48 protein-coding genes and 1 pseudogene (1 of these 49 running past the window's edge) are annotated in these 57,671 nt (G+C 63.6%); 21 read left to right on the top strand and 28 right to left on the bottom strand.

Annotated elements, in window-relative coordinates; all coding sequences use genetic code 11:
* Positions 1-2,848: the 3' portion of an S-layer family protein gene (locus IF10I1_RS10940; RefSeq protein ID WP_186424489.1), read on the top strand. It extends 1,538 nt beyond the left edge of the window; 2,848 of the gene's 4,386 nt are visible here — the last part of the coding sequence; its start codon lies off the left edge, out of view; its stop codon occupies positions 2,846-2,848.
* Between the two features lie 106 nt (positions 2,849-2,954).
* Here the strand turns inward: IF10I1_RS10940 and IF10I1_RS10935 are convergent, their stop codons facing one another.
* The 10 genes from IF10I1_RS10935 to IF10I1_RS10890 form a co-directional block, all read right to left on the bottom strand.
* Positions 2,955-3,674: a cytidylyltransferase domain-containing protein gene (locus IF10I1_RS10935; RefSeq protein WP_186424488.1), complete on the bottom strand. Its 720-nt coding sequence runs from the start codon at positions 3,672-3,674 to the stop codon at positions 2,955-2,957.
* 7 nt (positions 3,675-3,681) lie between these two features.
* Positions 3,682-4,296, bottom strand: coding sequence for an imidazole glycerol phosphate synthase subunit HisH (gene hisH, locus IF10I1_RS10930; RefSeq protein ID WP_186424487.1), 615 nt, complete (start codon positions 4,294-4,296; stop codon positions 3,682-3,684).
* Positions 4,280-5,050: an imidazole glycerol phosphate synthase subunit HisF gene (gene hisF / locus IF10I1_RS10925; RefSeq protein ID WP_186392283.1), complete on the bottom strand. Its 771-nt coding sequence runs from the start codon at positions 5,048-5,050 to the stop codon at positions 4,280-4,282. Before hisF ends, hisH begins: the two co-directional genes overlap by 17 nt.
* 5 nt (positions 5,051-5,055) lie before the next feature.
* Positions 5,056-6,207, bottom strand: coding sequence for a UDP-N-acetylglucosamine 2-epimerase (neuC, locus tag IF10I1_RS10920; RefSeq protein WP_186392282.1), 1,152 nt, complete (start codon positions 6,205-6,207; stop codon positions 5,056-5,058).
* A gap of 141 nt (positions 6,208-6,348) precedes the next feature.
* A complete protein-coding gene (locus tag IF10I1_RS10915) occupies positions 6,349-7,512 on the bottom strand; it encodes a polysaccharide pyruvyl transferase family protein (protein WP_186392281.1) in 1,164 nt (387 codons plus the stop codon).
* Position 7,513: 1 nt separating this feature from the next.
* Positions 7,514-8,716 (bottom strand): N-acetyl sugar amidotransferase, encoded by a 1,203-nt coding sequence (locus IF10I1_RS10910; RefSeq protein ID WP_208977155.1) that lies wholly within the window; start codon positions 8,714-8,716, stop codon positions 7,514-7,516.
* Positions 8,717-8,803: 87 nt separating this feature from the next.
* Positions 8,804-9,562, bottom strand: coding sequence for an ABC transporter ATP-binding protein (locus tag IF10I1_RS10905; protein ID WP_186392280.1), 759 nt, complete (start codon positions 9,560-9,562; stop codon positions 8,804-8,806).
* Complete coding sequence (locus IF10I1_RS10900; RefSeq protein WP_186392279.1) at positions 9,559-10,545, bottom strand: iron chelate uptake ABC transporter family permease subunit; 987 nt, start codon at positions 10,543-10,545, stop codon at positions 9,559-9,561. The genes IF10I1_RS10905 and IF10I1_RS10900 overlap by 4 nt, the downstream gene beginning before the upstream one ends.
* Positions 10,535-11,497: an ABC transporter permease gene (locus IF10I1_RS10895; protein WP_186392278.1), complete on the bottom strand. Its 963-nt coding sequence runs from the start codon at positions 11,495-11,497 to the stop codon at positions 10,535-10,537. Before IF10I1_RS10895 ends, IF10I1_RS10900 begins: the two co-directional genes overlap by 11 nt.
* A gap of 78 nt (positions 11,498-11,575) precedes the next feature.
* Positions 11,576-12,496 carry a siderophore ABC transporter substrate-binding protein gene (locus IF10I1_RS10890; RefSeq protein ID WP_186392338.1) on the bottom strand — a complete coding sequence of 307 codons (921 nt, stop codon included), beginning with the start codon at positions 12,494-12,496 and terminating at the stop codon, positions 11,576-11,578.
* Between the two features lie 225 nt (positions 12,497-12,721).
* Here IF10I1_RS10890 and IF10I1_RS10885 point away from each other — a divergent pair, with 225 nt between their 5' ends.
* The 6 genes from IF10I1_RS10885 (at position 12,722) to IF10I1_RS10860 (ending at position 18,528) form a co-directional block, all read left to right on the top strand.
* Complete coding sequence (locus IF10I1_RS10885) at positions 12,722-14,239, top strand: glycosyl transferase family protein (RefSeq protein ID WP_186424486.1); 1,518 nt, start codon at positions 12,722-12,724, stop codon at positions 14,237-14,239.
* Between the two features lie 603 nt (positions 14,240-14,842).
* Positions 14,843-15,415 carry a PadR family transcriptional regulator gene (locus IF10I1_RS10880; RefSeq protein WP_186424485.1) on the top strand — a complete coding sequence of 191 codons (573 nt, stop codon included), beginning with the start codon at positions 14,843-14,845 and terminating at the stop codon, positions 15,413-15,415.
* Entirely contained in the window at positions 15,415-15,723 is a 309-nt protein-coding gene (locus IF10I1_RS10875) for a DUF2218 domain-containing protein (protein ID WP_186424484.1), read from the top strand. The genes IF10I1_RS10880 and IF10I1_RS10875 overlap by 1 nt, the downstream gene beginning before the upstream one ends.
* Positions 15,724-15,779: 56 nt before the next feature.
* Complete coding sequence (locus IF10I1_RS10870) at positions 15,780-16,214, top strand: hypothetical protein (RefSeq protein WP_186424483.1); 435 nt, start codon at positions 15,780-15,782, stop codon at positions 16,212-16,214.
* A 449-nt stretch (positions 16,215-16,663) separates the two neighbouring features.
* Positions 16,664-18,040, top strand: coding sequence for a nucleotide sugar dehydrogenase (locus IF10I1_RS10865; RefSeq protein WP_208994270.1), 1,377 nt, complete (start codon positions 16,664-16,666; stop codon positions 18,038-18,040).
* A 59-nt stretch (positions 18,041-18,099) separates the two neighbouring features.
* Positions 18,100-18,528, top strand: coding sequence for a VOC family protein (locus IF10I1_RS10860; RefSeq protein ID WP_050475478.1), 429 nt, complete (start codon positions 18,100-18,102; stop codon positions 18,526-18,528).
* A gap of 119 nt (positions 18,529-18,647) precedes the next feature.
* Here IF10I1_RS10860 and IF10I1_RS10855 read toward each other — a convergent pair whose 3' ends face one another.
* Entirely contained in the window at positions 18,648-19,244 is a 597-nt protein-coding gene (locus IF10I1_RS10855) for a hypothetical protein (protein WP_186424482.1), read from the bottom strand.
* Between the two features lie 94 nt (positions 19,245-19,338).
* On the opposite strand from IF10I1_RS10855, the gene IF10I1_RS10850 reads away from it, so the two are divergent.
* From IF10I1_RS10850 to IF10I1_RS10840, 3 genes are all read left to right on the top strand, one after another.
* Positions 19,339-20,016: a YafY family protein gene (locus IF10I1_RS10850; protein ID WP_186392271.1), complete on the top strand. Its 678-nt coding sequence runs from the start codon at positions 19,339-19,341 to the stop codon at positions 20,014-20,016.
* A 383-nt stretch (positions 20,017-20,399) separates the two neighbouring features.
* Positions 20,400-21,590, top strand: coding sequence for a formaldehyde dehydrogenase, glutathione-independent (gene fdhA / locus IF10I1_RS10845; protein WP_186392270.1), 1,191 nt, complete (start codon positions 20,400-20,402; stop codon positions 21,588-21,590).
* Between the two features lie 253 nt (positions 21,591-21,843).
* Positions 21,844-24,084, top strand: coding sequence for a FepA family TonB-dependent siderophore receptor (locus IF10I1_RS10840; protein WP_244284669.1), 2,241 nt, complete (start codon positions 21,844-21,846; stop codon positions 24,082-24,084).
* Between the two features lie 462 nt (positions 24,085-24,546).
* Here IF10I1_RS10840 and IF10I1_RS10835 read toward each other — a convergent pair whose 3' ends face one another.
* The 5 genes from IF10I1_RS10835 to IF10I1_RS10815 form a co-directional block, all read right to left on the bottom strand.
* Positions 24,547-24,771, bottom strand: coding sequence for a hypothetical protein (locus IF10I1_RS10835; protein WP_186392269.1), 225 nt, complete (start codon positions 24,769-24,771; stop codon positions 24,547-24,549).
* A complete protein-coding gene (repC, locus tag IF10I1_RS10830) occupies positions 24,771-26,081 on the bottom strand; it encodes a plasmid replication protein RepC (RefSeq protein ID WP_208977633.1) in 1,311 nt (436 codons plus the stop codon). Before repC ends, IF10I1_RS10835 begins: the two co-directional genes overlap by 1 nt.
* A gap of 340 nt (positions 26,082-26,421) precedes the next feature.
* Complete coding sequence (gene repB, locus IF10I1_RS10825; protein ID WP_208977153.1) at positions 26,422-27,492, bottom strand: plasmid partitioning protein RepB; 1,071 nt, start codon at positions 27,490-27,492, stop codon at positions 26,422-26,424.
* Positions 27,489-28,748: a plasmid partitioning protein RepA gene (gene repA, locus IF10I1_RS10820; protein WP_119396771.1), complete on the bottom strand. Its 1,260-nt coding sequence runs from the start codon at positions 28,746-28,748 to the stop codon at positions 27,489-27,491. Before repA ends, repB begins: the two co-directional genes overlap by 4 nt.
* Before the next feature lie 152 nt (positions 28,749-28,900).
* A complete protein-coding gene (locus IF10I1_RS10815; protein ID WP_186414976.1) occupies positions 28,901-30,118 on the bottom strand; it encodes an MFS transporter in 1,218 nt (405 codons plus the stop codon).
* Between the two features lie 354 nt (positions 30,119-30,472).
* Between IF10I1_RS10815 and IF10I1_RS10805 the strand changes: the two are divergent.
* Positions 30,473-30,825 (top strand): annotated as a pseudogene (locus IF10I1_RS10805) (Tn3 family transposase); the annotation flags it as partial.
* 175 nt (positions 30,826-31,000) lie between these two features.
* On the opposite strand, the gene IF10I1_RS10800 reads toward IF10I1_RS10805, so the two are convergent.
* From IF10I1_RS10800 to IF10I1_RS10765, 8 genes are all read right to left on the bottom strand, one after another.
* Entirely contained in the window at positions 31,001-32,497 is a 1,497-nt protein-coding gene (locus IF10I1_RS10800; RefSeq protein ID WP_186414963.1) for a sodium:solute symporter, read from the bottom strand.
* Positions 32,494-32,676: a hypothetical protein gene (locus tag IF10I1_RS10795; protein ID WP_050475468.1), complete on the bottom strand. Its 183-nt coding sequence runs from the start codon at positions 32,674-32,676 to the stop codon at positions 32,494-32,496. Before IF10I1_RS10795 ends, IF10I1_RS10800 begins: the two co-directional genes overlap by 4 nt.
* 124 nt (positions 32,677-32,800) lie before the next feature.
* Positions 32,801-33,439 (bottom strand): isochorismatase family protein, encoded by a 639-nt coding sequence (locus IF10I1_RS10790; protein WP_119396769.1) that lies wholly within the window; start codon positions 33,437-33,439, stop codon positions 32,801-32,803.
* A gap of 285 nt (positions 33,440-33,724) precedes the next feature.
* On the bottom strand, positions 33,725-34,756 hold the full coding sequence (locus IF10I1_RS10785) for a leucyl aminopeptidase (protein ID WP_122523321.1): 1,032 nt from the start codon (positions 34,754-34,756) through the stop codon (positions 33,725-33,727).
* A 30-nt stretch (positions 34,757-34,786) separates the two neighbouring features.
* Positions 34,787-35,569, bottom strand: coding sequence for an alpha/beta fold hydrolase (locus IF10I1_RS10780; protein ID WP_305790722.1), 783 nt, complete (start codon positions 35,567-35,569; stop codon positions 34,787-34,789).
* 10 nt (positions 35,570-35,579) lie between these two features.
* The gene (locus tag IF10I1_RS10775) at positions 35,580-36,281 is read right to left on the bottom strand and encodes an Asp/Glu racemase (RefSeq protein ID WP_115336663.1); all 702 of its coding nucleotides are present in this window, start codon (positions 36,279-36,281) and stop codon (positions 35,580-35,582) included.
* 631 nt (positions 36,282-36,912) lie between these two features.
* Positions 36,913-37,644, bottom strand: coding sequence for a TetR/AcrR family transcriptional regulator (locus tag IF10I1_RS10770; RefSeq protein ID WP_122523319.1), 732 nt, complete (start codon positions 37,642-37,644; stop codon positions 36,913-36,915).
* 496 nt (positions 37,645-38,140) lie between these two features.
* Positions 38,141-38,587, bottom strand: a complete 447-nt coding sequence (locus tag IF10I1_RS10765) for a MarR family winged helix-turn-helix transcriptional regulator (RefSeq protein WP_186392260.1) — start codon at positions 38,585-38,587, stop codon at positions 38,141-38,143.
* Between the two features lie 253 nt (positions 38,588-38,840).
* Between IF10I1_RS10765 and IF10I1_RS10760 the strand changes: the two genes are divergently transcribed.
* The 3 genes from IF10I1_RS10760 (at position 38,841) to IF10I1_RS10750 (ending at position 44,441) form a co-directional block, all read left to right on the top strand.
* On the top strand, positions 38,841-39,326 hold the full coding sequence (locus tag IF10I1_RS10760) for a (2Fe-2S)-binding protein (protein WP_186392259.1): 486 nt from the start codon (positions 38,841-38,843) through the stop codon (positions 39,324-39,326).
* Positions 39,323-42,751 (top strand): molybdopterin cofactor-binding domain-containing protein, encoded by a 3,429-nt coding sequence (locus tag IF10I1_RS10755; RefSeq protein ID WP_186414962.1) that lies wholly within the window; start codon positions 39,323-39,325, stop codon positions 42,749-42,751. Before IF10I1_RS10760 ends, IF10I1_RS10755 begins: the two co-directional genes overlap by 4 nt.
* Positions 42,752-43,295: 544 nt before the next feature.
* The gene (locus tag IF10I1_RS10750) at positions 43,296-44,441 is read left to right on the top strand and encodes an FAD-dependent monooxygenase (RefSeq protein WP_186392257.1); all 1,146 of its coding nucleotides are present in this window, start codon (positions 43,296-43,298) and stop codon (positions 44,439-44,441) included.
* Between the two features lie 255 nt (positions 44,442-44,696).
* Here IF10I1_RS10750 and IF10I1_RS10745 read toward each other — a convergent pair whose 3' ends face one another.
* From IF10I1_RS10745 to IF10I1_RS10735, 3 genes are all read right to left on the bottom strand, one after another.
* Positions 44,697-45,617 (bottom strand): transporter, encoded by a 921-nt coding sequence (locus IF10I1_RS10745; RefSeq protein WP_186392256.1) that lies wholly within the window; start codon positions 45,615-45,617, stop codon positions 44,697-44,699.
* Between the two features lie 61 nt (positions 45,618-45,678).
* On the bottom strand, positions 45,679-46,707 hold the full coding sequence (locus IF10I1_RS10740; RefSeq protein WP_186424481.1) for a helix-turn-helix domain-containing protein: 1,029 nt from the start codon (positions 46,705-46,707) through the stop codon (positions 45,679-45,681).
* A gap of 309 nt (positions 46,708-47,016) precedes the next feature.
* Entirely contained in the window at positions 47,017-48,072 is a 1,056-nt protein-coding gene (locus IF10I1_RS10735) for a LacI family DNA-binding transcriptional regulator (protein WP_058901073.1), read from the bottom strand.
* 119 nt (positions 48,073-48,191) lie between these two features.
* Between IF10I1_RS10735 and IF10I1_RS10730 the strand changes: the two genes are divergently transcribed.
* From IF10I1_RS10730 to IF10I1_RS10700, 7 genes are all read left to right on the top strand, one after another.
* Entirely contained in the window at positions 48,192-49,292 is a 1,101-nt protein-coding gene (locus IF10I1_RS10730; protein WP_122523307.1) for a glycoside hydrolase family 105 protein, read from the top strand.
* Positions 49,289-50,125 (top strand): 5-dehydro-4-deoxy-D-glucuronate isomerase, encoded by an 837-nt coding sequence (kduI, locus tag IF10I1_RS10725; RefSeq protein ID WP_186392254.1) that lies wholly within the window; start codon positions 49,289-49,291, stop codon positions 50,123-50,125. The genes IF10I1_RS10730 and kduI overlap by 4 nt, the downstream gene beginning before the upstream one ends.
* Complete coding sequence (locus tag IF10I1_RS10720) at positions 50,122-52,596, top strand: hypothetical protein (RefSeq protein ID WP_186424480.1); 2,475 nt, start codon at positions 50,122-50,124, stop codon at positions 52,594-52,596. The genes kduI and IF10I1_RS10720 overlap by 4 nt, the downstream gene beginning before the upstream one ends.
* Before the next feature lie 48 nt (positions 52,597-52,644).
* On the top strand, positions 52,645-53,907 hold the full coding sequence (locus tag IF10I1_RS10715) for an ABC transporter substrate-binding protein (protein WP_186392252.1): 1,263 nt from the start codon (positions 52,645-52,647) through the stop codon (positions 53,905-53,907).
* Between the two features lie 114 nt (positions 53,908-54,021).
* A complete protein-coding gene (locus IF10I1_RS10710; protein WP_371328530.1) occupies positions 54,022-55,065 on the top strand; it encodes a carbohydrate ABC transporter permease in 1,044 nt (347 codons plus the stop codon).
* Complete coding sequence (locus IF10I1_RS10705; protein ID WP_122523301.1) at positions 55,065-56,117, top strand: carbohydrate ABC transporter permease; 1,053 nt, start codon at positions 55,065-55,067, stop codon at positions 56,115-56,117. The genes IF10I1_RS10710 and IF10I1_RS10705 overlap by 1 nt, the downstream gene beginning before the upstream one ends.
* Positions 56,118-56,126: 9 nt before the next feature.
* Positions 56,127-57,224 carry an ABC transporter ATP-binding protein gene (locus IF10I1_RS10700; RefSeq protein ID WP_122523299.1) on the top strand — a complete coding sequence of 366 codons (1,098 nt, stop codon included), beginning with the start codon at positions 56,127-56,129 and terminating at the stop codon, positions 57,222-57,224.
* Between the two features lie 237 nt (positions 57,225-57,461).
* Here the strand turns inward: IF10I1_RS10700 and IF10I1_RS22850 are convergent.
* On the bottom strand, positions 57,462-57,671 hold a 210-nt coding region (locus IF10I1_RS22850; protein WP_208994269.1), incomplete at its 5' end, for a hypothetical protein.

Below are 57,671 nucleotides of genomic sequence, written 5' to 3'. Positions count from 1 at the left end.
GACACAGGCCATCGGCCTGTTCGGGCTGACATCAGGCGCCAGCCTGAGCAATTTCGGCGTGACGGGTTCTGTCACCGGCGGTTCCGGCGTTGGCAGTGCCGTGGGCTGGGCGGCGAACTCCACCCTCTCCGGCCTCTGGTCTTCCGCGACGGTGGCCGGCAGCACGGGCGCGACGGGCGGGCTGGTTGGCACCATGTTTCAGACCACCCTCACCCGCTCCTTTGCCAGCGGTGACGTCAGCGGCGGCGCCGTTCTCGGCGGGGGAGTGCTGGGGGCCTTCGGCGGGCTTGTGGGCTTCCTCAACAGCGGCACCATCAGCCAGTCCTATGCATCCGGCAATGCCTCCACCGTCAGGTTTCAGGTGGGCGGGCTGGTGGGGACAACCGGCAGCGATGGCGTGATCATCAACTCCTATGCCACCGGCAACGTCTCGGGAACAGAGGGTGGCGCGCTCGTTGGCAACAACAGCGGCACGATCAGCTACAGCTACGCCACAGGCAGCGTTTCCGGAAACCAGGGACTGTTTGGCAGCAGCGGCAGCAATGTGTCCAACGTGTTTTACAACGCCGCCACGGCAGGCCCGGAACCCTCTTTCGCCAGCAGTGGCAAGACGGCCACCGAGCTTCTCGATCCCTTCCTCTACATCGAAGACGGCTGGGACTTTGCCAGCATCTGGGGCTCGCCCAAGGCAGGCGGTCTGCCGGAGCTGCGGGCGTTGTCCACGCAGGCGCTCTACGACAATTACATCAAGGTATCCGGAGATCTCTCCCGCGCCTATGGCGACACGGGCAGCTTTCAGGGCAGCCTGACCACCAGCATCACCGGCATCTCCGTCTCGGTTGACGTGGGCAGCGCCATCACCGGCACGACGAATGCGGGCACCTACGCCTGGTCAGAGCCAAACATGGTCGAACTCGACCTGACAGGCGGCCTGACGGTGGCCGACTTCTACCTCGCCTTCGGCACGGGCGGCGTCACGGTGACGCCGCGTGCCGTCAGCCTCACAGGCTCGCGGACCTACAACGGCAGCACCAGCTTCTCGGCCTCGGATATCGTTCTGGGCAACCTTGCCAATGGCGAGACACTGAGCCTCAGTGGCGCGGCGACCCTCGCCAGCAGGAATGCGGACCAGTATTTCACCGCTGACACAAACGGGCTTACGCTTGGCAACGGGACGGGCCTTGCCTCCAATTACACGCTCACGGACGCGGCGGTGGAGCTTGATGTCACACGGGCAGTGATCACATCCATCAGCGGCCTTGCCGTGGACAGCAAGGTCTATGATGCCACCACAACGGCAACGCTCGACACCTCCGGCGTGATCCTCACCGGCATGGTCAGCGGGGATGACCTCACGTTCAACGGCACCGCCGCCTTCCTCACCGCCTCTGCCGGCACGGGCAAGACGGTCGAAGTCACGCTCTCGACCCTCACCGGTGCCGATGCGGCCAACTATGAATATGACGCCAGCATCGGCAACACGATCCAGCTCGCGGCCGCCGCAGATATCTCGCAGAAAGCCATCACCGTCACGGGCCTTGCCGGCCTCACCCGCACCTATGACGGCACCACGGCAGTGACGATCGACCAGAGCTTTGCCGGGCTGAACGGCGTGGTCATGGGCGATGACGTCAGCCTTGCCACCGCCCTTGGCGCCTATGCGGACAAGAACGCGGGCAACGGCAAGATCATCACCATCTCGGGCCTGACGCTGACCGGCGCGGAAGCGGGCAATTACACCGTCAGCGTCACCCCCGGCACGGTCACGGGCGATGTGGAAAAGGCGGTCATCTCCGCCGTCAGCGGGCTTTCCGCGCTGAGCAAGGTCTATGACGGGGGCGATGCCGCCACACTGGATGCGAGCGGCGCAGTCCTGACGGGCTTTGTCAGCGGGGACGCGCTCACCCTCACGGGCTCAGCCGCCTTCCTCGACCCGTCGGCGGGCACGAACAAGGATATCTCCGTCTTTGGCCTGGCTCTGGCCGGTGCAGACGCTGGCAATTACGAGCTGGCCAATGCGCTGGGGAACAGCTTCAACGTTTCAACGGCGGCTACCATCACGCCGAAGGCGCTCACCCTCACCGGCGTTTCGGGCCTCACCCGCATCTATGACGGCACCACGGCGGTGGCGCTGGATCTGACCGGCGCGCAGCTGAGCGGCATCATCCTCGGCGATGACGTGAGCCTTGCCACCGCCCTTGGCCTCTATGCAGACAAGAATGCGGGCACCGGCAAGCTGATCACCGTCTCGGGCCTGACCCTCGGCGGCATGGCGGCCGGAAACTACACGGTCAGCATCACGCCCGGCACCGTCACGGGGGATGTGACCCAGGCCGTCATCTCCAGCATCGGCGGTATTGCCGCCCTCAACAAGACGGCAGACGGCACGGTGACTGCCACGCTCGACACATCAGTCGCGCTTTTCAACGGCATGGTCACGGGCGACACCCTGAGCGTGGCAACGGCAAACGGCGTCTTCGCCGATGCAGAGCCGGGCACGGGCAAGACGGTGCTGATCAGCGGCCTCAGCCTCGGCGGCGCGGACGCCATGAACTACACCCTCGCCAGCAGCACCGCCACGGCGCTGGCCGGCATCGCCCCCCGTCCGGTGGTCCTGCCCCCCGCTGGCCCGGGGCAGCCCACACCCCTGCCCTCCACCCCGCAAGCACAGATCCCCGGCATTGCGGGCCAGCCAGGCACCGTCTCGCGCGTGGTCAGCAGCTGGTCGATCTTCGGCGGGCTGTTCTCCCCCACCGGTCAGACCACCCCCCTCACCCTCGCCTCCCTCGGCAGCACCCCGCAGGACATGACCGGCACGGATCTGATCGAGGATGAAAGGGGCGAGTGAGAGGCTTGGACTCCCCCATACCAAGGCGCCGAGATGCTGACGCATCACGCCTTGGAAATGTTCAAGCTCAGCACGGGCTTAACCGGTGTTCAATGAGTCAATCTCATCAAGCGCCGGTATAAGTGCCGTCTGATGGCCAATCGGCCAGCGCCTCGGCGATACGCAGATCAACTGCGGTATCAATATCGACGGAGCGGTGACGGGGCATGATGCTGGCGCGTGTACCCTTGGGCATGAAGCCGTTTTCGGCGCGGAAGGCCGCAAAGCCGATCACATAGACGGCCCCGTTGAAGCGGTACCAGAGCCCGAGGTCCTGACTGCGCCTGCCCTTGAACTCGGGCCGCACGAAACTGTCCAGCATTCCGTCTTCGGAGAGCTGCCCCACCCATGGGGCAGGACACTCAGCCTCGCAGACGGACACCACCGCCTGCGCCCCGCCTTGCCGGTAAAGGGCTATGGCAGCCTCTATGTCCTGCGCCTGGCGCAAGGGGGATGTGGGCTGCAAGAGCACGAGACCGGCATAAGCATCTAGTTCGGGCGCCAGCCGGTCCAGCACGTCATGAACCACCGCTGCGCTGGTGGCCGTGTCCGTGGACAGCTCCGGGCTTCGCAGGTCCGGACAACGGGCGCCGAGGCCAGCCGACACAGACTGGATCTCCGCGCAATCGGTTGAAACGTAAATGGCGCCCACGGAAGGAGCGGCCTGCGCTGCCAGAATGGACCAGGCGATCAGCGGCTTGCCCCGGAGCGGCAGCAGGTTTTTGCCCGGCAGGCGCTTGCTGCCGCCACGCGCAGTGATGATGGCAAGAAAGGGCCGTGTGTCCATGGTCACCTCAATAGAGAAGGCTGAAGTTACGCAGCAGCTCCAGCCCCGCCTCGCCGCTCTTCTCCGGGTGGAACTGGGTGCCGAAGACACTGCCCTTTTCCACCAGCGCCATCAGGGAAAGGCCGCCATAGGAGGCAGTGGCGTGAACTTCCCCGCCCATATCCCCATGCACGCCATAGCTATGCACGAAGTAGAAACTCTCGCCTTCCAGCCCCTTCAGCAGGCGGCAAGGCTGCGCCGATGCCGGACCCGTTGCCACCCGTGACCAGCCGATATGCGGCAGCTTTGCCTTTACCGGAAGGCGCGAAACGGAACAGCGGACATAGCCCAGACCATCATGCCGGCCCATCTCATCGCTGGAGAGCATCAGCAACTCGAAGCCAAGGCAAATGCCGAGCAGCGGCTTGCCAGCCGCATGGGCCTCGTCCAACAGAGGGCGCAGACCATACGTCTCAATGCGGGCCATGCCTTCGCCGAAGGCCCCCACGCCGGGCAGCAGCAGGGCGTCTGCCCGGCGCAACTCTGCCGGATCGCGGCTGATGATCGCAGGAATCCCGAGATGATCCAGCGCATTGCGGACGCTGCGGATGTTGCCGATGCCGTAGTCAATGATTGCCAGCATCTTTGGGCTTCCTGCGTGCTGTGGTGCGCGGCAACGCCGCCTTGAGGCCATCAATCGTGGCCTTGCCGTAGTGCAGCACGGAAGCGGTGGCAATGGCCTGCACCTGAACCTGCGCTTCCAGCTGGGTGAAATGGGCAATGCTGCCGGCGCCGCCACAGGCAATCAGCGGCACTTGCAGCTGCTTTTCGGCCTGACGGTAAAGCCCGGTGTCAAAGCCGCGCTGCGTGCCCTCCTGATCGACAGAGGTGATGATGACCTCCCCTGCCCCGCGGTCTTCCAGCTCACGCGCCCAGTCCAGCACATCCCGGCCCGTGGGCTCGCGGCCGTTGCTGACATAGGCCTCCCATGAACCGTCCGGCCTACGCTTGGCCTCGATCGAGGCAACGAGGCACTGGCTGCCATAAACCCGGGCGATTTCGTTGGCCAGCTCCGGATTGCGCAGCAGCGCAGTGTTGACAGCCACCTTGTCTGCCCCACTCGCCAGCGCCTTTTCCACGTCCTGCAGCGAACGGATACCCCCGCCCATGGTGATGGGCACGAACACGGTGCGGCAGGCCTCAGCCACCGTATCAAACAGGTTGTTGCGGTCATAGAGGCTGGCGACCGAGTCCATGAACAGGATCTCGTCGATGCCCTCCCGGTAGTATTTCCCTGCAATATCTAGGGGATTTCCAATCCTGCGCTGGCCTTCAAGGTGTATGCCCTTGATGACATCTGCATTCTTGATATCGAGCCGGGCAATCAACCTGAGCATGACGGTCAGATATCCTGAAACAGTTTCTGCGTCGGCACCTGCCAGAACTCCTCCATGCTGATCACACTCAGGAAAAGCTCTGCGCTGTTGCCTGCACCAAAATGATGATCCGGCTCATAGTGCCGTTCGCTGGCCCAGGCCTCGGCCAGTGCTGCGCCGATGGCTGCCGCATCACCGGGCACATTCACCACACAATCCGCCGACGCCCTCCCGGTCTGACGCGAGGAAATATTGATTGTGTGTACCCCGAAGACCGGGCATTCGCGGATGCCGGCGCTGGAGTTTCCGGCCAGAAACCTCGCGTGCCGCAGCAGAGTGATGAAATACTCCATCCGCATCGAGGGAATGAGCTTGAAGCGCGGATTTCCGCGCAGCCGCTCGTATTCACGGAAGATCAGCTCGCAGCCGTCATCATTGTTGGGGTAGATCACCACATGGTCGCGGCCCGACGCCAGCAGGCAGTCCACCAGCGCGCGCGCAGAGCTCTCCGTATCGGCAAGGTCGGTTGTCACCGGATGGAACAGCACGATGCCATAGGGGCCGAAGGGAATCTGATAGTACCGCTTCACTTCCTCCAGCTGCGGCAGATCCGGCGACATCATCAGGTCCACGTCCGGTGAACCGATGATATGGATGTTGCCCGGCACCTCGCCAAGCTGGATCAGGCGCCGGCGCGCCTGTTCGTTGGCGACGAAATGCAGATGCGACATCTTGCTGACCGCATGGCGGATGAGTTCATCCACTGTGCCGGACACTTCGCCACCCTCGATATGCGCCACAAGGATGTTGCGCAACGAGCCGACAATGGCCCCCGCCAGCGCCTCGACCCGGTCGCCATGAAGAATGATCAGGTCGGGACGGAATTCGGTGACATAGCGGGACAGGCCGTCAATCGTGTTGGCGAGAACCCGTTCCATCGGCTCGCCCTGCACCTGATTGTGAAAGACATAGACACTGCGCGTGCCATCCTGCAAACGGTGCTCGGGCAGGGAGCGGTAGACCTCGTCCACCGTATAGCCATAGCGCTGCAGCGTGTGCATGCCGGTGATGAAGATACCGGTCTCAAAGACGTCCGAACGCTCGATCACGCGGATCAGCGCCTTCAGCTTGCCGAAATCCGCCCGCGTGCCGGTGAGGAAGAGGATCTTTCGCGTCATGAGCCACTATGTCCATCCAGGGAATCGCGATGCAATGGACAATTGCATCCAGCCCCTCGGAAAGCTGCAAAGGTGCACAGGTTTGGACGGCCACTTTCACTCGGCGGCACGCCCGGTCAGCTCCAGGCAGCCGGGGCAAATCTAGGGAAGTACCTGATCGAGCCACCCGCCCAGCCGTGCCAGGGTCCCGTGCGCCTGTGCCCTGACCCCGGCAAGGGCCCGCCCGGTCTGGTCAACAGCCGTCTGAGGTGCCTGAAGATGACGCTGGACTTCTGCTTCGATCCGCGTACTGAAACCCTCCTTCCGGACATCGATGATCCTGTCCGCCAGTCCCAATTCGCCGTAAAGCAGCTCAATCTGCGGATAGTTATACAGTCCCACGGCAGGAACACCCATTCCGATAGGGCAAACGTTCGCATGAAAGCGCATACCCAGAATGAGCTGGCAACGGCTGTACTCTTGCAGAAATTCAGGGAGCCCCGCCGCTGTGGGATCCAGTGCTGCAATGCGGATGCGCCGCCGCAGATAGGGATCCTTGATATGGGGCAGCAATCCGGAGATCAGCTGAACATCCCGCCAGATATGCGGGAAGAGGACAATGCGCAACCCGCTATGCCCCTCAAGGATATTCTCTACTGAACGGGCCAGCGCCGGAAGAAAGCGCTCTGCTGCCGCCTTTTCTTCAAATCGCCGCTCAAGCATGTCTCCGGCAATGTTGATGCCAATCAGTGGGCCAGTACCGGCGCCTTGCTGTGCCACCATTCCCAGAGCCTCTCCGGCCCAAAACCCTCCGTCAGGCATCACCGGCACCTGAGAAGCATACGAGCTGCCAAGAACCTGTTCCAGCGCAGCCGAAGACCCGTCGTTTCTGACACAAACGAAGAAACCGGGATGCCCAAGCACGTGGTCCATGAACGTCCGGAACCGGGATTGCGTCACCGGGCTGTAGCCTTGCCCTATATCAGCGCCCAGCGAGTAGAAGACCGTTGCAACCGTAAGCCTCGCAAGCCGTTCCGGCGTAATGTCAATCGACATGCCAGTTGCCGAATGCTCGACCCAAAGCTCGAAATAGTTGCCGCCACCAACCAGAAAGAGGTCGAAACTGTTGGCCCATTCGATGAACGCATCATCGAAGCTGCGCTGCTTCCAGTAAAACTCCCGGATCTCCAGCTCGGTGATATCAAGGCTCCGCCCAAGGCCGCGCCAAAGGTGCCGGGCGCCGGCGTGATTTGCCAGATCGCCTATATTGCCAGCGAAACTCGCCAGATGGAGAACGCGCAAGGGTTTGCCGGTGCCGTTCGCCATCTCATGTCACCTGATGCCTGAGTGCCCATGTGCTCCCTCGCTTCTCCCACAGATGCGGAGAGCGGAACTGATCGACGGTTTCCCAGAACTCTGCCTCGCTCAGGCTGATGTAGTCCAGGAACTCGTGGAAATACTTCGCCGGAAACTCCTGATCATATTTGTGAACCAGATTGACGCCTTCCTCACGGGTGATCTTGCCGTTGCGGATTTCCTGCGCCGCGTCATAGGTCGCCCGGCCAATGCCGAACTTGATCAGCGTGGTGAAGTAGTGGAAGGGGTCAATCTTGTCGTCGATGCTGGAGTATTTCGAGTAGGAGCCTTCGGTGCGCTCGTCATTGGCCTGAAACCCTGTGTGCTCGACCGCATAATAGTAGCACTCCTGCGGGTCCCACTTCAGGTAATAGCCAAGGTAGTGCACCTCGACACCCGCCTTCTCCAGGGCATCCCGGGTGGGCGGCACGTAAGGTGCAAAATCACCTTGCGTGAAACCATGCTCCGAGATGATATCCCGCATGCTGACGCCGCCGAACTTCATGTCCAGAGGATCGCCACTGGAATAAAAGGCCGGATCCATCACCGGCTTGCGGTTCTCGTCGATGTTGTTGCCGTATTCGGCCTGGTTTTCCCCATACATCACCAGTTCCACACCAAAGCGGCTGGCCATGGCCGGGCCGATGATGCGCTGGCCGACGATGAAGGGTTGGAACGGGTGCAGCAGGTTGCGGAAGGCAAGACTGGTCAGGAGCCGGTGCAGCCGTCCATTTGGCGTGTAGAGGATGTTGTCGAGCCCGCCTTCGTGCATCCAGTTGGTGAAATTGCGCCAGCCCACATCCGTGTATTTATGCGGCGCCCAGGTCACCGTCAGCGGGTTCATGCCGTATTTGTATTTGAGCACATGGGCGGTGAAGGCGCTGTCCTTGCCGCCGGAGCCGGGCACGATCACGTCATAACGCCCGTCACTGCGCTTGTAGCGTGCCAGCAGCTCGATCAGCCGCGCCTCGCGCTCCTGCCAATCAATGCCCTGTTCCTTCTGCTCCGCATAGCGGCAGGCGGAACAAATCCCGCCCTCAAAGGCGATGGTTGCCTTGCGGTCGGTCCGCTGGCTGCCGAATTCTACCGTCGAACTGGGCCGCTGGTTGGAGATGACGCATTTGCTGCAGAAATGAACCTCTTCCGGCAGTCCAAAATATGCGCGCTCGGACACAATCGGGCTCCTTTCCAGCAATGGCCAGATACAAATCACCCTTCGATTCGTAGCCCGAAAACCTGAAGATTATGCAACCAGCCACCCTCACCGGAAATAGACGGCGATCCGGTTGCCGTTGATTTCCTGGACGGTGAAGGGGCAGCCGAAGATGGCGGTGAGGACTTCGGGGCGGATGATCTCGGAGGGGGTGCCCTGAAGCGCGGCGCGGCCGTTCTGCATGACGACGATATGGTCGGAGTAGCAGGAGGCAAAGTTGATGTCGTGCAGCACCACCACCGCCGTCTTGCCGAAGTCGTCCGCCGCCTGACGCAAGAGCTTCATCATGGCGACGGAATGGCTGATGTCGAGGTTGTTCAGCGGCTCGTCAAACAGCATGTAGCCGGTGTCCTGCGCCAGCACCATGGCGACGAAGGCCCGCTGGCGCTGGCCGCCGGAGAGTTCGTCCAGAAAGCGGTGGCTGAGGTCCGTGAGGCCGAGATAGGCGAGCGCCTTGTCCACCTCGGCCCGGTCTTGCGCCGTCAGCCGCCCCTTTGAATAGGGGTAGCGGCCGAAGGAGACGAGATCGGTGACCGTCAGCCGCGCCGTCATCTGGTTGTCCTGCCGCAGCATGGACAGGCGCCGGGCCAGCACCTCGCCGGAGGTGTTGGCCACATCCAGCCCATCGACCAGCACGCTGCCCTGATCCATCGTGGTGAGCCGGGCAATCATGGACAGCAGCGTCGATTTGCCCGCCCCATTGGGGCCGATGATGGAGGTGAGCCCGCCCTTCGGCAGGTCGAGGGTGACCCCGTCCACCACCAGCGTGTTGCCATAGCTCTTGCTGACCTGATCGATCCGGATCACCGCCGCGCCCCCTTGAGCAGAAAGAAGATGAAGAACAGCCCGCCGGCAAATTCGATGACGATGGCCAGCGCCGTGCTGAAACTGAGCAGCCGCTCCAGCACCGTCTGGCCCGCCACAAGGCAGATGATGGCAATGAGCACCGCCGCAGGCAGCACATGCCGGTGGCGGCCGGAAGGCATCAGCAGATAGGCAAGGTTCGCCGTCAGCAGGCCGAAGAAGGTGACCGGCCCGACAAGCGCCGTGGACACGGAGACAAGCACGGTGATGATCATCAGCACCTGCCGCGTCACCCGCCTGTGGTCCACCCCCAGCATGATGGCGCTGTCCCGCCCCAGCGCCATCACGTCGAAGGTATGCCCCAGCCGCCAGGCGGCAAGGCTGGCCCCGGCAATGAGCAGCGCCGAGACGCCCAGCAGCGTGCCATCCACCGCATTGAAGCTGGCAAAGAACCGGTCCTGCAGCACGACGAATTCGTTCGGGTCAATGACCCGCTGCAGGAAGCCGGCAAGGCTGCGGAACAGGGCGCCGAGCAGGATGCCCACCAGCATCATCAGATGCAGGCCCTTGATGGCCCCGGAGAACAGCAGCTGGAACAGGATCAGCGAGAAGCCGGCCATGATGGCGACCTCGCCGACGAACAGCAGGCGCGGGTCCATGGCCGTCACGAAGGCCGAGCCGAGCGTGAAGACCAGCACCGTCTGCAGCAGCACATAAAGCGCATCGAAGCCCATGATCGAGGGCGTCAGGATGCGGTTGTTGGTCAGCGTCTGGAACAGCACCGTGGACACGGCCACCGCATAGGCCACCAGCACCAGCGACGCGAGCTTCTGCCCCCGGAAGGGCAGGATGAAGGACCAGCCGGCCTTGACGCCAAGCGTCATGAAGGCGGTGGCGGCGGCGAGCGTCAGGACGCCCAGCAGCAGCAGCACACCGGCAGGCGTCAGCCGCCTTTCGCCGGTCAGATACAGGCGCTCAAGCCGCATGGGAGCGCCTCCGCAGCAGCAGGAACAGGAAGAACACGCTGCCCACAACGCCCAGAACCGAGCCTGCCGGGATCTCGAACGGCGCATTCACCGTGCGGCCGATCAGATCGCACAACAGCACCAGCAGCGCACCGGTGACGGCGATCAGCGGCAGGGTGCGGCGCAGCCGGTCGCCCAGGGCCATGGCGACGAGATTGGGCACGATCAGCCCGACGAAAGGCACGACGCCCGCCGTCACCACCACGGCGGCGGTGACCATGGCGACGATGAAGAGCCCCAGCAGCAGCACCTGCCGGTACTTGAGGCCGAGGCTGACGGCGAAATCCTCGCCCATTCCGGCGAGGGTGAAGCGGTCGGCGGCCACATAGGCGGCGATGGTGAGCGCCAGGCTGAGCCACAGCACCTCATAACGCCCGCGCAGCACGGCGGAAAAATCACCGCTGGTCCAGGCGCCGAGGGTTTGCAGCAGGTCGAACCGGTAGGCAAGGAAAGCGGTGACGGCGCTGATCACCCCGCCCAGCATCAGCCCCACCAGCGGCACCATCAGCGCCGAGCGCAGGGGGATGCGCTCCAGAATGGCGATGAAGAGAAACGTGCCCGCCAGCGCGAAACCGCCGGAGACGAGCATCTTGGCCATGACCGGCAGGTCCGGCGCGAAGAACAGCACCAGCAGCATGCCCAGCGATGCCGATTCCACCGTGCCTGCGGTGGAGGGCTCGACAAAGCGGTTGCGCGCCAGCATCTGCATCAGGGTTCCGGCCACGGCCATGCCAGCGCCCGCCAGAATGAGGGCGATGGTGCGCGGAATGCGGCTTTCGGCCAGCAGCATCAAGGCCCGCTCATCGCCCGCACCACTGACCACACTCCAGAAGGAGACGGGGCTGGCACCGGTGAACAGGCTGGCTATCGCAAGACCGAGGGTCAGGAGAGAGGCTGGCAGCAGGAATTTCAAGGCAGGGTCCTGAAAGGATTGCGGCGGCTGCGCCCCGGAGGAGACGCAGCCGCCTGACACGCTGGCAATCAGAGGAAATTACTTGCCGCTGAAGGCCGCGTTCAGCTGGTCTACCGTATCCTGCATGGCGGTGATGCCACCGCCAATCAGATACCAGTTGGCCGCATTGAGGTAGACCACCTGTTCCTTCTGCCAGGCCGTGGTCTGGCGGACGATTTCGTTGTCGAGAAGCTGGCGGGCGGCATCGCCTTCCCGGCCGATGGCCGCATCCCGGTCCAGCACGAACAGCCAGTCCGGATTGCGCTCGAGGATATATTCAAAGGACGCCGGCTGGCCGTGGGTGCCGATCTTGATGTTATCATCGGCCTGTTCCAGCCCGAATTCGCCGAAGATCTGGCCGAAGCGGGAGCCCTTGCCATAGGTGGCCATCTTGCCGCCGGTGGTGAGGATGAACAGGCCCTTGCCGGCGCCTGCCGTCTTGCCCTTCAGCTCTTCGACGGACGCCTTGTATTTCGCGGTCAGCTCGTCCGCCTTGTCCGTCTTGCCGAAGAGGGCGGCCAGCGTCTGGACGTTCTTCAGGGCCGAGCCGGTGAAATCCTCGAAGTCCACCGACAGATCGATGGTGGGCGCGATCTTCGCCAGATCCTCATACTTCGCGGCAGACCGGCCGCCAACGATGATCAGATCCGGCTGCGCGGCGGCAACGGCTTCAAAGTCCGGCTCGAACAGGGAGCCGATCTTCTGGTACTTGTCACCGGCATATTGCGCCAGATGGCCCGGCTTGTTGCCGCCCGGCACCCCGGCCACTTCAACGCCAAGCGCGGTCAGCGTGTCCAGCGCGGCCATGTCATAGACGAACACCTTGGCCGGGACCGCAGGCAGCGTCAGCTCGCCCTTGGCGTGGGTCACCTTGACCTCGGCAGCGGCAACGCCCGTCAGCGCGGCGGAGAGAACCAGAGCGCTGGCAAGGCCAGCAGCCAGCCGCTTCATGGAGAACATATGCGTCATTTCCTGAACCTCGCAGCAGCAGCGCTCACGCCAGTGTGACGGCGGCAGCGCCTTGCCTGAACAACATAAGTTGAGTTTCTAAATCCACTTATGTAGAGACTGCTGCCAAGGGTCAACGCGCATCATTTTGAGCAATTCCAATTTGCGAAAAACGCAAATCCCCCTCCTCAATCAAGCGCTCGGGCAGAAGGCAGCACACAGGTGGACATTGGCCGGATGAAATTGCTGATCGCGCTGGATGCGCTGCTGCGGGAGGGCAGCGTGTCGGCAGCGGCGGCCAGCATGGGGATGCAGGTCTCGGCCATGAGCCGGATGCTGGCACAGCTGCGCGAATTCTACGGCGACCCGCTGCTGGAGCGCACAGGCCAGGGCATGCGCCCAACGCCCTTTGCCGAAGCCCTGCGGCTGGAGGTGCGCGGGCTGGCCAATGATGCCGAACTGCTGCTGGCCCGCACGCCGGACAGTGCATCCGCCCTGCCCTGGGGCAGCCACCATGGGCCGGGGTCCAACTCCGCCCGGGCGTTTTCCCAGCCTCAGAACCAGAATCAGGCCCAGAATCAAACCCAGCCTCAGGCAACCCCGCTGGCACCCGGCTCCAGTGCGCTCGACAGGCTGGCAGGCGAACCCTCGCCGCAGATGATTGCCGAGCGGATGGCGATGATCGGCCAGGCGTCGGCCCCCAGCCAGCGGCTGGCCAAATACATTGCCGGCATTGCCGCAGGGCCGGGCCGCACCCGTCCTCTGACGCAGGAAGAAGGCCGTGATGCCCTCGGCATCGTGCTGCGGGGCGAGGCGGACCCGTTCCAGACCGGCGCCCTGCTCGCCACCATGCAGTTCCGGGGCCTGACGGCGGTGGAACTGGCAGGTTTTGCAGAAGCGGTCCAGCTGCATGCAGCAGACGGCGGCGCGGCGGAGACGGGGGAGAGCGTGGAGACGGCGATGGCGGATCTTAACTGGCCCGCCTATTTCTCTCCCCGGCTGCGCACCGTGCCGTGGTTTCTCCATGCCGCCCGCCTGGTGGCCCTTGCCGGGCACAGGGTGCTGATCCATGGCTTTGGCAGCAACGTGGCCTCGGGCAGGCTGCTGCTGCAGGCCGCGCAGGATGGCGCCATTCCCGTGGCGGACAGTCTGGAGGACGCAAGGCAGGCGCTGGCGCAGGAGGGCATCGCCTATCTGCCCGTCACCGCCTATTGCCCGCAGCTCGCGGGCCTGCTCGCCCTTTATCCGGCCTTCGAGATGCGCACGCCGGTCAACACCGCCGTGCATGTGCTCAATCCGGGCGGCGCACCCGCTTCGATGCTTGGTGCGGCGCAAACCTCGGACCGGGAGCTGTTCCGCACCGCAGCCGCCCTCACCGGCTGTCTGGACGCGGCCGTCACCGGCGCCAACCGCGACTTTGCGCAGGTCACGCCGGACCGCCCCACGCCGGTGTTCCGCCTGACCGGCGGCGAGGAGGCCCGCTTCACCCTGCCCTCGACGCCCGCGAGCCGGATGCCGATCCCCGCCGCCCTCACCCAGCAGGAATACTGGCTGGCCGTGTGGACGGGCGCGGCGCGCGATGACCTAGCAGAAGCCGTCATCGTGAAAACCGCAGCGCTCGCCCTGATGACCCTGCGCCGGGCGCCTGAGGCGGAATTTTCCGCCTGCCTTGAGGACGCCGCCACCCTCTGGCGCAACCGCCCGCGCCAGCTCCGCCCGGCCGGCTCCGATGCCGCCAGCGTGCGAAAGCCATAGAGCGGGGACAGTGTTTACAACGGACTGCCAGTCAGGCTCACCGGTTATGGCTTGAGGAAAGCCTGCGCTCTGGTTTCTCCGGCACGGCCTATCTGCTCCCCTCCCCCTTGAGGGGCTACCGGATTCACACATCGTATAAAAAGAGGCGGCAAGCTCTGCTTTTATGCTGGAAAAGGTAAGCAGTTGCAGAGGCTTATTTCTCTGGCTGAAGCCTCTCGTTTCCCCTCCCCCTTGAGGGGAGGGGGTAGGGGTGGGGGTCTTCACGCAGGAGCGCTGCTTGACTGGGACTTGTCTTTACCCAGCACATCTTCAATGAAAATACCCCGTGCTTTCAGTCTGTTAACCCCCACCCCTACCCCCTCCCCTCAAGGGGGAGGGGAACAGATAGGCCGTGCCTTTGAAACAACGGCTGCCGCCCTGTATTAATGCCCTCGACATCTTTCTACACGATGTGTGCATGCAGCAGCCCTCAAGGGGGAGGGGAAACGAGAGGCCTCAGGATCGTCAGAGGTCTGCAGCGGCAATTTTCAAAGGCAAATCCTGCCTTCAGAATAAATCCCGATATATCTTGACTTTCGATATATCGGAAATATATCTAGAGCCATGAGACACAGACATCCCCACCGTCACCGCGGCCATGCCCCCCACGGCGGCCCGCATGACGGCACACACGACACCCTGCACGAAGGCCATCCCGGCGGGCACCGCCGGGGCGGCGGACACCGGCGCCTGTTCGACTATGGCGAACTGCGGCTTCTGGTTCTGGCGCTGATCGCCGAAGAGCCGCGGCACGGCTATGAGCTGATCAAGGCCATCGAGGACCGGTTTGCCGGCAGCTACAGCCCCAGCCCCGGCGTCATCTACCCAACGCTGAGCTGGCTGGAGGACATGGGCTACAGCGCCATCACCGTGGAAGCGGGCGGACGCAAGCGCCACAGCATCACCCCCGAAGGCGAGGCCTTCCTCACCGCCAACAAGGCCCTGGCCAGCGAACTCATGACCCGGGCCCGTGGCGGCATGGGGCGCGGCTTTGCCCCTGCCCCCGTTGTCCGGGCCATGGAAAACCTCAAGACCGCCCTGCGCCTGCGGATGCGCAGCGGCGAAATTGACCCGGAAACCGCCCAGAAAATCGCCGCTGCCATCGATGCAGCCGCCCTTGCCGTGGAGCAAAGCTGATGACGACTGAAACCACCACCCTCTCCACCCGCCGCTGCATTGTGGAAACTGACAAGGCGAGCCGCTACCTGCAGCAGCTCTGCAAGCACTTCCAGCACAAGATCCCGGCCGAATTCGACACGGAACAGGGCAAGATCACCTTTCCGATGGGGGTTTGCACGCTGAAGGCCGAGGGCACGGTTCTGACCATGGACGTCACGGCCGCAGACAGCGCCGCCCTCGACCGGCTGCAGGACGTTGTCGGCAGCCACTTCATCCGCTTTGCCTTCCGCGAGCCGCAAAGTGATCTTATCTGGACGGCTATCTGACAAAGACCCCGGCTGCAGCCGCCTCGGGCTGCAGCGCTTCAAAGGAGCCATTTGCCATGCAGCTTCGTGCCGCCATACTGTCCATCACCGCCGCCCTGCCCCTGCTTTGCACCCCGGCCACAGCGCAGGTGAGCGACAGCCAGCTCATCGGGATGATGGGCCTGACGGATGTGTCGGTCAAAGACAAACAGATGCAGCATGGCCGCGAACTCCGGGGCCGCCTTGCCGATGGCACCTGGATCGAAGCCGAATTCAGATCAAACGGCGAGCTGGAAGAAATCGAAAGCAAGAACGGCGGCTTCCCGATTGCCTCCGTGAGTGCGCTGCTGCCCGATGCGGTCAAGGCAAACCCGTCTTTCCCCCACGGCGCAACGCTGCGCAAGCTGGAGTTCGGCAGCAAGATCGAAATGGAAGGCCGCACGGCAGAAGGCCGCAAGTTCGAAGCCGAATTCAGCTCCGATGGCACGCTGCTTGAGTTTGACCTTGATTGAAGGCAGTCAGACATAAAAACCGCAGTCACAGGTATAAAAGAGACCGCAGGCAGGACAGAGCTACACCTGCCTGCGGTCAGTCATTAATGACATGCAGAAAAATAACTTACTGAAAACATGACCAGCACATTCAGGCACCCCTGCTGCACTGGACATCTGCGGAAACACACACCAGTTACATGCCTTCCGTCACTGACAGCTAGCATGGCCGTAAGCGCATCCGCTTGATATTTCTTGCGGATCCAGAAAGAAAACGGCGCGTGCCCATGTCATGCCACGGCGGTGATGCCGCACCAGCCTCGCAGCGTCGTGATAACCGGGGCTGGCATGAGACGCAGTTCATTGACAAGACAGGCGGGGCAGTGGATCAGGGTGTCATCAGATCCGGCCTCCGGTTCCCGTGCGGACGGCAGGCCTGTGCCCCGGCGCTTGCAGGAAAAGACAGACCGATGACCACGCCCGTCCAGCCGCAGCATGACACGACGCCTTCCGTGAGCCCGCTCGCCCGGGAAAAGCTCGCAGCCCTGGGGGAGCGGCGGTTCAACGTGGCCATCATCGGGCTTGGCTATGTGGGCCTGCCGCTGGTGCGGGCCTTCTGGCGGGCGGGGTTCGAGGTCACCGGCTTTGACATCGATCCGCCCAAGATCACCTCGCTGATGGCGGGAAAGTCCTATATCCGGCATTTTTCCGATGCGGACGTGGCGGCGATTGCGCAGAGCGGGCGCTTTCATGCCACCTCGGATATTGCGGATCTGGCCCGTGCCGATGCCATCCTGATCTGCGTGCCGACGCCCCTGACCCGGCACCGGGAGCCGGACATGTCCTACATCGTCAGCACGGCGGAGCATCTGCTGCCGCATCTCAAGGCCGGGCAGACGGTGATCCTGGAATCCACCACCTATCCCGGCACCACGCATGAGGTGCTGAAGCCCATCCTGGAGCGATCGGGGCTTGAGGCTGGCCGCGATTTCTTCCTCGCCTTCTCGCCGGAGCGGGAAGATCCGGGCAACCCGAACTATGAGACCTCGACCATCCCCAAGGTTGTCGGCGCCGATGACCCGGACAGCCGGGCGATTGCGATTGCACTCTATCAGGCCATCGTCCAGTCCGTCGTGCCGGTGAGTTCGGCGGCAACGGCGGAGGCAGTGAAGCTGAGCGAGAATATTTTCCGCTCGGTCAACATCGCCCTCGTCAACGAGCTGAAGGTGATCTACGACCGCATGGGCATCGACATCTGGGAGGTGATCGAGGCGGCCAAGACCAAGCCCTTCGGCTACATGCCCTTTTATCCCGGCCCCGGCCTTGGCGGCCACTGCATCCCGATCGACCCCTTCTACCTGACCTGGAAGGCACGGGAATTTGCCATCACCACCAAGTTCGTGGAGCTGGCGGGCGAGATCAACACCGCCATGCCCGATTACGTGATCACCCGCACGGCCGAAGCCCTCGACGAACGCTTTGCCAGGGGCCTCAACGGCTCGCGCGTGCTGATCATCGGGGCGGCCTACAAGAAGAACGTCGATGACATGCGCGAGAGCCCGGCGCTGGTGCTGATCGAGCGGCTGAAGCTGCGCAAGGCAACCGTCGAGTATCACGACCCTTACGTCCCCGCCCTGCCCAGCACCCGCAAGCACAAGCCGCTGATGGGCATGAAATCGCTGGACCTGAGCGCGGAAACCCTTGGGCAGTTCGACGCGGTGATCATCGCCACCGACCATGACTGCATCGACTATCAGGCCCTCGTCAGCGCCAGCAAGCTTGTCATCGACACCCGCAACGCCACGAAGGCCGTGACGGAGCACCGGGACAGGATCGTCAAGGCGTGAGGCCCCGGAGGCCGTTTCTCCGGTGCTGACGCAGACTGCATGGAGTAGGGAGAACGACCATGGAAGCAAATCAACTGCATCGCGGCCGGCTGATTGACCACATTCAGCTCGTCGTGCGTGACTTGAAAGCCAGCCAGAGCTTCTACGAAGCCGTGCTTGCCGTTCTGGAGATCCCGATTGTCACCACGGACGAGGGATATTTCTGGGCTGATGAGCTGGTCGTCAGCGCCGCAGACAGCCCGGCCGCCCTTGGGGTTCTGACGGGGCGGCATCATCTTGCGTTTCAGGCCGGAGACCGCATGATGGTGGACGCATTTTACAAGGCTGCCCTGGCCAATGGCGGGCGCGACAACGGCGCTCCGGGAGAAAGAGCCTACCACCCTGGCTATTATGCCGCCTTTGTGCTCGATCCCGACGGTAACAATATTGAAGCCGTTTATCACGGCGAAGCAAAACGCAGCGCCCCTTCGGTTGTGATCGGCTTCTAGAAAATGACACTGCCGGCGGCGGGCAGATTTCGCGGCCGCCGGCCGCCGGTCACCGGTCCGGCGAGCCACACCCTGCGCTCTGCAAGGCATGGCTCGCGCAATGGCCCCGCGATCAAGGGTTAGGCAATCGCCCCGAACTCCATGCTGACCGGCTCAACCATGCTCAGGAAGGCGTCACAATCGGCGTTCCCGGCCCAGGCGTTGCAGATGTCTTGCGCCCTGGCCTGCGTGGTGGCGAAAGCGGCATCGATGAAGCTGCCATCCTGCAGGCGGATCAGCCTTTGTCCGAGCCAGCCGGGCTGACGGGACAAATGATCTGCGATCATCTTGTCATAAGCCGCGCGCATTTCTTCTTCCGCAACGCCTTGACGCAACCGGAACCGCCCGATCTCGACGCCGGACCCCGGTTGCATCAAGACAAGCCCATTGGCAGGCGCCACATAGTGGCCCATGGCGCCAAGCTCCGTAATCGTCGCCCTGAAGCCGGCAAAGTCCTCCGATGTGCCCACGGCCTCAGCTGCGGCCTCCGCAGCCTCGGGGCTGGTCCAGAGAACAACATCCACCCGGCCGGTCTGATCTTTGCCACCGGTGAGCGGCAGCCATCCGCCAAAGCCGGAGAACTGTGCAACGCGCTGGCGTGCGGCCTCACGCTGCCGGCTGGCCTCGGCCGGGTCTCCTGTCTTGTAGGTGACGACTTCGATGCATTGTCTGGTCATGGGTTCTAGCTCCTTGCGCCGTGCAGGTTGAAGAAGCCTCTGTCTAGCAATGCCCCCTGACACTTTCTGTCAGGGGTATGGTACAAGGTGCAGCATGAAAACTCTCCGGCTTTTCGCTCTCCTCGATCAGCTGCGCAGCGCACGCCATCCTGTCCCGGCAGAGGCGCTGGCCCAGAAACTCGGCGTTTCACTGCGCACGATTTACCGCGACATGGCCAGTCTTCAGGCGATGGGAGCGCCTGTCAGGGGCGAGTCCGGCCTCGGCTATCAGCTGGAGAGGGGCTACTTCCTGCCGCCGCTGCAGTTCGACCCCGACGAGATGGAAGCAATCATGCTCGGCCTGCGTCTCGTGATGGCGCGGGACTCCGGAGATCTGCGCGATGCTGCCCAGCGGGTTTCGGGCAAGATTGCAAATGCCATGGGAGACGAAGGGGGCGAGAGGTTCCAGGCCCTTCCACTTCTGGCCATCACCCGCGAGCGGCCCGGTGACAGTGGTGTAGCGAAGTGGAGCAGCATTCTGCGGCGGACCATTCGTGAGCGGCGGATCCTGGAGCTTGCCTATCGCGACCTTGAGGGGCGCAGCAGCCAGCGGCAGGTTCATCCTCTTGGGCTGACACTCTTCGATGACGTGTGGCTCCTGACCGCGTGGTGCGAGATGCGGCAAGACTTCCGGAATTTCCGGCTGGACCGGATCTGCGGGATCAGGGAGACGGGCAACAGCTTCCGCCCGCAGAACGGGCGGCGGTTCAAGGACTATCTCGCAAAACTGTGAGCGCCTTTTCGCCCCCCTGCCCTCTCGCCCCCGCTTTTGGGGCTGCCATTCCACAACCCGTCGCTGTACGCCATCTTGGTGTCGCGTTTTCGATATCACACTCCCCGCGCGGGTGCTCTGCTTCAGGTCTGCGTCTCTCATGCGGACGGGAGATCCCGCATGTCACGAGAACAGCGCCGCCCGGCAAGCGGTGTGCATGAAAGCCGTCAGTTGCGGACATCCCGGGAGGAGACCTTCAGCTGCTATGCCGTCCAGAGCCCGTTCATGACCTTCCGGCCGCGCCGGCAGGCAGGGAATGGCCGCTGGACTGTCACACAGGGCGCAAAGGCCTGACAGCAGGCAGAGGAGCGGGCGGCCCCGCATCACAAGGAGGAGGAGACACAATGAGCAAGAACAGAGGTGTGGTCTACATGCGGCCGGGCAAGGTGGAGGTTCGTGATATTGACGATCCGAAACTGGAAGCGCCGGACGGGCGCCGGATCGAGCACGGTGTCATCCTCAAGGTCATTTCCACCAACATCTGCGGCTCCGACCAGCACATGGTCCGCGGCCGGACCACGGCCATGCCGGGGCTGGTGCTGGGCCACGAAATCACCGGCCAGGTCATCGAAAAGGGCATCGACGTGGAGATGCTTGACGTTGGCGACATCGTGTCGGTGCCGTTCAATGTCGCCTGCGGGCGCTGCCGCTGCTGCAAGTCGCAGGACACGGGCGTCTGCCTGACCGTCAACCCCTCGCGCGCGGGCGGTGCCTATGGCTATGTCGACATGGGCGGCTGGATCGGCGGACAGGCGCGCTATGTCACTGTGCCTTATGCGGATTTCAACCTGCTGAAGTTCCCGGACCGCGACCAGGCCATGGCGAAGATCCGCGATCTGACCATGCTGTCCGACATTCTGCCGACCGGCTTCCATGGCGCGGTCCGTGCAGGCGTCGGCGTCGGCTCGACGGTCTATGTGGCCGGTGCCGGTCCGGTCGGCCTTGCCGCCGCCGCCTCCGCCCGCATCCTCGGTGCTGCCGTGGTGATGATCGGTGACTTCAACAAGGACCGTCTGGCCCATGCCGCCAGGATGGGCTTTGAGCCGATCGACCTGTCCGCCAGCGACCGGCTGGGCGACATGATCGCCCAGGTGGTCGGCACCAGCGAGGTGGACAGCGCCATTGATGCCGTCGGCTTCGAGGCCAGGGGCCACGCGGGCGGCGAGCAGCCCGCCATCGTGCTCAACCAGATGATGGAGATCACCCGTGCCGCCGGTTCCATCGGCATTCCGGGGCTTTATGTGACGGAAGATCCGGGCGCGGTGGACGAGGCGGCAAAGCAGGGCAGCCTGTCGCTGCGCTTCGGGCTCGGCTGGGCGAAGGCGCAGTCGTTCCACACCGGCCAGACGCCTGTGCTGAAGTATAACCGCCAGCTGATGCAGGCCATTCTCCATGACCGGCTGCCGATTGCCGACATCGTGAATGCCAAGATCATTCCGCTGGATGATGCCGTCCAGGGCTATGAGATCTTCGATCAGGGTGCGGCAACCAAGTTCGTGCTGGACCCGCATGGCGACCTGCTGAAGGCCGCCTGAACGAAGCCTGAGGAAAACCCCGCCTGGCCATCCATGATGGCCCAGGCCACAACAGCGGCGCACCGGAGAAATCAGCTCCGCTGCGCCGCAAGCTTTTGCGCCTTTCTGCCGCCCGCGCGCCCGGCAGGCCTGTGACCTTGCATCCCGTTCTGATTTGCCATCAGAGCAATTTGGAAGGCTTCTAATTCTGCGGGATTGACCCGGACCGCCCCATCGAAAATATGACGTCAAAGTTCATATATTGGGGTGAAGCATGCGTATGATCAAAAAGGGCGCCTTCGGGCGGACGGCACCGGCAGCCGGGGCAGAAGGGCTGAAGTTCCACCTGCTGCGGGCAAGTGCGCTGGCTCTGGTGCTGATGCAGGCACCTTCCGCGCTGGCGCAGGAAGCCGCAGACACCACCTCTCTCGACAAGATCGTCCTCTCGGCCGAAGAGCAGCTGAAGCAGGCGCCGGGCGTTTCCGTGATCAGCGCCAGCGATCTGCAGCGCACGCCGGTTGCCAATGACGTTTCGGAAATCCTGCGCAAGATGCCGGGCGCAAACCTGACCGGCACCACCTCCTCCGGCCAGCGCGGCAACCAGCGCCAGATCGAGCTGCGCGGCATGGGCCCGGAAAACACGCTGATCCTGATTGATGGCAAGCCGGTTCTGTCGCGCAATTCCGTGCGCATGGGCCGTGCGGGCGAGCGCGACACGCGCGGCGACACCAACTGGGTGCCGGCCGAGATGATCGAGCGCATCGAAGTGATCCGCGGGCCCGCAGCTGCGCGCTATGGATCGGGCGCGGCTGGCGGCGTGGTGAACATCATCACCAAGCGGCCGGAAAAGATGAGCGGCTCCGTCACCACCTATTTCGCCCTGCCGCAGCATTCCGAAGAGGGCAGCACGGCACGCACCAATGTGACCGTGGGCGGCCCGATCCTCGACTGGCTCTCCTTCCGCCTCAATGCCGGCTATGCCCGCACCGAGCCGGATGATGCGGACATCAATGCGAGTGCCACGATCCCCGGCGGCAGCGTGGCCGCAGGGCGTGAAGGGGTGATCAACAAGGACGTGCGGGGCTTGTTGTCCTTCACCCCGCGTGACGATCACCGCTTCGATCTGGAAGGCTCCTACAGCCGGCAGGGCAATCTCTTTGCCGGAGACAGCCAGCTTGGCACCATCACGCCTGCGGTCCGCGACAGCCTGTTCGGCACCGAGACCAATTCGATGACCCGCCGCAGCCTGTCGCTGACCCATTTCGGCGACTATGACTTCGGCAAGTCCAGCAGCTATGTCCAGTGGGAGCGCACACTCAACCGGCGCCTGTCGGAGGGGCTGGCAGGCGGGCCGGAAGGCTCGATCCAGGCCAATTCCACCTGGGGCACGATCACCCTCGACAATGTGACGGCCAAGAGCGAATGGAACATTCCGCTGAACCTTGGCTTCGAGCAGATGCTGACGGCCGGTGCCGAATTCCGCGGCGAGTGGATGGACGATCCTGTGTCGATCCTGCAGGGGCTGAACGGCGCAAGAGTTCCCGGCACGGTGTCCGATCCGGCGCTGCGTGACCCGAATGTCAGCGCGCAGATGTTCGGCCTGATGCTGGAAGACAACATCGAGATCACGGAAGACTGGACCCTAACGCCCGGCATCCGCTTTGATCATCACAGCTCCTTCGGCGGCAACTGGAGCCCCAGCCTCAACACCACCTACATGGTGACGCAGAACATCTCCCTGAAGGCCGGTATCGCCCGCGCCTTCAAGGCGCCGAACCTCTATCAGCTGAACCCGAACTACGTGTATTTCACCCGTGGCAACGGCTGCCCCATCGACTTCCCCAACCTTGGCAACGGCTGCTTTGTGGTCGGCAATCCGGACCTGAACCCGGAAATCGCCATCAACAAGGAAATCGGCATCAACTACAATGATGACAACGGCTGGAATGCCGGCATCACCTATTTCCACAATGACTACAAGGACCGCATCGCCTCCGGCATCGTGCCGGAAGGCCGCTCGGGCACGGCACAGTATTTCCAGTGGTACAATGTGCCCGAAGCCGTGGTGCAGGGGCTTGAAGGCAACCTCGCCGTGCCGGTGATGGAGGGCCTGACCTGGAGCACCAACGCCACCTACATGATCGAGTCCAAGGACAAGCGGAACAACCAGCCCCTCTCGCTCATCCCGGAATACACAATCAACACCTCGCTGGACTGGGCCGCGACGGAAAAGCTGACGCTGATCCTCTCCGCCACCCACTATGGCAAGACGGAGTCCCCGACGCTGACCGCCACCACCGGCGGCGCAGTGACCAACCCGGAAGCGCGCGGCGCCTACACGCTGGTCAATGCCGGCATGAAATATGATCTCAACGACCACTTCCGCATGAACGCCGGCGTGAACAACATCTTCGACAAGCGCCAGTTTCGCGAAGGCAACAGCAACGGTGCCGGTGCCAACACCTTCAACGAAGCTGGCCGCACCTTCTACCTGTCGCTCTCCGCCACATTCTGAGGCTGAGCGCAAACAACCGGCACGATCAGACGGCAGGCCTGACCACAGGCCTGCCGTTTTTGCATATGCCTCGCAGTCCACGAGGCCTTGCGATGCAAGGGCCACACCCTGTTCAGTCCGGTTTCCTGCCGTCCGCCACACACCGCGCCGCCCCGGCCTCCGAGCCGGGTCCTGTTAAGGACGCAGTGCAGCGGTGCCTCCAGGGCAAAGACCGTGCAGGCATCCTTACGGTTGGAAAAGGCGGTGCCATCCTTACAGGTCCCGGCTCGGAGGCCGGGACGGTGCGGTGGGAAGGGCAGTGCCCCAGGCAAACCCTTTCCCCGCATCACGACCGCAAGGCAGGCCTGACCACGGGCCTGCCGTTTTTGCATCTTCGTGCCTTCACAGATCAATTCCCGCACGAGGCTGGCCAGTCCGGACGGGTTCAATTCAGCGCTGCACACGCCCACATGCGGGGCCGCTTCACTTTTCTTCTGCTTCGCCGATCACCGCATAGAGCTCAGCCATGGCCTGCTCATGCGGGACGACTCGGCCAGAGGCTGCATCGCCGATACTCTGCTTGATGCCATCGATGATCTTAAGCTCGTGCTCGGCAGAGACGGCACCTGTATCGGCTTGTGTACGAACGAACATACCGTTCTCCAATCTCTCAGACATCACCATCTTCGGCACCTGACGACCGCGCATCACGACCGCCTCTCCGCCGCAAGTCCGAACAGCGAGCGGGCGAGATGCAGGCGGCCTTCGCCAGCGCGCTCGATCATGGCACGGAAATAGCCGCCGGGACGGGAAATCTGTTCCGGATCGCGCAGCGCCTTTTCTGCCACCACCGCAAGGCAGGCCGCCGCCACATAGCGGCCCTGCTGCTCCACCGCTTGCGCATAGGCCGAGGGGCTGACACCGATCAGCACCCTAATCTCCTCTGCCGCCTCGCAGATCGCAGGCCAGGAGGTGAGCCTGTGACGGATAACCGCCTGAAGCTCGGAGCAGGCGCTTTCAACGAGACCCGCCGACACATCATCGAGCAAACCATGATGGGAGGCCCCTTGCGCCCTGCCCTGCTGCCTGTCCCGCTGGGTTTCCCGGCCCGCCCCCCGAGCCCTTGCCGCTTGCCGCAGTTTCGGTTGCTCACGGGCAGGATCGCCGCAATGCTCTTTTTCAAGAGCCATTTCAACGGCGGAGCCGTTGTCAGTCTTCGTGTTTATGTCTCGCCCGTTAGGGCGAGTCCGATTGATGTTACTTTTTGAAGAGTCGGGACGGTTTGTAATAGATAAGGAGGTGACGGGAATGTCACCCGTGGATGACATATTTTCAGAAAAAGCTGCATGATCAGAAGCGGCTGAGTCCAGAGCGTCCTGATAAAGGGCGCGCATCCGCTCCAGCCTGAAGCCCAGCAGCGTGTGCCGTTCCTCAAGGATGGTCTGGGCGCAGGCCCTGAAGCCTTCCAGGCCCTCGCAGGCATCATCCAGATCGGCAATGGCACGGGCAAGACGGGTCAGTTCCCGGCGGGCGGCCTGATCGGCCTTGATCTGCGCCTGAAACGCATCGGCTGCGGCGCGGAAGCTCTCCAGATTGACGCAGGCCGGGGTGAAATCGAGCCCATAGGCCTCGATATGGCCGGAAGCATTGTCCTTCTGCACATAGCGCCGGCCCGTGGGGCTGTCGCGGTAGGCAAGGATCCCGGCTTCCACCAGCCGCTTCAGGCAGCGGATCACCGTGCGCGGATGGCGGCTCGTGTATTCGGACAGGCGCTGGTTGGAGATGGCAACCACGGGCCGCCGGCCGGCCTTGAAATCCTCCGCCTGCACAAGGCCCAGCAGAATGTCGAGCACGTGATAGGACGTGCCATCAATGCCCAGAGCGGGAGCGACTCGCTTGAGAACGAGGGATAGATCCTGCTTCGTGACAACCGGACGGCCTTCCTGCTGCGACAGAACGGCGGACGCAAGAATGCCTGGCGTCACCTTGCGGAAGGTGGCGATCGAAGTGGTGGACATGAAATCCTCCATCCGCCGCGAGCGTCACGCCCGGACGGTGAACAAGATGGAGGTCAGAACGGGGGAAACGGGCACAAAAGTGCTTGTGCGCTCAAGACCGGGTCTTGAACGTGATTCGCTTTTCGCCTACAAGAAAAGGGTGCAAGGTTTCGTGTGGGCGAAGTCCCATTCGACCGTGAAATCGGGGATCATCTGGTTGCCGCCAGATGGTCCCTTTTCATTTGGCCTGTTGCGTCATTCCTGCTCCTTTCCGTGTTTCGGGTCGCTGTCATAGTCCGGTGCTGCGGTCCTGCTGGCGTGATCTTACCCCCACCTTGCCGGGTGAGGGATAGATTTGCCCTCAGATTTTATCGCTGCTGCCGCCGGCGTCCTTTTCAAACTCCGCGTAAAGCTGCTCCAGCTGCCCGCCCAGCCAGGCGCCAAAGGCCGCTTCCTGCTTCGGGATGGTCAGCGTCACGCCGGATGATCCCGTCTTCAGCTTGCCCAGAAGGCGCTTGCCGGAGCGGATTTCCTGTTCGCCCGTCTGGCCGGTCGCCCTCTCTGCGCCCTTGCCGCGCGCGGCCTTCGCCGCAAGGGCCATGCGCGCAGGCGCATCGCCCGCCAGGAAGGCCTTGGCCTCCAGAATGGCGCGGATGCGCGGGGCAGCTTTGGCATCGTCGAACAGTTTGGCAAAGGCGGTCCAGGCCGGCCGGCCGACATTGCGCGCCCGGCCGATCGCCAGAACAATGTCCTCCGGCACGCTGGCCGCCACCTTCAGCAGGGTGGAAACGGTCGATTCCGTCACGCCCAGCACCGGCTGCATGTCGCGCTGCTTGAAGCCCGCTTCCTTCAGCTGCTGCGCCCAAAAGGCCTGCTCGATCCAGGTCAGGTTCTCGCGGACGCCGTTTTCCAGCGACTGCTCGCGGATCAGGTCCATGTCGGACAGCGGGCGCACATAGGCGCGGATCTTCACCGCCTCCGGACGGCCGCTCTCCTGCATCAGCGCCAGCACGGCCGCAAGGCGGCGGTGGCCATAGGCCAGCTGATAGCGCCCCTCCGCCGCCGGGTGCGGGCGCACCAGAACCGGGATCTTCTGCCCTTCGGAGGAGATCGACAGCTTCAGCTCCTCCAGCGCCTCGGCGGCCTCCTCATCGGCGGCAAAGCGGTCGCGGAAGGGCGAAGGGTCGATCTTGCCCGGGTCCAGCGCAACGATGCTGTCTTCCTTCAGCTGCGACAGGGCGCGGCCCATGGAGCTGACGACAGGTGCCACCATCCGCGTACCCTCCGCTGCGGGCGCGGCCGGGGGAGAAGACTGGGACGCGGATTGGGGTGCAGATGCAGGCTGCGCGGCAGGCGCGGACGCCTCCGCCGTTTTCTGGGCTTCAGCCGCCTTGGCCGCTTCCGCCATCATCTTGACGATGGATTTCTTCATCCCTGCCGCCTCCATACGGACTTGACCAGGTCCAGAATTTCGCCGTTCACCTGATCGGCGCTTTCCAGTGCGCGCTTCAGCGGCTCGCGCCCGACTTCGCCGGGCTCGACCTCATAGAGCGACTTCTTGGCAACGCCGGCCGAAGCCACGGCGGTGGATTCCACGGCTTCGGCCACCAGCACATCCTTGCCGAACAGGCTGCGCATGGTGCCGGCCATGATCTTCTGCGGGGCGTCGTTCGGGTTCACCCGCGTCATCAGGAACTTGACGAAATCATGCTCGAACCGCGCGCCCCCTTCCGAAAGGGTCGCCGTCACATCGGCAATCATCTTCAGGAACTGGGCGCAGGAGGAGATGTCCAGCATGGCCGGATGCACGGTGATGATCAGCCCCGTTGCCGCATAGAGCGAGGCGAGCGTCGTATAGCCGAGCGAGGGCGGCGTATCGAGGATGACCAGATCATAGTCCTCCTCCACCGTGCGGATGGCCGCATCGAGGCGCTGGAAGAACAGGCCGAGCTCGTCCGTGGTGCGGTTCACCAGCGCGTTCGGCGTGTCATATTCGAAGTCCATCAGGCGCAGATTGCCCGGCACCAGATCGATGCCGGGGAAATAGGTCTTGCGGATCACGTCCTTCAGCGGCACCCGGTTGTTGTCATAGCGCAGCGCGTCATAGGCCGTGTCGGTGCGCTCGTCCTCGTCCTCGCCGGAGCGCAGGTCCCGGTCCGGCTGGATGCCGAAGGTGGTGGTCAGCGAGGCCTGCGGGTCCAGATCGATGCACAGCACCCGGTAGCCCTGCAGCGCCAGATAATGGGCCAGGTGCACGGAGGTGGTGGTCTTGGACGAGCCGCCCTTGAAATTGGCGCAGGCGATGACCTGCAGATGCTCACCGGCCCGCCGGTGCGGCAACAGCCGCAAGGCATCGTCCGGCCGCTGTTCGGCCAGATACTTGCGCAGCTCCCACACCTGCTCGATGGTGTAGATGCGCCGGTTGTTGTCGGCGCGCAGCGGCTGCGGCCCCTTGCCGTCCAGCGTCAGGGCGCGCAAGGTGCTTTCCGGAATGCCGAGCAGGCGCACCAGATCCAGCGTCGAAAACGTGCGGCCATAGGACTTGCGTGCCTCGGGGGGATAGGTCATCTCGCGCATGGACTGGAGCTTGTCCGACAGGCGCTGGGTGAAGTCCCCGATCTTGGCGGTTGTGTCCTTGGCGCTATCCATCTCGCCTGCGAGCATCTCGATCTCCTGACGGTTTCGCATTCGAGCGCGACCTCAATACCGTCAGAAATGCCTCAGCCCCGCCGATTCTGCAAGAAATATTAGGTTAACGGAAGCTTAAGCCCAATCCCGCCGGGCGGTGACGGACTACACAAAGAGGGCATCGCGTCGGTTTACCGCTGAACAACGCTTGATCAGGCAACGGCCTTGGTGTCGGAGGGGATCGATATCGTCGCGATAGCCGCAACGACAGAGGCGATGCCCGCCAGAATGAATGTCGTGGACAGCGATGACGTAATCACCATGCCGGCCAAGGCTGAGCCCAGAGGGAAGCCGGCCAGATTCAGGCTCATCGAAATCGACATGACGCGGCCGAGTTGTTGTGGGTCGGTTCGACGCTGGCGAAGCGTCAGAAGAGCAACATCGATCGGACCGGACATGACGCCAGCAAGCATAAGGCCGATCGCCAGCCCGCCAAACCCAAACTCAGCTGCCACGGGCCATGCCGCCAAGGCCGTAATTACCATTCCGATCGCCATAATGTGACGCTCGCGACCGGTCGTTCGCAGGTGCCCGGCGAATAGCGCACCAATCCCGCCCGCAGCGCCCATCGCAGCCCATAGGAAGCCTGTCACCGAACTTCCAATGGAAACGTCGTAATGGTTGGCGACAAAAACCGGAACGACGACATACAGAACGCCCCAGGTGATCTGATACATCGAATAAGAGATGGCAAGGCCGCGCAGTGTCGGTTGCCGAGCGACGATCTGGATACCTTCCAAAGTCTGCCGCATGAACGACACCTGCCTTGACGCCAGACCTGAAAGAAGCGGTACGAGGGACATGCATATTGCCGCACCTGCATAGAAGAGGGCGATCACGGACATCGCACTTTCAGGACCAAGCCACGCAACAATGATGCCGGCCATCGCTGGCCCGACGACATCAACGACGGCATAGATCGCCGTATCGAGCGCATTTGCTCGATCAAGTGCGTGAGACGGAACCAACCGAGGCAACAGGGTGCGGGTGCCAGCTGCGCCCAACGGACCGGCGAGGGAAAACAATATCACCAGAAAGAACAGGACCGGTGGCGTCGTCCAGTTGAGCCAGCTCACGACACCGATTGCGGCAATGAATATGGCGCTGGCAATCATGTCGATTCTGACAGCTATCGTCGGACCGACGCGATCAAGCAGAACGCCCGCGATTGGACTAACCATCAGGCCCGGCACGATTGCCGCGAAAGTCAGCCAGCCGGCCAGTGCCGGTGACGAGAACCGCGCCAGCACGAACAGCACCAACGTGAGGATGAACATGCGTCTGGCCAGACGCGAGAGGGTAGCGGCGACAATGAGAGGGCTCAGACCGGGAATTCTGGTGAGGGCTCGGTATGAATTTTGCTGTTCCATCGTGACCTGCGAAAGATGGTTGGATTTTTGAACATTAATCAAGTGCGTTCGGGATGTCTGAGCTGAATGCAAACGCATGTATCAGGCAGTTCTCTGAATGCCGAGACGTCGTAATTCCCGGTAGACAGTTGAGCGACCAAGGCCAAGCAGCTTGGCGGCTTCGGTCGGGCAACGTCTGGGTAGAGCGCTCCTCGTCATATCGCCGCTTCGACAGCTATCTCCTGCCTCCGCAAATGGCAGCGCCGGTCGTCAAAGATTTAGGGCTGCCCGCATCTGCTGACGATTGGCTGGAGCAGCGGGGCCGGGAATTGGACTGGCGGCTGAAGCGGTTCTCAAAACGTCTCCAGAAAAATCAGGTTGAACCGAACCCTGTTCATGCTGGATTGGCTGGAGAATCCTACACTGCGCCAGCGTTGCCAGGCCGGCCTGAATAAGAGTGAACAGCGTCACGCCCTTACGCAGGCTATCTGCACGTTCAGGCAGGGCCGTATCATCGATCGCAGCCATGAGGACCAGCAATACCGTGCGTCCGGCCTCAACCTCTTCATCGCCGCGATCGTGTACTGGAATTCGACCTATTGGCCGACGCGCGCGCGCATCTAAGTTCGACCGGTAAGATCGTGGAGGACGCGATGATGGCGCATACCTCACCGGTCAGATGGGAGCATATAGCATTCTCCGGCGATTTCCTCTGGGAGCAGGCCGCCAGAAGCAGATCGCGAAAAACACTTGTCATCTCTGACGGAGCACGGGCAGCCTCAGTGTACTACCCCTGTTCACGCCAACCGTTGTTCAGTGGGAAACCAACGCGATGCCCTCACAAAGGCAAAAGGCGGCCCCGGATGCCGGGGCCGCCTGTCTTTTAGCGTGGGTCTTGCGTGCTTATTCCGCCGGGGCGGGCATGCCCTGCGGCAGCTTGCCCTTCTTGTAGGAGACGGAAGCCTCCACGAATTCGTCGGCAGCCTTCATGTTGGGCTTGGTGACGAGGCTGACGGCGATGAACAGGAGCGTCGAGACCGGCAGGGCCAGCACCCCGGCATTGAGGCCGAAGAGCTTGTTGCCCGTCAGGTACATCCACACCACGAAGGCAACGCCGCCGAGGATGGAGACCAGCGCACCGGCCGCCGTGCCGCGCCGCCAGAAGAAGGCGCCGATGATGGCCGGAACCGTGACCAGCAGGCCGACGGAAGCTGCCACCGACAGGATGGCGATCATCGAGAATTCCATCGCGGCAAAGACCAGCGAGACGATGGAGATGAACGGGATGATCAGCTTGCCGATGAAGAGCTGGCGCGCGTCGCTGACGCCGCCCGTCACGTTGCTCCACACATCGCGGGCAAAGACCGACGACAGGGTGAGCAGGATCGAGTCGATGGTGGAGACGGCAGCCGCCAGAATGCCGACCATGACCATGACGCCCAGAACCGGCGGCACCAGATCCGAGGCCAGCAGGGTGGAGGTGGCAAGGTCACCCTTCTCCAGCTCCGGGAAGGCGACGAAGGCGGAGAAGCCCCAGAGCACCGACACGACCGTATAGACGAAGCCGAAGCACAGGAAGATCACCAGCATGCGGCGCAGCGCCTTGAGGGAGGCCGGCATATAGAGGCGCTGGCTCACCTGCGGGTTGGAGATGGCGAAGAAGAACCACGGAATGGTCAACCCCAGGAAGGTGGTGAAGCTGAAGAGGCCGGGTCCGGGCACCTGCAGCAGCTCCGGCTTGGTGGCCTGAATGGCACCGAAGAGGCCGGAGAAGCCGCCCAGCTCGATCAGCACCAGACCGCAGACCAGCACCGAGGCGACGATCATCATCAGCGCCTGCAGGCTGTCCGTCCACATCACCGAGCGGATGCCGGCCACATAGGAGAAGATGATGGCCAGCACCATGGAAATGACCACGCCCCACAGGAAGGGAATGCCGCCGCCGGTCATGCCCGACAGGAGGTAGCCCACGCCCGACAGCTGCACCGCCGAATAGGGGATGAGGAACACGAGGCTGACGAGACCGGCCGCCACGGCCACCCAGCGGCTGCCGTAACGCGTGCCCAGCATCTCATAGGGCGTGACGAAGCCGTATTTCTTGCCCACCGCCCAGAAGCGCGGGCCGAAGATGGCGACGAGCGACACGCCGGCGAAATAAATGATCTCGAAGCCGAGGGCGCCAACGCCGCCCTTGAAGGTGAGACCGGCAAGGCCGATCATCATGAAGGCCGAATAGGTGGTGGCCGAGTAGCTCAGCGCCGACAGCACGCCGCCCATGGAGCGCCCGCCGATGAAATATTCGGACATGCTGGCGGACTCGCCCGAGCGCGAGATATAGGCCACCACGAAGGAGGCGAGGACGTAGATCACCAGTCCCCAGACGACAAGGGTCACACTCATGCCTCGTCCTCCTCGAAGCTGGACGTCGCCAGAATGTTGAGGACGATGACGGCAACACCCGCCACGCACCAGAACAGGAACGAGCCATACCACTCCGCCACATTGGTGAGCAGCGTATAGGGTATGGCGTAGCAGGCGAGGACGACCACGCCTATCAAGTATAGAGCAGCTTTCGACATGTGGTGACTTCCCTCTAGAGATTGGTGGGTTGTTTTCTCCGCCTTGTACCCGGCGGTTTGAACGGGCGTTGCACGGCGCCCGCAAGTTCCCCGGCCGTCCGCCGGAGCACATCAGGTGACAGGCTCAGCGCCCGGAAGGGGCAAGACCTGTGAGCCAGCTTTCAATGTCCGCCGCATCGGTCACGTCGGCATATTTCTGGCCCATGTCATAAAGGTTGGCGTCATGCGGGGCCGCCGCGCGGTCGGCGCAGCAATCGGCCGGAACCAGCACGTTGAAGCCGCTCTGCACCGCATCCACTACGGAAGCACGCACGCAGCCCGATGTGGTGGCACCGGTGACGACCAGCGTGTCCACGCCCGCACCCGTCAGCAGGCCAGCAAGTGCCGTGCCATGAAAGGCGGAAGCGCCCTTCTTGGTGATCACCGGGTCCTGCGGCTGAATGCCCGTTGCCGCGTCAATCTCCACCAGCCGGCTGCCTTCCAGAAGGGCAGCCATGCCGGCCGCCTTGCGCAGCCAGGGCAGCAGGGCAATCTCGCCGGGGTGATAGGCAATCGTGGTGTAGATGACCGGAAAGCCCTTGGCGCGGGCGATATCCGTCAGCCGCCGTGTGGCGGCCATCTGCGCGCTCATGTCCGCCGCCGTCGGATAGGCGGTGTCGGTGAAGCCGTAGGTGAAATCAACCACCAGAACGGCAGGCCTCGTGCCGCGCGGCACCGGCTGGCCAAACCCGGCCGCCTGATATGTTTCTTCCTGCTGTGTCATGTCCTTGCCCCCCTTCGGCTGGACGCTTCCCGCAGCTCAAAGACTGCGGCCTCTCCTCTTGCCGCAGCCCCCTCTCCCCCCTTGAGGGGGAGATGTCTGCGCCAGCAGACAGAGGGGGGTAGCAGCGCCGCAATACGGCATTACCTCTCGTATGACTGGACAGTCCGTTACCCCCCTCTGCCCCCTTCCGGGGGCATCTCCCCCTCAAGGGGGGGAGAGGAGTTGGAGCCAGCCTGGCCGCCCGTTGTAAACACTGCCCCCTCGTGGGGAGGGGGTGGAGGCCAATCAGCCCCGCGCCATCTGGATGTCCTTCACGACGATGTCGCCATCGATCACCACCGGTTCATCGTCGAGAAACAGCGAGCAGCCGCGCATCGGGATGTCGAGGTGGCAGGCGGTGTCGTTTGGTCCGCCCAGTTCGTTGTTCGGGCCGGTGGAGAACATGACGTTGCCGTAGAAGCTGCGCGGCTCCATGCCCATGCCGCCGGGGAAGGCGCCCGGCACCATGTTGTGCCACCTGGCATGGGGGTTCATGCCCCAGCCCACATGGCTCATGCCCATGCCGCGCGGATCATTGAAGGCGTCCATGTAGGACTTCACCAGCTCCGCATCGAGGCCGCCGCGAATGTCGCGCACGAAGCCCTTTTCGATGGTGTAGATGATGGGCTCGCGCACATAGATGTTCTGCGGCAGCAGGATATCGCCCGGCGCCACCACGATCTGTCCGTCCACGCCGTCATCATCCCCGCCCGTGAAGACAAAGCCCGAGGGCCAGTGGTCCCAGCGGCCCGGCTCGTCGGTGCAGGCATATTCCGTCACCGTGGGATAGGTGTTCAGCTTGTAGGTCACATCCGTGCCATGGCGCGAGGTGATGCGCATGACCTTCGCCTTGGCCAGCATTTCCCCGGCGATTTCCACCTTCTCGCGGATTTCCTTCGTCGGCAGCATGCGCGCCAGCAGCTCCGGCGGCTCCACGGCGGTGAGAATGCGCGTGCCGGCGGCCTGAATGGCCATCTGCTCGGGCGAGAACAGCAGGAACACGCAGTCGATCAGCATGTCGCAGGCCTTCAGCGCTTCCACCGCATCGGGCATGGCGGCCAGGCCGGTGACGCCGACGTTCCAGCCGCTCATGGGCAGCGGCGCGGGCAGGCGCATGTGATACATCAGCGCGCCAAGACGCTGGCCTGCGGCCATGAAGGCATCGGCATAGTCGAGCCGGTCGCTGCCCTGCGTCAGGACGATGAGCTTCTCGCCCTCATGCACGCCCGACATCTTCAGCTGATGCAGGCAGATCTCGGTAAAGCTGGCGTGGTCCATGTGCTGTGTCCTCTTCTTATCTCTTGGGGCTTAGGCCCGGAAATCCACGACGGCGGAGAGGAAGCCCTCCAGATCGTCCCAGGGGATCATGTGCCCGGCCTTTTCGACGATCATCACCTCGATGCCCGGCGAAAGCTGGCAGATCTCCGCGATGTCCTCCTTGCCGATCACCGCAGCTCCGCCCGCCACCACAAGGCGCATGGGAAGGCGCAGATGCGGCAGGTCGGCGTGGATGTCGTCCGTGTGGAAGCCGTCATAGGCGGTGCGGATTGCGTCGAGCTGGCAGGTGTGCAGCCACTCGGCGCGGATCGCGTTCTGCTCGTCCGTCCAGGTGGGGCAGAAGCGGCGCATGTCTTCGCCCGAACAGCCCTTCTGCGCCATGAGGATGGACTCCTCATACCAGTTCCAGGCCGAAGGATAGGCCCGCCGTCCGGGGCCGGAGACCGGCGGGTCCACCAGCACGAGGCCGGAAAAGGCCTCCGGCGCCTTGCGGGCGGCGCGGATGGCGGTGCGGGCGCCCATGGAATGGCCCAGCACCACCGGCTTGCCGAGGCCGGCGGCTTCCGCCACCGCAATCGCATCTTCCGCCATGGCATCGAGCGAATAGTCGAGCGCCCCTGCTTCACTCAGGCCGCGGCCGCGCACGTCCAGCACATGCACATCGAAAGCCCCGGTCAGGCGCTCGGCGACAAAGCCCCAGGTCACCGCCGGCGAGGTGATGCCCGGAATGAGCAAGAGCGAAGGCCCGTTGCCGGCGTGATGCACCAGATGCTGGCGGATGCCATTGGCGTGAACGTTGTAGCCGCGTGCCATCATCGCCCCCTCAATATGCGCCGGACAGCAGCGTGCCGCCGCCGGGAACGCGGGTGTCGAGATCCAGCGCTTTCAGCATCTGCCATGTGGTGGCAATCGCCGCCGTCAGCACCGGCTTGCCAGTGATGGCTTCCGCCATGGGCACGGCCGGCAGCGAGGGCATCTGCACGCAGGCGGACAGAACCACCGCGTCCACGTCATCGGTCTTCATGCCCTTGACGATGCCCGGCAGGTTCATCGGGTCATGGGCGGCAACGGCCAGATTGTCCGGGATTTCCAGCGCCCGCCAGTCGCTCACCTCGATGCCCTCATTGCGGATATAGGCAACGACCAGCTCCGTCAGCGGCTTCATGTAGGGCGCAACCAGCGCAATTTTCTTCGCGCCAATGGCCCGCAGCCCCTCGACCAGCGCCCCGGCAGAGGTGACCACCGGCGCGGCATTGCCGTTCTCGACCGTCACGCCATGCAGGCGGGTCTGGCTCTGGCAGTGATAGCCAAGGCCCATGGCCATGATCGCCACGAGGCAGGCGTAACCCATCACGTCAACGCGGGCGTCGGAAAGCTCCAGCGCGCAACGGTCGCTGTCCGCATCCATCGCCGCCAGCTCTTCCTTGGTCACGTGCTTCATGCGCATGCGGGAGGAGTGGAAGGTAAACCGCTCCGGCGCAATCTGCTCGCGCATGCGCAGCAGCGCCGGGATTTCCGTTTCCATCGTCACGTTCGAGCTCGGGACGATCTGCCCGATACGGTAGGTCTTCATGCCTGTGGCTCCCTCCATTCACTGGAAGCCACGTTAATTATTCATTTGAATAATAACAAGCCCATTTTTTCACCGTGCCGCCATATCGCGCTGCACCATCATTCAGCAGCGGTGAAAAAAGCCAGAGCGGCACACGCAATTTGGTCACAGCGGCACAGCCTCTCCATTCCCCTCCCCCTTGAGGGGAGGGGGTAGGGGTGGGGGTCTTCACGCAGGAGCGCAGCTTGATGGGCTCTCGTCTCCCCCGCCTCACGCTGAAATGAAAATACCAGGTTTCTTCAATCCCTTACCCCCACCAGGGGCAGTGCTTAGATTGGGCGCACAGAGGAGGGTTGTGCCTTCGTTTTACCGCAGCGCTCCTCTCCCCCCTTGAGGGGGAGATGTCAGCGCAAGCTGACAGAGGGGGGTAGCGGCGGCGCAGCACAGCAGGAACTCTCGTAACAAGCGGATAGTCAGATACCCCCCTCTGCCCCCTGCCGGGGGCATCTCCCCCTCAAGGGGGGAGAGGAACTGGAGCCTGACTGACAGTCCGTTGCAGACACTGCCGCTCAAAAAACGGGAGGAGCGGAAAACCCCCGCCCAATCACAACGGCGCGCGCAGGCCTGCCGAGAGGAAGCGGACCAGATGGTCGAGCATCTCGTCCTTGCCGAAGGCGGTGAGGTGGCCTTCCGTGAGGTCGCCGATGCGGCCCAGGTCGTTGAGCATGAAGAGATAGGCGCCGACGAGGAAGGCCATGCGCACGCTGATGATATCCTTCGGCACATGCGGCAGGATGCGGGAAAGAACCGCGATGTAGCGCTTGACCGAAGCGTCATAGACCTCGCGGCGTAGGCGCAGCGCGTGCTCTTCCGGCTCGGCATGGAGCCGGGCCTGCATGGCGACAAAAGCGGCACCGTTGGGCCCGGAATATTTCATGTCCCACTGGGGCTTCAGATAGGCGAAGACCACATCCTCCACCGTGGGCGTTTCGGTGAATTCCAGCAGCCGGTCCAGATTGACATGCCGGTGCCCGGCCAGCACCCCGCCCCGGCGGCGGAAACACTCGTCGAAGAGATCCACCTTGGAGCCGAAATAGTAGCGGATCAGCCCCTGATTGACCCCGGCGCGGGCCGCGATATCGCGCAGGTTCGCGCCCTCGAAGCCCGCCTCGGCAAAGGCCAGCTCCGCATGATCAAGAATCTGGTCCTTCAGATCCGGTGCCGCACCCGCCTGCTCGCCCCGCGCCGGACGCCCCGGCCCGCGCGGCTTGGACCGCTTTCCTGCACTGGACTTTGCCTTTGCATCTGCCGGAGGTGTCTTGCTGGTTTCCGCCACGCGGATTTCCTCATGTCTCGTGTCTGACCCCAACCGGAGGGCCGTGTTTGCATTGGATGGCCAGAGAAGGAAAGCGCCCTCCTCTTGCCGCAGCGCCCCTGAGGCCTGCGTCCTGGCCATTCCGCCGTGGCGCTTCAGCCCCCCTCCCCCTCGTGGGGAGGGGTGAGGGGTGGGGGGAAGCCTTTCCGGCTGGCAGAGTATCCATTGCTTCCCTTCTCCAGCTTCTTCAGGAAAAGTTCTGCTTTCCAATCCCTTGCAACCTCAGAGCCCCCCACCCCTTACCCCTCCCCACGAGGGGGAGGGGGGCGGAGAGGTCCTGCCGTCATCCCGTCAGCCCATCATGCCGGTGCATTCTTCCTCCGCGCGCCCAAAGCCACCATTGCCTCCTCAAGGAGAGAGACGAACTGCTGCCTGACTGGCCACCCCGTGTAAAGACCACCCCAATCAGAGGGCAAAAGATTGCTGACTCATACGCTCATATTATTCGGATGAATAATTAAATCAGCCGCTTCAGCAAGGCAAGGAAGGTTGCCTGCTCCTCCGGCGAAAGGGGCGCAAGCGTTGCCTCGGTGATGGCGCGCATTTGCGGCACAATCTCGTCCAGCAGATCGCGGCCCGCCTGCGTGGTGGAAAGAAGATGGCGGCGCTTGTCCTCGCCGTCCTTTTCCAGCCGGATCAGCCCGCGCGCGATCAGCCGCGTGACGACCCCCTTCGTCGTCGCCGCATCCATGCCCGCCAGCCGCCCCAGCGCATTCTGCGACACCGGCCCGCGCACCTCGCGCAGGCGGAACAGGGTGGAAAACTGCGTCGGCGTCAGCCCGCCGGTCATCCGCTCCGTGAAAATCGAAATATGCCGCTGATAGGCAAGGCGCAGCAGGAATCCCGCCTGCTCGTCCAGCACATAGGCCTTCTCGCTGGCCCTGTCATTTCCGGATGCTGTCATCAGCCCGCAGTCCCCCCGCCGGTCCTTTTTGTTTGAATCTGCCTTATCACGAGTTCCGCAGCAAAGGTTGCAGTTTCGCATGCGTGTCAGCCCGGATGCCGGCCGCGCCCCGGCGCGGCATTGGGCAAATCTGCCGCCTGCACAGCATTTGCGCAAAAATAAGTATCATCCCGTAAAAATTCGTTTGCATACATACAAATTTTTTGCTCAACTCATGTCAACGCTCCCCCGAGAGAGCGATCCAGAGGGTACCATGACCAACACGTTCTGCCTGACCGTGAACGGGGCACGCCATGTGCTGCCGCATCCGGAAGACCGCACGCTTCTCGACATCCTGCGCAGCGAGCTGAAGCTGACGGGGGCGAAGTATGGCTGCGGCATGGCCCAGTGCGGGGCTTGTACCGTGCTGGTGGACGGCAGACCAGCCCGCGCCTGCGTGCTGCGCGCCTCCTGCGCCGCAGGTTGCGAGGTCACCACACTGGAAGGCCTCGCCGATGCTGACACCGGCGCGCTTTCCCCCGTGCAGCAAGGCTTTCTGGAATGTGAGGGCGCACAGTGCGGCTATTGCCTCAACGGCATGGTGATGACCGCGACCGCCCTTCTGGCAGACAATCCCAGCCCCTCACGCGAGGAAATCCGCGCAGCCCTGCGCCATAACCTGTGCCGCTGCGGCACCCATCTGGAAATCATCGCCTCCGTCGAGCGCGCTGCCGAACTCCTGCGCGGAGGCGCATCATGAGCCCCGCCGCCCCTGCCCTCATCATCCACGAGGACCGGCCCAATGGCCGCGCCGTCTATCTGCATGTTGCGGCAGACGGCAGCGCCACCGGCTTCAACGGCCATGTGGATCTTGGCACCGGCATCGAGACCGCTCTGGCGCAGATCGTGGCCGAAGAGCTGGATCTGCCGCTTGGGTCCGTCCGCATGGTGCTGGGCGATACGGCGCTGACGCCGGATCAGGGGCCGACGATTGCCTCCGAAACCATTCAGGTGGCCGCCATCCCGCTGCGCCTTGCCGCCGCGCAGGCCCGTGCGGTGCTGGCCGCAGAGGCCGCCCGCCGCTTCAACGCCCCGGCGGATGAGCTGCGGCTGGAGGCAGGCGCCGCCTACTGGCAGGACAAGAGCCTCACCTATGCCCAGCTGCTGGAGGGCCTCAGCCTCGATCTGCCGCTGGACCGCAACGTCCCTGTCAAGGCCCCGGCGGAGTACCGCATCGTCGGCCGGAAGACCGGGCGGCGCGACCTGCCGGAGAAGCTGCGCGGCCAGCATCCCTATATCCACGATGTGGATGTGCCCGGCATGGTGCATGGCCATGTCATCCGCCCGCCCTATGCCGGGCGCGACAGCGGCAGTTTCATCGGCCACAGCCTCACCGGCTATGACGAAGCCGCCGTGCGGGGCATGCCGGGCTTCATCGCCATCGTGCGGCAGGCGGATTTTCTGGCGGTGGTGGCGGAGCGGGCCGATCAGGCGGAGGCGATCGCTCAGGCCCTGCCCGTGCACTGGCGCATGCCGCCGGAGCTGCCGGACATGGCCAGCCTGCGCCAGACGCTGAAGGACCATCCCTCGACGCCCCGCCCGCTGGACCAGACCGGCGATTTCGCCCGTGGCATTGGCGAATGCGATGTGGCGCGTGAGCGCACCTATGTCTGGCCCTATCACGAGCACGGCTCCATCGGCCCGTCCTGCGCCATTGCCGACTGGGCGGAGGGGCAGCCGGTGGTCTGGTCCGGCACGCAGAACCCGCACATGCTGCGCGGTGATCTCGCCGTGCTGGTGGATCTGCCGCCGGAAGCCATCGAGATCCGCCGCTATCAGGCCGCCGGCTGCTATGGCCGCAATTGCGCCGATGATGTGTGCGGCGACGCGCTGCTGCTCTCCCGCGCCATCGGCCAGCCGGTGCGCGTGCAGCTGACCCGGGCGCAGGAGCACCTGTGGGAGCCCAAGGGCGCGGCGCAGCTGATGGAAGTGCACGGCGGCATGAAGGCGGGCAGCCTGCACGCCTATGCCATCGACACCTGGTATCCCTCCAACCGCGGGCCCAATCTGGCGTTGCTGCTGACCGGGCGCGTCAGCCCCGAGCCGCGCCCTTCCGACATGGGCGACCGCACCATCATTCCGCCCTACCGGGTGCCGAACAAGCGCATCACGGTGCATGACATGGCACCCATGGTGCGCGCCGCATGGATGCGCGGCGTCTCGGCCCTGCCGAACACCTTCGCCCACGAAAGCTTCATCGACGAAATGGCTTTCGAGGCGGGGGAAGATCCGGTCGATTTCCGTCTGCGGCATCTCGATGATCCCCGGCAGGCCGATCTGGTGCGGCGCACGGCGGCAGAGGCCGGCTGGTCCGCCCGCAGCGGCCCGCGCCTGCGGCGCGAGGGGCGCATGGCCTATGGTCAGGGCTTTGCCTTTGCCACCTATGTGCATGGCACCTTCCCCGGCGTTGCCGCCGCCTCGGCCGCCTGGGTGGTGGATGTGGCGGTGGACACGCAAACGGGCGAAGTCTCCCTGACGCGCATCTTCATCGGGCAGGATCAGGGGCTTGTCATCAACCCGGACGGGGTGCGCCAGCAGATCCACGGCAACGCGGTGCAGACCGCCAGCCGCGTGATGCTGGAAGAAGTCACCTTCGACGAGATTTCCCCCACGCCGCAGAGCTGGGCGGCCTATCCGATCCAGACCTTCCCCGCCGTGCCGGACATCAGCACCATGCTGATTGCCCGGCCGGAAGACCCGCCGCTGGGTGTGGGCGAAAGCGCCGCCGTGCCAAGCGCCGCCGCCATCGCCAATGCCATTTTCGATGCCACGGGCGTGCGCATGCGCGAGGTGCCCTTCACGCCGGAAAAGATGCGCAGCGCCCTCGCCGCCCATGGCTTTGACGGTGCAGCCGCCCTGCCCGCCCCTGCTTCTGCACCGGGCAAGAAGAACCACAGCCTGCGCCGCAAGCTGCTGGGGCTGGGCACGGTGCTGGGCGGCGCGCTCACCTTCGGCGCGGTGGCCCTGCCGCTTAACCGGCCCATTGCGCCGGTGGCCCCTTCCGCTCCCGCTTCCTTCTCGGCGGAAACGCTGGAGCGCGGACGGCAGGTCTTTGCCCTTGGCAACTGCGCCAGCTGCCACACGGCGGAAGGCGGCATCGCCAATGCGGGCGGGCGGCCTGTGGTCACGCCGTTCGGCACCGTCTACAGCACCAACCTGACGCCGGACCCGGACACCGGCCTTGGCCGCTGGAGCTTCGAGGCCTTCGACCGGGCCATGCGCCACGGCATCAGCCGCGACGGGCACAATCTCTATCCGGCCTTCCCCTACACCTCTTTTGCGAAGATGTCGGGCGAAGACATGCTGGCGCTCTATGCCTTCCTGCAGACGCTTGCGCCCGTCAGTCAGGCAACGCCGCAGGCTCAGATGATCGCCCCCGCCAACCTGCGCCCGGCGCTGTCCGTGTGGAACCTGCTCTATCACGATGCAAGGCCCTTCATGCCCGAGCCGGCCAAAGGCGAGGTGTGGAACCGGGGCAAGTATCTGGTGGAAGCCGCCGGCCATTGCTCCGCCTGCCACGCCCCGCGCAATGCCGCCGGGGCCGAAATGCCGGAGCTGACGGGCGCCATGATCAAGGGCTGGTACGCGCCTGCGCTCGCCGGGGCAGAGGCCACCGCAAGAGGCTGGGACGAGGACACGCTCTTTGCCTATCTGCGGACCGGTCACTCGGAGGCAGCCACCGCCTCCGGCCCCATGGCCGAGGTGACCGCCAGCCTCACCGCCCTGCCGGACAGCGACATCCGCGCCATGGCCACCTATCTCGCCTCTCTGGGTGAAGGCGATCCGAAGGCAGCATTGGTCCCTGTTACGCTGGCCCCTGTTGCGGAAGCTTCTCCCGCGCCCGGACCGGGCAGCCGCATCTATGACAGCGCCTGCGCCGTCTGCCATGAGCCCGCCATTTCCGGAACCGTCACAGCGGCGCTCTCACCCCTCAGCCGCTCAGCCGCCCTGCGCGCGCCAAAGCCGGACGCGCTCTACTCGGTTCTGGACGAAGGCGTGCGCGCCCCCGATGGCCTTGCCTTGCGCGACATGCCCTCCTTCCACGGCGAGCTGACCGCCAGCAACCGCGAGGCGCTCGCCACCTACCTCCGCCACCGCTTCGCCCCGGACCTGCCGCCATGGTGAGAGGGGAGAGAGGAGAGTCTCCAATGGCCGCAGCGCCCCTCTCCCCCCATGCTGAACCAGCTTTTTGGCAGGGCATCTCCGCCCCCCCTCCCCCTGGTGGGGAGGGGTAAGGGGTGGGGGGCTCTGAGCCGGAAACGATATGAAAGACAGACAGATACCCGAAAAGGCATGAGGAGGAGCAGCTGTATGAAATCAATAAATACTCTGCCAGCCGGAAAGGCTTTTCCCCCCACCCCTAACCCCTCCCCACGAGGGGGAGGGGGGCGGCAACTCAGAGGCCGATGACAAAGCAAGTGCTCTCCTTTTCGTCATGGCCGGGCTTGGCCCGGCCATCTGCAAACCATTGATTTGGTTAGATCCTCGGCACAAGGCCGAGGATGACGACGGAGAGGCCGAAGGTTTGTCATCAGTCCGGGGGGCTGAAACGCCGTGCCAAGAAGGTAAGCCATAACGAGTAGTGCCCCCCAAACACACGGAACCAAGGTCAACGCATACCCATATTGTTAGTATACAAACAAATATCTGACACAGAGAGGACAGACCCATGACAGACGCAATTGAAAGGGTGGAAATCGCCGTCATCGGTGCCGGGCTTGGCGGGGCGGCTGCGGCGGCGCTGCTGGCCGGGGCCGGGTTTTCGGTGCATACGTTCGAGCAGGCACCGGTCTTCACCCGGCTGGGTGCGGGCATTCACATTGGCCCCAACGTGATGAAGATCTTCCGCCGCATCGGCATCGAGAAGACGCTGGAGTCCATCGGCTCGCACCCGGACTTCTGGTTCTCCCGCGATGGCAACACGGGTGACTATCTCTCGCGCATTCCGCTGGGCGACTATGGCCGCCGCGAATATGGCGCCTCCTACATCACCATCCACCGGGGCGACATGCACGCGGTGCAGATCGACGCCCTGCCGCAGGACCGGGTGCATTTCGGCCACAAGCTGATTGCCATCGAGGAGCGCGAGAGCGACGTTCTGCTGACCTTCGAGAACGGCCGCAAGATCGCCGCCGGGCTGGTGGTGGGTGCCGATGGCATCAATTCCATGATCCGCGAAATGCTGCTGGGGCCGGAAAAGCCGCGCTTCTCCGGCTGGGTCGGGCACCGGGCGCTGGTCAACATGGACAAGCTGCGCGCCTCGGGGCTTCAGTTCGAGGCCTGCGTCAAGTGGTGGTGGGAAGCCTCGCGCCACATCATGGCCTATGCCACCAAGGGCGATGGCAGCGAATATTACTATGTCACCGGCGTGCCGGTGGATGGCTGGGAGCATGAGACGAGCTTCGTCGACAGCTCCCGCGAGGAGATGGAAGCCATCTTCGGCGGCTCGCACCCGGTGGTGCAGGCGCTGATCGATGCCACGGAGACCGTGACCAAATGGCCGTTCTGGAACCGTGATCCGCTGAACCTGTGGAGCCGTGGCCGCCTCGTCATGCTGGGCGATGCCTGCCATCCGATGCGCCCGCACATGGCGCAGGGCGCCTGCATGGCCATCGAGGATGCCGCCGTGCTGACCCGGTGCCTTGAGGAAACCGGCACCAGCGGCTACCGCGAGGCCTTCGCCCTCTACGAAGCCACCCGCCGTGACCGCGCCACGAAAGTGCAGACCATCTCCAACGCCAACACCTGGCTGAAGGAGCCGGAGGACCCGGCCTGGGTCTATGCCTACGACCCGCTGACCGCGCAACTCGGCTGACAAAAAAACCCCACCGCAGGCTTTGCGGCCTGCGGCGGGGTTCCTGTTTTCAAGGACTGTGCGGGACGGCAAGACGGCGTTCTGCAGGCTGTTGACAAATCTGCAGCTTCTCCATCGTCATCCTCGGCCTTGTGCCGAGGATCTATACAGATCGATTGTCTGCAGATGGCCGGGACAAGCCCGGCCATGACGAAAGAGAAGAATGCCTACTTTGTCATCAACCTGATACTGTCAGGTGACAGCCGCCATCCTGCCTCAGAAGGCGTGCGAAATGCGGAAGGACAGGTTGTAGCCTTCCGGCCGGTTCCGTGTGCCAAATTCCTTGTAGGCATGGAAGTTGACCGCCGGGAGGCCCGGCTCGAACCAGGCGATGGCAGGGCCTGCGGCGAAGGCGCGGCTGCGGTTGCCCTTGACGATGCCCTGCCCCTTGTCGTCGGTCAGCTGCTGATAGGCATAGCCGCCGGCGCCAATCGTCCAGGCACCCAGCGACTTGCCCACGGCGAATTCCTGCTTGTACTCGATGCCGCTGGTGTAATTGGTGGCCCGGTTGACCGTGTTGAAGGAAATCTCGATGCGCGAGGAGACTTCCCAGCCGCTGTCGAACAGGTAGGTCACACCGGCAGTGGGTGCAAAGGTCCAGTGGTTGACACCGGCCGAGAAGGGATTGTTCACGTCATAGTGGCCGGTCGGCGCCTGAATCTGGAACGCGGTGTTCACATACCAGTTCTTCGTCAGATCCCACTGCAGGATCAGCGGGATGAACCCGGCATCCCCAATGTTGAAATCCTTGTCCGCAATCTTCTGCCCCACATCGAAGGAGCCGTTCAGGTTCATGAGCGGCACTGCGACACCGAAGCCATAGGCGGCGCCCAGCAGCTTGAATTCGGTCATCTTGATGTAGGACAGCGTCACGGAGGTGACGTCCAGCTGCAGATCGACACCATTGTCCTTGCCGAAGACATCCTTGCCCTTGTTGGCGGTGTAATGCATCACCTGCAGGCCAAAAGCGCCGTAAGGTGTCGGCGGCGGCGACATGCCCGCGCCGAAGTCGAACAGGCCGAAGGGCGTAATGGTGGCTCCACCTTCCACCGCCGATGCATCCTGAGCCCCGGACAGAACGGCAAGCAGAGCTGCACCCGCCAGAACCGTCTTTCCTGCGATATCTTTAACCTTCATTGTTCCCCACTGTGTTTTTCCGGTTAAGTAGGAAAACCTAGACACAGTGGGCTGAACGCCGTTATCCGAGATCGGCACTCTCCCTGCCGCCCTCGTCAAAAACCGCAGTATTTCCGGAAGTGATGCCGGAATTCCCCAGCGTTTCGGAGGGCAATTCGCCAAACTGGGCCTTGTAGTCCCGGCTGAAGTGGCTCCAGTGCCAGAAGCCCCAGCGGGCGGCGATATCGCCGATGGTCTCACGCCGGACCTCTTTCCGGGCGGCCACCAGCGCCTCGCGCACCCTGGCAAGGCGCACCGACTTCAGCACCTGCACGGCGCTCTTGCCGTAGACCTTCGTGAAGCAAAGCTGCATGTAGCGGCGGCTGACCCCGAGGCGCTGGCACAGTTCCAGCACCGAGCAGGCTTCAAGCCCGCCTTCCAGCACCAGCTCCAGCGCCGCATCGGTGACCTGCACATGCGCCCGGCTGGCCGGTCCGGGCTGAAAACCGGAGAGGGTGACAAGGTCGAGAACGGAGAGGAGAAGATCCTCCCCGGCGCGGATGCAGGCCGCACCGGGCAGCGCGTGGCCCAAGCCCATGACTGCCCCGAACAGCGCCCGCACCCCGGTCAGCTTTTCGGGCGCGATGAACAGGGTCTTGTGGCGGGACAGCGCCTCGGCCAGTTCTCCGCCGCCCGCCAGCAGGCAGGCCTGGCCGAACCATTCGTCGTCAAAGGCGAGGCAGGCGAGATCCACATAGCCTGACGTCACCACATCCGGGTGGCCGCTTCCGTCCGCCAGCAGCCCGGCCATGGCCGGGATGTCGCGCCCGCCCGCCTTGGCGATGCCTTCGGCGGCAAGGGGAAAGGCGAAGACCAGCGGCGAACGGCAGGAGGCCAGCCCCCGTTTCAGCAGCGACTGGTCCACGGTTTCGCGCAGAAGCTGGACATGATTGAGGTTCAGCACCTGAACCGAAGCGGACAGCCGCCCGGGCGAGAGCTGGACATATTCCGCCGGCCACCCCGGCGTGAGCTGGGCAAATTGAACCGGATCATCTGCCGTCAAAACGGCAGGTGGACACGCCTGTGGCGTGGCAGATCGTTCCAGCAGCATGCAGCCCCCCTCCAAGCTGATACCCGCAGATAAAATCCAGGCACTTTCTGTCTGTTTGTCTTGGTGCGCAGTTTCCCTCTGGCTTTATTCACCAAGACAAGACAAAATAGAAAATCCCGGAAACAAGATCCACCTATTCATTATCTTGTCTCATATATTTTGCAATAGGCCGGAAAAGTATCGCTTGAAACCTTCGGCGGCATCTAAGCTCAAAGAGTTTGGGCTGGCAGAGATTGCGTGCCTGCCGTTACTTGAACCACCGCTTTTTCAGAAGTCTTGTGAGGTTGCCAACAAGGCGGGCCATATGGTCTAGGGGGCAGCCGGTGGGGGACAGGTGGAGGCTCGCTCCACGAGATGACAGGCGAGTTCGATCCGCCGGACGGGATTGATCCGGCCTGCGATACTGTCGCTCAGAAGGTCAAGGGCCGCGGCCCCAATTTCGCGCATCGGCAGGTGCATGGTGGTGAGCGGCGGGTTGATGAAGGCCGCCTGCGGCAGGTCGTCCATGCCGACCACCGAGATATCTGCGGGCACCGAGAACCCCGCCTTCTGCATCGCCATGATGGCACCGGCGGCGAGACTGTCGCCAGCCGTCACAACGGCGGTAAAGTCCTGTCCGTTCTCAGCCAGCCTCTGCCCGATGGCCTGCGCCGCCAGTTCCGGCAGCCAGTCGTCCACCGTCACGACCATGCGTTCCGAATGATCGAGCCCCTTCAGCCGCAGCGCATCCTGCCAGCCTTCCTTGCGGTGCTCGATCGTGCGCCGCCCCGGCCGCATGAGAAACAGGATGCGCCTGTGGCCAAGCTGGATGAGATGATCGGTGGCGAGCCGCGCCGCGGACCGGTTGCAGGGCGTGACGCTGGAGAGCCGCATCAGCGGATCATGGCCATTCAGCAGCACGACGGGTTTCGGGAAATCGCGCGTGGCCGCGAGCATCGCCTCGTCATCGACCGTGAGGAACAGCAGGCCGGCGGTCTCCGGATCTTCGCGCGCGTCTTGCAGCAGCTGTTTCTCGTCTGCCCGGTCTGTCACGGCTCGCGTGACGATCTCAAGGCCGAGAGCCGAAGCGCGTTCCTTCAGTCCTTCCAGCACATAGAGCGTGAACTGGTTGCGGACGTAATCGATCATCGCCGCACTGGAGGCAGCCAGGATGACCTTCCGTCCGGCAAGAGCGGCAGGAACGGCATAGTTCACCTGCTTGGCCGCGGCGAGCACCTTCTCCCGGATATCCGGCCGGACACCCTTCTCCCCGGCCAGCGCACGCGAGGCTGTGCTGAGCGACACGCCGCAGGCGCCCGCCACATCTTCCAGCGTGATGCGCCGGTTCTTTTTGGCCCGTTTTCCCGGCAGAGGCTTGAGGTTCATGGCAATCTCCCTCGCGCAAACTGCAAAAAATTTTCAGCTTGCGCAATCTTTTTTCTCAGTGTTCTGCTTGGGCCTCAAGACATGACCGCCTTGGGAGAGGCGGAAGGCGGGAGGACTTCATGGCTTTGAATGGCGCAACCATTCTCACCAATCTTGACCGGCTGGTGGCCGGCATGACCGGCTTGAAACACGACGGCCGCTTTCACGAGCCCAATCTCGATGGTACCGCCGGAGACTACATTTCCTTCGACAGCTGGGAATGGCCGCAGGGTGTCGGCCTCTACGGTCTGATCCGGCTCTGGCAGTTCACTGGCCGGGACGATCTCAAGGCGCTGATCGAGGGCTGGTACGAGACGCGGCTCGCCGCAGGCCTGCCGCCGCTGAACGTCAACACCACCGCGCCGATGCTCGGTCTCTCTGTTCTCTGGCGCGAAACGCAGGACGCCCGCTGGAAAGCGCCGCTCGATGCCTGGGCGGACCGGGTGATCGCGGAGATGGGCCGCACGGAGGAAGGCGCCTTCGAGCACCACGTCTCCGACAAGGTGAATGACGGCGAACTCTGGGACGATACCCTCTACATGGTCGCGCTGTTCCTGGCCTCCTACGGTCAGGCAAGCGGCCGGCAGGAACTGGTGGACGAGGCGGCACGCCAATTCCTCGTCCACACCCGCTACCTGTCCGACGTGGAAACCGGTCTGTGGTTCCACGGCTGGACCTTCCGGGGCCGGCACAATTTCGCCCGCGCCCGCTGGGCCCGCGGCAATGCCTGGATCACCGCCGGCATTCTCGACCTCTTCGACCTTGCGGACCTGCCGCGCCCGGTGAAGGATTTCCTGCTGGGCGTGCTGACGGCGCAGGTCAATGCGCTTCTGCCGCTGCAGACGGAAAGCGGCGCCTGGCGCACGCTGCTCGACGACCCGGCCTCCTACGAAGAAACATCGGCGACCGCCGGCATCGGCTACGGCCTGCTGAAAGGCTATCGTCTCGGCCTCGGCACACCGGCCTGGCGCGAAGCGGGACTGAGGGCCGTCGGGTTCGTGGTGGAGAATATCGATGCGAGCGGCACGGTGCAGAACGTCTCCTACGGCACGCGCATGGGCCACGACCTGCAGTTCTACAAGGACATCCCCATCCAGCCGACCGGTTATGGCCAGGCGCTGTCGATCCTCTGCCTGTCGGAGGCGCTGAGCCACGTGGATGCTGAGGAGAAGGCCGCATGAGCATGCGCGTTCTCTACGGAGCTTCCCCCGATGACATCAAGACCTACGATACGGACCGCCTGCGTCAGGCCTTCCTGATCGAGGATCTGTTTCGCGAAGGCCAGGTCAACTTTGTCTACACCCACGTCGACCGGCTGATCCTCGGCGGTGCGGTGCCGGTCACATCGCCGCTCGGCTTCGGGTCCGGCGAGGATATCGGCACACCCTGCCTCCTGTCCGCGCGCGAGATGGGTATTGCCAATCTCGGCGGCGCAGGCTCCGTGACGGTCGATGGCGAGACCTTTGATCTCGACAATCGCGACGTCCTTTATGTGGGGCGCGGCGCGCAGGCGCTCGAGGTCCGGTCCGCCGATCCGGAACAACCGGCGCGCTTCTACATGAATTCGGTCCCCGCGGGCGCAGATCATCCGCATCGCCTGATCACGCGGGCGGAATCGAAGCTTCTGGAACTCGGCGAGGAGAAACGCTCCAACAAGCGCAAGCTGCGCATGTACATCCACCCGCAGGTGGCGCCCTCATGCCTGCTGCTGATGGGCATTACCGATCTCGCCGAAGGCAGTGTCTGGAACACCATGCCGCCGCATCTGCATGAACGGCGGATGGAGGCCTATTGCTACTTCGGCATGGGTGCGGAAGACCGTGTCATCCATCTGATGGGACGGCCGGACCAGACACGCAACCTGATCGTTGCCAATGGCGATGCGGTGCTTTCACCGGCCTGGTCGATCCACATGGGGGCCGGCACCGGCCCTTACGCCTTCGTCTGGGGCATGACCGGCGAAAACCAGGAATACAACGATGTAACCCCGGTGGCCGTGGCGGATCTGAAATGACGGCTGAACAGACCTACATGCGAAAGCCCCTCAGCGCCGGTGAGCCGGTGCGCTACTGGCAGCTGGGGCCGGTGATGGAAGAGCGTTTCGACACGCCTGACCAGCCGATGAAGGGGGAGATGGACCCCTTCTTTTTCCTCACCAAACACAAGAACTTCATTCCGCACGAATATCCCTGCCGGACGATCTTTGCTGAAACCTATCGCGGCAAGCGCCCGGATGTGCGCGGCGCATTTCAGCCCGCCCGCTGGTGGCTGCCCTTCGGTTCGCCGCGCGTCGATCTCTCCGGTTTCTGGTTCCGCCCAACACGGCTCGCCACCTGGGCCCGCACCCGCATCGAGGTGCCCGAAGCGGGCCCGGCCAGGATCCGGCTCGGCACCTGCGGCGGCGCGGTCCTGTTCCTCAACGGCCAGGAAACCGGCTGGATGGCGCCCTATGGCCGCAATCTCGAAACGAAGCAGGAATTCGAGCTGCCACTGAAGGCCGGGCTCAACGAGGTGACGCTGTTCTTCGACGATCTGGCAGAGCGCGACGCCCGTTATTTTTTCCAGTTCGACTATCTGGCCGGACCGGCCGCCCAGGTTGCGATGCCGGTGCCGGTCGAAGGCTCCGTGGCCGAAAGCATCGAGGCTGCCCTGGAGGGCATGCATCTCGACCGCCCCGCGTATTTCTCCGGCGATATCACGCTGCTCTTCGCCAAGCCGCTGCCGGTGGCCGTAGGCGTCAATGTCACGATCGAGGGCGATTTTATCTCCCGCGAACGCTTCGATCTTGATTTCAAGCTGGAGGCCGGAGCCACCCGCCTCAATCTGGGTCCCGCCGAACAGGTGCCCGCCGATTTCCACCATTTCCGCATTGCCCTCGATACCGGCGGTTTCGTGGCCGCACGTCCGCTCGGCGTCGAAATCTGCCATGCGGAGCGTCAGGGTCCGGCGCCCGCCACCCTTGCCGGCCGGATCCGCGAAACGCTGGATACGGTCTCCTGCCATTCCGAGCGTGATACCGTGTGCGCCTTTGCCCGCCTCGCGAGCGGCCGGGCCGGTGCCGATACGGACGCGATGATCGAGGAGATCCTGCCCTCGATCGAGGACTGCCACGACTGCGCCGATTTCTCGCTGGTGCCGCTCATCTGGTCGCGCACCGTGTGGGGCAACGATATCAACAGCAAGACCCGCGACCGCATCGACCGTGCCATCCTCAACTTCCGCTACTGGATGGATGAGCCGGGCAATGACGTGCAGTGGTATTTTTCCGAAAACCACGCCCTGCTGTTCCATACCGCCAGCTATCTCGCCGGCCATCTGCTCCCCGGGGCGACCTTCGTCCGCTCCGGCCGCAAGGGCGCCGAGCAGTCGAAGATTGGTGCCGCGCGGGTTCGCGCCTGGCTCGACCACTTCGAGCACTGGGAAATGGCGGAGTTCAACTCGGCCCCCTATTTCCCGATCGATCTGAAGGGCCTCACAGCACTCGCAGCGCTCGCCCCGGACGAGGATATTGCCGCGCGGGCCAGGGCCGGCATCATCCGGCTCTGCGAGATCATCGCCCGCTCCGCCCATCATGGCATGATGACCGCGGCGCAGGGGCGCTCCTACGAACATACGCTGTGTGCTGGCCGCTCGCTGGAACTCTCGGGAGTGACGCGCCTGCTCTGGGGCAAGGGCTGGTACGGGCGCCGGGTCCATGCCCTGCCGCAGCTCGCCGTCTGCCTGCGCGACCACGGCCTCGAGGTGCCCGGCGAACTGCTGGCGGTTGCCAGCCATCGCGGGCCGTCCCACCAGGAATGGCGTTTTGCCCAGGGCCAGGAAGGGTTTGCCGCGCTCTACCACTACAAGGGTGAGCATTATGCCATGGGCTCCGCCGTGCATTACCGCTGGAAGGACTGGGGCTATCAGGAGACGGTCCTGCACCTGCGCATCGGCGAAAAGCCGGAAGCCGCGATCTGGATCAACCATCCGGGCGAGGTCATCCAGCTCGGTTACGGGCGCCCGTCCTACTGGGGCGGTTGTGGCACGGTGCCGAGAGTGCAACAGTATCGCGGGCTGGCGATCGTCGGCTTCGACGTGCATGAGGACCAGCCGGAATTTTCACACGCCTGGTTCCCGCGTGCAGAATTCGAGGAAAGCCGTGTGTCTGCAAACCGGGCCTTGGCCCGCAGCGGCAAGGGCGTCGCGGTTCTGATCGGCAGTGGCGAACTTCTGCCGGTCGGGGAGGGACCGTCAGCCGGCACGGAACTGAGGCTTGCGGGGCGCAAGACACGCTGGATCGTGCGGCTGGCGGAAACCGGAGATCTCGCCGCGGCGGAGGCGCGCTATGCTGACTTGACGGCAGAGATGTCGGAGGATGGAACAATTACCGTCAACGATCCGGACTATGGTCCCGTCAGGTTCCTGGCCGATGGATCGGTGAATGCGGAAGGCCGCACCCTGCGCCGGGAAGACTATACCGTGAAGGGTGAGGCCATCATGCTTTGAGCAACCGGGGTGGATGGAGGATCTGCCCCACAAGGAGGAGGAAAGAGCATGGCATTGAAATCACTTCTTGCTGCATCGGCCCTGGCGCTGATGGCAACCACCGCCCATGCCGGCGATGTGCGCATCATGTGGTATTCGGACGGCATCGAAGGGGAAGTGTTCCAGGACCTGATCAACCGGTTCATGAAGGAAAACCCGGGCATCAACGTCATCGTGGACAATGTCGCCTACAGCGTCATCAAGGAACAGCTGCCGGTGCAGCTGGAAGCCGGCAACGGCCCCGATATCGCCCGCGTCACCTCGATCAAGGATCTTTCCAAACACTGGCTCGACCTTCGTCCGCTGGTGGCCGACGCCAAGTATTGGGACGAAAACTTCGGCGCCAATGCCGACTGGATGCGCCCGGACGGATCGGACCAGATCTCCGGCTTCATGACGCAGCTGACGCTGACCGGCGGTTTTGCCAACAAGACGCTGTTCGAGCAGGCGGGCGTGCCGCTGCCCGGCCCGGAAGCCACCTGGGATGACTGGGCGGACGCTGCCAGGAAGGTCGCAGCCAGCCAGCAGATCCCCTACCCGATGGCGATGGACCGTTCCGGCCACCGCATCACCGGGCCGGCCATATCCTATGGTGCCAACTACATCGGCGCCGATGGCAAGCCGCAGCCGCTGGACGAAGGTGCCAAGGCCTATCTCGGCAAGTTCATCGACTGGTCGAAAGACGGCACCATGTCGAAGGACATCTGGGTGTCAGCCGCCGGCCAGTCGTACCGCGCCGGCGCCGACGACTTCATCAACGGTCAGGTCGCCTTCTACTATGCCGGCTCCTGGCAGGTGCCGAACTTCGCCAACAAGATCGGCGACAATTTCGACTGGGTGGCGACCGGCAGCCCCTGCGGTCCGGCCGCCTGCACCGGGCTTCCGGGCGGCGCGGCGCTCGTGGCGGTGAAATACACCAAGAATCCGCAGGAAGTCGCCCAGGTGATGGATTACCTGGCCCGCAAGGACATCGTGAAGGAGTTCTCCGAGCGCACGCTGTTTCTGCCGGCGCACCAGGGCGTCATCGCCGAAGGCGTCAACTTCAATTCGGATAGCCAGCTGGTCAAGGACGCATTGAACACCTTCGTCAACGCCACGAAGACCACCTCCGACCTGGCGTTGAAGATGCCCGGCTGGCGCTGGTCGGACACGATGTACGGCGCAGTCGTCACCCGCATCGCGCAGGCGGTGGCCGGTGAAATGCCGGCGGAGGATGCCTTCGCGCGCATCGACAGTGATGTCGCCGAAAAGGTGAAAGCCTCCGGCCTCTGAGTCAAACCCGACCGTGAAGCACCCGCCTGCCCCTGTTCAAAAGGGGTGGGCGGCCCCTGCCCGCGTCTGGCCGCGCCTGGCCGCGCGGCGCCTGATGCATGAGGAAATGCCGCCATGGCGCAGCCACCACCCCCATCCAAGCGGCCAGCCCCGCCGCAGAAAACCGACTGGCTTTCGATGATGCTTCAGCCCGTGCATCTGCTGATGGGGCTCGCCGACCGGCCGCTCCGCTATCTGCAGAAAAAGACCGGCACCGGCGGCATGGCGGTCTTCTTCATCGCTCCGAACATGCTGATCTTCGGCCTTTTCGTGCTTTTGCCGCTGGTCATCAACCTTGTCTACTCGCTCACCGGCGGGACGGCGCTGTTTCTTGATGAACGCACCTTCGTCGGCGCCGGCCAGTACAGGCAGATCTTCAACTGCACGAACTATCTCGATCCGATGTCCTGCCAGGAGGACGCCTTCTGGACTGCCGCCGGCAACACGTTCTGGTTCGTCGTGCTGCAGGTCAGCCTGATGATCCTCGCCTCGCTGATCACGGCGCTGATCCTCAACCGCGAACTGATCGGCCGCTCCTTCTGGCGTGCCGTCTTCTTCTTCCCGGTCCTGCTGTCGCCCGTCGTCGTCGGCCTGATCTGGCGGTGGATCCTGCAGCGGCAAGGCCTGCTGAACTCGATGCTCTACCCCTTCGGCTTCGAGCCCTACACCTGGCTTTCGGACCGGACCTTTGCCTTTGGCGCTGTCGTCGGCGTTTCCATCTGGGCGCATATGGGTTTCTACACGCTGATCCTGCTTGCCGGCCTGCAGGCGATCCCGAAGGATCTCTACGAGGCCGCCGAGATGGACGGCACCAAACCCGCGCGTGTCTTCCGGCGCATCACCCTGCCGCTGCTGATGCCGAACCTGCTGGTGGTGATCGTGCTCGCTCTCATCAAGGCCGTGCAGGTGTTCGACGAGGTCTTCGTCCTGACCGGCGGCGGCCCCGGCACCAGCACGCTGTTCATCACGCAATACATCTACGAAACCGGCTTCGTCTCGCTGCCCCGCAATGCCGGTCTTGCCGCAGCCGCCTCCATCCTGATGGGCCTGGTGCTGGTGGTGCTCACGCTGATCCAGCTGGGTGCCGCCCGCAAGAACGAGAACAAGGGGAAACGCTGATGAGCACCGCAATCGCCTTCCTCACGCGCCGCAAGGGCGGCAAGGGCTGGCACTGGACGGACATTGCCACCTGGATCTGGCTGATCGGCGGCCTGCTCGTGATGTTCGGCCCTGCCGTCTGGCTGACCCTCTCCTCCTTCAAGACACCCGCAGCGCTTGCCGAGTTTCCGCCGAGCCTCCTGCCCTATGTCACCCGGCAGGTGCAGGTGGAGGGTTACGAAAAACCGCTGCCGCTGTTCAACGCAAAGCTTCCCGACGGCTCGGCGCGGGTGCTGGCGGAAGTCCGGCGTGTCGGCATCGTCAGCCAGATGGTCGATCCGCAGGCGCCGGGCGAAATCATCAAGGTCAATATCGGCGACCGCGAGCCGGTGCGCGAAGTCTCCTTTGCCACGGAGAACTACACCCAACCCTTCATGCAGTTCGATTTCTTCCGGTATCTGTGGAACTCGGTCTTCGTGACGGTGATGGCAACGCTGATCACGCTGATCGTCAACTCCATGGCCGCCTTCGCCCTGTCGAAATACGAGTTCAAGGGCCGCAATGCGGCGATGCTGGTGATCCTTGCAACGCTGATGGTGCCGCTCTCGGTCATTCTGGTGCCGCTCTATTCGATCATCTCCTCGGTCGGCCTGTTCAACAGCCTGTGGGGCGTGATCCTGCCGACGGTGGCGACACCGACCGGCGTCTTCATCCTGCGTCAGTACATGCTGACGATCCCGGACGAGTTGATCGATGCGGCGCGCATGGACAAGGCGTCCGAATGGCAGATCTACTGGCGCATCATGCTGCCGCTGACGGCGCCGGCGCTCGCCGTGCTTGCCATCTTCTCCGTCGTCTGGCGCTGGAACGATTTTCTCTGGCCTCTCATCGTGCTCTCACGGCGGGAACTCTACACGCTGCAGGTCGGCCTCTCGATCTATTCCGGCGAGCTGAACGTGCAGTGGCACTACATTCTGGCAATGACGGTCGTCACCATGATCCCGGTCGTGCTGGTCTTCATCTTCCTCCAGCGCTTCATCACCAGCGGCATTGCCGGCTCCGGGCTGAAATAGGATAGACCCATGGGTAGCATCACACTTTCCAACATCCAGAAGTCCTACGGCGCGGTGCATGTGCTGCACGACATCAACCTTGCCATAGAAGAAGGCGAATTCGTCGTCTTCGTCGGCCCCTCCGGCTGCGGCAAGTCCACGCTGCTGCGCGTCATCGCGGGCCTGGAAAAGGTGACCGGTGGCGATCTCAAGATCAACGGCACACGGGTCAACGAGGTGTCGGCCGCCGACCGCGGACTGGCCATGGTCTTCCAGTCCTATGCGCTCTATCCGCACATGACGGTGCGCCAGAACCTTGCCTTCGGGCTGGAGAATTCCGGCATGCCGAAGCCGGAGATCGCGACCCGCATCGCAGAGGCCGCGCGCATGCTGGAAATCGACAACTACATGGACCGCCGCCCCGGCCAGCTCTCCGGCGGCCAGCGCCAGCGCGTGGCGATCGGCCGGGCCATCGTGCGCCGCCCAACCGCCTTCCTGCTCGACGAACCGCTGTCCAACCTCGATGCGGAACTGCGTGTCTCCACCCGTGCGGAAATCGCGGCGCTCCATGCCCGGCTGAAGTCCACGATGATCTACGTCACCCATGACCAGGTGGAGGCGATGACGCTCGCCAACCGCATCGTCGTGATGCGCGCCGGGCGTATCGAACAGGTCGGCACACCGCTCGATCTTTACAATCAGCCCGCGAACCGGTTCGTGGCGGGCTTCATCGGCGCGCCGCATATGAACTTCATCGAGGCGGAGGTGGCGGGCAGCACGCCGGATGGCCTGACGGTCAGGGCCGCAGACGGCACGCTGATCGCCATACCGCTGGAAGGGACCGCTCTCAAGGCCGGGGAAACCGTGTCGCTGGGCATCCGGCCGCAGCATATCGAGGTTGCGGCTGGCGGCACGGCATCCGGCCTTGCAGCAAGCGTTCGCATGGTCGAGGCGCTCGGGTCGGAAACCGTCATCCATGCCGAGGCCCTGGGACAGAAGCTTCTGGCGATCGTACCCGGTCAGCACCGTTTCGCGGCAGGAGACGTCATCACGCTCCTCTGGCAAAACGCTCCGCTGCATCTCTTCGGGGCCGATGGCTCCCGGATCGGGACGGCCCAGCCTGCCTGAAAGCCCCGCTTCACAACGCCGCAAACCATTGATCTGCATGGCCTCCGGCAAGGGCCGGCAGTGTTTGCAATGGACTTCCAGTCAGGCTCCCCGGTTATGGTTTGAGGAAAGCCTGCGTTCTGGTCATTCCGGCACGGCGTTTCAGCCCCCCTCCCCCTCGTGGGGAGGGGTTAGGGGAAGCCTTTCCGGCTGGCAGAGTATCCATTGACTACTGACAGCTTCTCCTCTCCAGCTTCCTCAGGAAAAGTTCTGCTTTTCAACCCCTTGCAGGCTCAGCCCCCCACCCCTCACCCCTCCCCACCAGGGGCAGGGGAATCGCGTATGTCGAATAAGGGGTTGTTTTACTGAGGCAAATCGATTCATGAGTTCTCCGTCCCGGGAGGTTGCGATGAGTAGATTTGCCGCTTGTTTTGAAGCTTTGCCTGATCCGCGCAGCAGCAACGTGCG

Source organism: Pannonibacter sp. I15F10I1 (assembly GCF_900185665.1).
GTDB classification, from domain to species: domain Bacteria; phylum Pseudomonadota; class Alphaproteobacteria; order Rhizobiales; family Stappiaceae; genus Pannonibacter; species Pannonibacter indicus.
The sequence above is the reverse complement of the archived record's forward strand: the minus strand, read 5'-3'. Positions and strand labels throughout refer to the sequence as shown.

Bases quoted from the DNA above. Each gene is read 5' to 3' on its own strand.
- IF10I1_RS10890 (WP_186392338.1), bottom strand. From the start codon at position 12,496: ATGTTCTCCATGAAGCGGCTGGCTGCTGGCCTTGCCAGCGCTCTGGTT.
- IF10I1_RS10710 (WP_371328530.1), top strand. From the start codon at position 54,022: ATGGCGCAGCCACCACCCCCATCCAAGCGGCCAGCCCCGCCGCAGAAA.
- hisF (WP_186392283.1), bottom strand. From the start codon at position 5,050: ATGCTCAGGTTGATTGCCCGGCTCGATATCAAGAATGCAGATGTCATC.
- IF10I1_RS10815 (WP_186414976.1), bottom strand. From the start codon at position 30,118: ATGGAACAGCAAAATTCATACCGAGCCCTCACCAGAATTCCCGGTCTG.
- IF10I1_RS10800 (WP_186414963.1), bottom strand. From the start codon at position 32,497: ATGAGTGTGACCCTTGTCGTCTGGGGACTGGTGATCTACGTCCTCGCC.
- IF10I1_RS10740 (WP_186424481.1), bottom strand. From the start codon at position 46,707: ATGCTGCTGGAACGATCTGCCACGCCACAGGCGTGTCCACCTGCCGTT.
- IF10I1_RS10835 (WP_186392269.1), bottom strand. From the start codon at position 24,771: ATGCGCGGTCGTCAGGTGCCGAAGATGGTGATGTCTGAGAGATTGGAG.
- IF10I1_RS10850 (WP_186392271.1), top strand. From the start codon at position 19,339: ATGAAAACTCTCCGGCTTTTCGCTCTCCTCGATCAGCTGCGCAGCGCA.
- IF10I1_RS10755 (WP_186414962.1), top strand. From the start codon at position 39,323: ATGAGCCCCGCCGCCCCTGCCCTCATCATCCACGAGGACCGGCCCAAT.
- IF10I1_RS10795 (WP_050475468.1), bottom strand. From the start codon at position 32,676: ATGTCGAAAGCTGCTCTATACTTGATAGGCGTGGTCGTCCTCGCCTGC.
- IF10I1_RS10875 (WP_186424484.1), top strand. From the start codon at position 15,415: ATGACGACTGAAACCACCACCCTCTCCACCCGCCGCTGCATTGTGGAA.
- IF10I1_RS10720 (WP_186424480.1), top strand. From the start codon at position 50,122: ATGACGGCTGAACAGACCTACATGCGAAAGCCCCTCAGCGCCGGTGAG.
- hisH (WP_186424487.1), bottom strand. From the start codon at position 4,296: ATGCTGGCAATCATTGACTACGGCATCGGCAACATCCGCAGCGTCCGC.
- IF10I1_RS10790 (WP_119396769.1), bottom strand. From the start codon at position 33,439: ATGACACAGCAGGAAGAAACATATCAGGCGGCCGGGTTTGGCCAGCCG.
- IF10I1_RS10730 (WP_122523307.1), top strand. From the start codon at position 48,192: ATGGCTTTGAATGGCGCAACCATTCTCACCAATCTTGACCGGCTGGTG.
- IF10I1_RS10745 (WP_186392256.1), bottom strand. From the start codon at position 45,617: ATGAAGGTTAAAGATATCGCAGGAAAGACGGTTCTGGCGGGTGCAGCT.
- IF10I1_RS10775 (WP_115336663.1), bottom strand. From the start codon at position 36,281: ATGGAAACGGAAATCCCGGCGCTGCTGCGCATGCGCGAGCAGATTGCG.
- IF10I1_RS10935 (WP_186424488.1), bottom strand. From the start codon at position 3,674: ATGGACACACGGCCCTTTCTTGCCATCATCACTGCGCGTGGCGGCAGC.
- IF10I1_RS10880 (WP_186424485.1), top strand. From the start codon at position 14,843: ATGAGACACAGACATCCCCACCGTCACCGCGGCCATGCCCCCCACGGC.
- IF10I1_RS10760 (WP_186392259.1), top strand. From the start codon at position 38,841: ATGACCAACACGTTCTGCCTGACCGTGAACGGGGCACGCCATGTGCTG.
- fdhA (WP_186392270.1), top strand. From the start codon at position 20,400: ATGAGCAAGAACAGAGGTGTGGTCTACATGCGGCCGGGCAAGGTGGAG.
- repB (WP_208977153.1), bottom strand. From the start codon at position 27,492: ATGAAGAAATCCATCGTCAAGATGATGGCGGAAGCGGCCAAGGCGGCT.
- neuC (WP_186392282.1), bottom strand. From the start codon at position 6,207: ATGACGCGAAAGATCCTCTTCCTCACCGGCACGCGGGCGGATTTCGGC.
- IF10I1_RS10715 (WP_186392252.1), top strand. From the start codon at position 52,645: ATGGCATTGAAATCACTTCTTGCTGCATCGGCCCTGGCGCTGATGGCA.
- IF10I1_RS10780 (WP_305790722.1), bottom strand. From the start codon at position 35,569: ATGGCACGCGGCTACAACGTTCACGCCAATGGCATCCGCCAGCATCTG.
- IF10I1_RS10900 (WP_186392279.1), bottom strand. From the start codon at position 10,545: ATGCGGCTTGAGCGCCTGTATCTGACCGGCGAAAGGCGGCTGACGCCT.
- repC (WP_208977633.1), bottom strand. From the start codon at position 26,081: ATGTCCACCACTTCGATCGCCACCTTCCGCAAGGTGACGCCAGGCATT.
- IF10I1_RS10735 (WP_058901073.1), bottom strand. From the start codon at position 48,072: ATGAACCTCAAGCCTCTGCCGGGAAAACGGGCCAAAAAGAACCGGCGC.
- IF10I1_RS10855 (WP_186424482.1), bottom strand. From the start codon at position 19,244: ATGACCAGACAATGCATCGAAGTCGTCACCTACAAGACAGGAGACCCG.
- IF10I1_RS10785 (WP_122523321.1), bottom strand. From the start codon at position 34,756: ATGGACCACGCCAGCTTTACCGAGATCTGCCTGCATCAGCTGAAGATG.
- repA (WP_119396771.1), bottom strand. From the start codon at position 28,748: ATGCGAAACCGTCAGGAGATCGAGATGCTCGCAGGCGAGATGGATAGC.
- IF10I1_RS10700 (WP_122523299.1), top strand. From the start codon at position 56,127: ATGGGTAGCATCACACTTTCCAACATCCAGAAGTCCTACGGCGCGGTG.
- IF10I1_RS10915 (WP_186392281.1), bottom strand. From the start codon at position 7,512: ATGGCGAACGGCACCGGCAAACCCTTGCGCGTTCTCCATCTGGCGAGT.
- IF10I1_RS10885 (WP_186424486.1), top strand. From the start codon at position 12,722: ATGAAATTGCTGATCGCGCTGGATGCGCTGCTGCGGGAGGGCAGCGTG.
- IF10I1_RS10870 (WP_186424483.1), top strand. From the start codon at position 15,780: ATGCAGCTTCGTGCCGCCATACTGTCCATCACCGCCGCCCTGCCCCTG.
- IF10I1_RS10750 (WP_186392257.1), top strand. From the start codon at position 43,296: ATGACAGACGCAATTGAAAGGGTGGAAATCGCCGTCATCGGTGCCGGG.
- IF10I1_RS10860 (WP_050475478.1), top strand. From the start codon at position 18,100: ATGGAAGCAAATCAACTGCATCGCGGCCGGCTGATTGACCACATTCAG.
- IF10I1_RS10765 (WP_186392260.1), bottom strand. From the start codon at position 38,587: ATGACAGCATCCGGAAATGACAGGGCCAGCGAGAAGGCCTATGTGCTG.
- IF10I1_RS10840 (WP_244284669.1), top strand. From the start codon at position 21,844: ATGCGTATGATCAAAAAGGGCGCCTTCGGGCGGACGGCACCGGCAGCC.
- IF10I1_RS10865 (WP_208994270.1), top strand. From the start codon at position 16,664: ATGACCACGCCCGTCCAGCCGCAGCATGACACGACGCCTTCCGTGAGC.
- IF10I1_RS10705 (WP_122523301.1), top strand. From the start codon at position 55,065: ATGAGCACCGCAATCGCCTTCCTCACGCGCCGCAAGGGCGGCAAGGGC.
- kduI (WP_186392254.1), top strand. From the start codon at position 49,289: ATGAGCATGCGCGTTCTCTACGGAGCTTCCCCCGATGACATCAAGACC.